The 44,678-nt window shown below is 71.1% G+C and carries 39 protein-coding genes; 11 read left to right on the forward strand and 28 right to left on the reverse strand.

The features are described from left to right. Window positions 1-252: 252 nt before the first annotated feature. Together katG and ACLQ25_RS04235 are read right to left on the reverse strand one after the other, a co-directional pair. The gene (gene katG, locus ACLQ25_RS04230; protein ID WP_425729225.1) at window positions 253-2,529 is read right to left on the reverse strand and encodes a catalase/peroxidase HPI; all 2,277 of its coding nucleotides are present in this window, start codon (window positions 2,527-2,529) and stop codon (window positions 253-255) included. Then, the gene (locus tag ACLQ25_RS04235; protein ID WP_396833082.1) at window positions 2,526-2,978 is read right to left on the reverse strand and encodes a Fur family transcriptional regulator; all 453 of its coding nucleotides are present in this window, start codon (window positions 2,976-2,978) and stop codon (window positions 2,526-2,528) included. The genes katG and ACLQ25_RS04235 overlap by 4 nt, the downstream gene beginning before the upstream one ends. Before the next feature lie 453 nt (window positions 2,979-3,431). On the opposite strand from ACLQ25_RS04235, the gene ACLQ25_RS04240 reads away from it, so the two are divergent. Continuing rightward, a complete protein-coding gene (locus tag ACLQ25_RS04240) occupies window positions 3,432-4,478 on the forward strand; it encodes a glycoside hydrolase family 11 protein (RefSeq protein WP_425729227.1) in 1,047 nt (348 codons plus the stop codon). 67 nt (window positions 4,479-4,545) lie between these two features. Here ACLQ25_RS04240 and ACLQ25_RS04245 read toward each other — a convergent pair whose 3' ends face one another. From ACLQ25_RS04245 to ACLQ25_RS04255, 3 genes are read right to left on the reverse strand one after another with little or no spacing between them, the layout of a single operon-like run. Next, window positions 4,546-6,285, reverse strand: coding sequence for a multicopper oxidase family protein (locus tag ACLQ25_RS04245; RefSeq protein WP_425729229.1), 1,740 nt, complete (start codon window positions 6,283-6,285; stop codon window positions 4,546-4,548). Beyond that, a complete protein-coding gene (locus ACLQ25_RS04250; protein WP_425729231.1) occupies window positions 6,282-6,734 on the reverse strand; it encodes a DUF6220 domain-containing protein in 453 nt (150 codons plus the stop codon). The genes ACLQ25_RS04245 and ACLQ25_RS04250 overlap by 4 nt, the downstream gene beginning before the upstream one ends. A gap of 10 nt (window positions 6,735-6,744) precedes the next feature. After that, window positions 6,745-7,734, reverse strand: a complete 990-nt coding sequence (locus tag ACLQ25_RS04255) for a carboxymuconolactone decarboxylase family protein (RefSeq protein ID WP_425729233.1) — start codon at window positions 7,732-7,734, stop codon at window positions 6,745-6,747. A gap of 144 nt (window positions 7,735-7,878) precedes the next feature. Between ACLQ25_RS04255 and ACLQ25_RS04260 the strand changes: the two genes are divergently transcribed. Together ACLQ25_RS04260 and ACLQ25_RS04265 are read left to right on the forward strand one after the other, a co-directional pair. Continuing rightward, on the forward strand, window positions 7,879-9,006 hold the full coding sequence (locus ACLQ25_RS04260) for a sensor histidine kinase (RefSeq protein ID WP_425729235.1): 1,128 nt from the start codon (window positions 7,879-7,881) through the stop codon (window positions 9,004-9,006). A gap of 16 nt (window positions 9,007-9,022) precedes the next feature. Continuing rightward, window positions 9,023-9,685, forward strand: a complete 663-nt coding sequence (locus ACLQ25_RS04265; RefSeq protein ID WP_425729237.1) for a response regulator — start codon at window positions 9,023-9,025, stop codon at window positions 9,683-9,685. Window positions 9,686-9,720: 35 nt separating this feature from the next. Here the strand turns inward: ACLQ25_RS04265 and ACLQ25_RS04270 are convergent, their stop codons facing one another. The 4 genes from ACLQ25_RS04270 to ACLQ25_RS04285 form a co-directional block, all read right to left on the reverse strand. Next, complete coding sequence (locus ACLQ25_RS04270; RefSeq protein ID WP_425729239.1) at window positions 9,721-12,720, reverse strand: glycoside hydrolase family 95 protein; 3,000 nt, start codon at window positions 12,718-12,720, stop codon at window positions 9,721-9,723. A gap of 364 nt (window positions 12,721-13,084) precedes the next feature. Then, window positions 13,085-13,702, reverse strand: a complete 618-nt coding sequence (locus ACLQ25_RS04275; protein WP_425729241.1) for a VOC family protein — start codon at window positions 13,700-13,702, stop codon at window positions 13,085-13,087. Between the two features lie 79 nt (window positions 13,703-13,781). Continuing rightward, window positions 13,782-14,972 (reverse strand): MFS transporter, encoded by a 1,191-nt coding sequence (locus ACLQ25_RS04280; RefSeq protein ID WP_425729243.1) that lies wholly within the window; start codon window positions 14,970-14,972, stop codon window positions 13,782-13,784. Between the two features lie 82 nt (window positions 14,973-15,054). Continuing rightward, window positions 15,055-15,546: a MarR family winged helix-turn-helix transcriptional regulator gene (locus ACLQ25_RS04285; RefSeq protein ID WP_425729245.1), complete on the reverse strand. Its 492-nt coding sequence runs from the start codon at window positions 15,544-15,546 to the stop codon at window positions 15,055-15,057. A 109-nt stretch (window positions 15,547-15,655) separates the two neighbouring features. Between ACLQ25_RS04285 and ACLQ25_RS04290 the strand changes: the two genes are divergently transcribed. The 3 genes from ACLQ25_RS04290 to ACLQ25_RS04300 are packed head-to-tail and all read left to right on the forward strand — an operon-like array spanning window position 15,656 to window position 18,460. Continuing rightward, complete coding sequence (locus ACLQ25_RS04290; protein ID WP_425729247.1) at window positions 15,656-16,705, forward strand: LLM class flavin-dependent oxidoreductase; 1,050 nt, start codon at window positions 15,656-15,658, stop codon at window positions 16,703-16,705. Beyond that, complete coding sequence (locus tag ACLQ25_RS04295) at window positions 16,698-17,729, forward strand: LLM class flavin-dependent oxidoreductase (RefSeq protein ID WP_425729249.1); 1,032 nt, start codon at window positions 16,698-16,700, stop codon at window positions 17,727-17,729. The genes ACLQ25_RS04290 and ACLQ25_RS04295 overlap by 8 nt, the downstream gene beginning before the upstream one ends. 32 nt (window positions 17,730-17,761) lie before the next feature. Beyond that, window positions 17,762-18,460 carry an NADPH-dependent F420 reductase gene (locus tag ACLQ25_RS04300; RefSeq protein WP_425729251.1) on the forward strand — a complete coding sequence of 233 codons (699 nt, stop codon included), beginning with the start codon at window positions 17,762-17,764 and terminating at the stop codon, window positions 18,458-18,460. A 13-nt stretch (window positions 18,461-18,473) separates the two neighbouring features. Here ACLQ25_RS04300 and ACLQ25_RS04305 read toward each other — a convergent pair whose 3' ends face one another. From ACLQ25_RS04305 to ACLQ25_RS04315, 3 genes are all read right to left on the reverse strand, one after another. After that, on the reverse strand, window positions 18,474-19,199 hold the full coding sequence (locus tag ACLQ25_RS04305; protein ID WP_425729253.1) for a tetratricopeptide repeat protein: 726 nt from the start codon (window positions 19,197-19,199) through the stop codon (window positions 18,474-18,476). Between the two features lie 51 nt (window positions 19,200-19,250). Further along, entirely contained in the window at window positions 19,251-20,009 is a 759-nt protein-coding gene (locus tag ACLQ25_RS04310; protein WP_425729255.1) for a GNAT family N-acetyltransferase, read from the reverse strand. Between the two features lie 83 nt (window positions 20,010-20,092). After that, window positions 20,093-20,782, reverse strand: a complete 690-nt coding sequence (locus tag ACLQ25_RS04315; RefSeq protein ID WP_425729257.1) for a TMEM175 family protein — start codon at window positions 20,780-20,782, stop codon at window positions 20,093-20,095. Window positions 20,783-21,426: 644 nt separating this feature from the next. Here ACLQ25_RS04315 and ACLQ25_RS04320 point away from each other — a divergent pair. Both ACLQ25_RS04320 and ACLQ25_RS04325 read left to right on the forward strand, forming a co-directional pair. Beyond that, the gene (locus ACLQ25_RS04320; protein ID WP_425729259.1) at window positions 21,427-23,175 is read left to right on the forward strand and encodes a cellulose binding domain-containing protein; all 1,749 of its coding nucleotides are present in this window, start codon (window positions 21,427-21,429) and stop codon (window positions 23,173-23,175) included. A 102-nt stretch (window positions 23,176-23,277) separates the two neighbouring features. After that, window positions 23,278-24,213, forward strand: a complete 936-nt coding sequence (locus ACLQ25_RS04325) for a hypothetical protein (protein ID WP_425729261.1) — start codon at window positions 23,278-23,280, stop codon at window positions 24,211-24,213. Between the two features lie 22 nt (window positions 24,214-24,235). On the opposite strand, the gene ACLQ25_RS04330 is transcribed toward ACLQ25_RS04325, so the two are convergent. The 3 genes from ACLQ25_RS04330 to ACLQ25_RS04340 all read right to left on the reverse strand — a co-directional run bounded on the left by ACLQ25_RS04330 (window position 24,236) and on the right by ACLQ25_RS04340 (window position 28,765). Continuing rightward, a complete protein-coding gene (locus ACLQ25_RS04330; RefSeq protein ID WP_425729263.1) occupies window positions 24,236-25,309 on the reverse strand; it encodes a glycosyltransferase family 2 protein in 1,074 nt (357 codons plus the stop codon). A 39-nt stretch (window positions 25,310-25,348) separates the two neighbouring features. Beyond that, the gene (locus ACLQ25_RS04335) at window positions 25,349-27,133 is read right to left on the reverse strand and encodes a hypothetical protein (protein ID WP_425729265.1); all 1,785 of its coding nucleotides are present in this window, start codon (window positions 27,131-27,133) and stop codon (window positions 25,349-25,351) included. 168 nt (window positions 27,134-27,301) lie between these two features. After that, window positions 27,302-28,765 (reverse strand): endo-1,4-beta-xylanase, encoded by a 1,464-nt coding sequence (locus ACLQ25_RS04340; RefSeq protein WP_425729267.1) that lies wholly within the window; start codon window positions 28,763-28,765, stop codon window positions 27,302-27,304. Window positions 28,766-29,315: 550 nt separating this feature from the next. Between ACLQ25_RS04340 and ACLQ25_RS04345 the strand changes: the two genes are divergently transcribed. Further along, on the forward strand, window positions 29,316-30,185 hold the full coding sequence (locus ACLQ25_RS04345; RefSeq protein ID WP_425729269.1) for a hypothetical protein: 870 nt from the start codon (window positions 29,316-29,318) through the stop codon (window positions 30,183-30,185). A gap of 12 nt (window positions 30,186-30,197) precedes the next feature. After that, entirely contained in the window at window positions 30,198-30,479 is a 282-nt protein-coding gene (locus ACLQ25_RS04350; protein WP_425729271.1) for a hypothetical protein, read from the forward strand. A gap of 109 nt (window positions 30,480-30,588) precedes the next feature. Here the strand turns inward: ACLQ25_RS04350 and ACLQ25_RS04355 are convergent, their stop codons facing one another. The 13 genes from ACLQ25_RS04355 to ACLQ25_RS04415 form a co-directional block, all read right to left on the reverse strand. After that, window positions 30,589-30,975 carry an AtzH-like domain-containing protein gene (locus ACLQ25_RS04355; protein ID WP_425729273.1) on the reverse strand — a complete coding sequence of 129 codons (387 nt, stop codon included), beginning with the start codon at window positions 30,973-30,975 and terminating at the stop codon, window positions 30,589-30,591. 40 nt (window positions 30,976-31,015) lie between these two features. Beyond that, entirely contained in the window at window positions 31,016-32,635 is a 1,620-nt protein-coding gene (locus ACLQ25_RS04360) for a regulator (protein WP_425729275.1), read from the reverse strand. 12 nt (window positions 32,636-32,647) lie between these two features. Further along, a complete protein-coding gene (locus ACLQ25_RS04365; protein WP_425729277.1) occupies window positions 32,648-33,340 on the reverse strand; it encodes a cysteine hydrolase family protein in 693 nt (230 codons plus the stop codon). Between the two features lie 8 nt (window positions 33,341-33,348). Continuing rightward, window positions 33,349-34,038, reverse strand: coding sequence for a biuret amidohydrolase (locus ACLQ25_RS04370; protein WP_396803197.1), 690 nt, complete (start codon window positions 34,036-34,038; stop codon window positions 33,349-33,351). 37 nt (window positions 34,039-34,075) lie between these two features. Beyond that, window positions 34,076-35,881 carry an allophanate hydrolase gene (atzF, locus tag ACLQ25_RS04375; protein ID WP_425729279.1) on the reverse strand — a complete coding sequence of 602 codons (1,806 nt, stop codon included), beginning with the start codon at window positions 35,879-35,881 and terminating at the stop codon, window positions 34,076-34,078. 92 nt (window positions 35,882-35,973) lie between these two features. After that, complete coding sequence (locus ACLQ25_RS04380; RefSeq protein ID WP_425729470.1) at window positions 35,974-36,630, reverse strand: GntR family transcriptional regulator; 657 nt, start codon at window positions 36,628-36,630, stop codon at window positions 35,974-35,976. A gap of 142 nt (window positions 36,631-36,772) precedes the next feature. After that, window positions 36,773-37,696, reverse strand: a complete 924-nt coding sequence (locus tag ACLQ25_RS04385; RefSeq protein ID WP_425729281.1) for a peptidase inhibitor family I36 protein — start codon at window positions 37,694-37,696, stop codon at window positions 36,773-36,775. A 6-nt stretch (window positions 37,697-37,702) separates the two neighbouring features. Continuing rightward, complete coding sequence (locus ACLQ25_RS04390; protein ID WP_425729283.1) at window positions 37,703-38,587, reverse strand: peptidase inhibitor family I36 protein; 885 nt, start codon at window positions 38,585-38,587, stop codon at window positions 37,703-37,705. A gap of 36 nt (window positions 38,588-38,623) precedes the next feature. Beyond that, window positions 38,624-39,481 (reverse strand): peptidoglycan-binding domain-containing protein, encoded by an 858-nt coding sequence (locus tag ACLQ25_RS04395; RefSeq protein WP_425729285.1) that lies wholly within the window; start codon window positions 39,479-39,481, stop codon window positions 38,624-38,626. A gap of 175 nt (window positions 39,482-39,656) precedes the next feature. Next, window positions 39,657-40,580 (reverse strand): NBR1-Ig-like domain-containing protein, encoded by a 924-nt coding sequence (locus ACLQ25_RS04400; RefSeq protein ID WP_425729287.1) that lies wholly within the window; start codon window positions 40,578-40,580, stop codon window positions 39,657-39,659. Window positions 40,581-40,740: 160 nt separating this feature from the next. Beyond that, entirely contained in the window at window positions 40,741-41,940 is a 1,200-nt protein-coding gene (locus tag ACLQ25_RS04405; protein ID WP_425729289.1) for an RNA polymerase sigma factor, read from the reverse strand. 20 nt (window positions 41,941-41,960) lie between these two features. Further along, a complete protein-coding gene (locus tag ACLQ25_RS04410) occupies window positions 41,961-42,314 on the reverse strand; it encodes a YciI family protein (RefSeq protein WP_425729291.1) in 354 nt (117 codons plus the stop codon). Window positions 42,315-42,354: 40 nt separating this feature from the next. Continuing rightward, window positions 42,355-42,765, reverse strand: coding sequence for a DUF6069 family protein (locus tag ACLQ25_RS04415; protein ID WP_425729293.1), 411 nt, complete (start codon window positions 42,763-42,765; stop codon window positions 42,355-42,357). Window positions 42,766-43,077: 312 nt separating this feature from the next. Between ACLQ25_RS04415 and ACLQ25_RS04420 the strand changes: the two genes are divergently transcribed. Further along, window positions 43,078-44,592: a DUF1996 domain-containing protein gene (locus tag ACLQ25_RS04420; protein ID WP_425729295.1), complete on the forward strand. Its 1,515-nt coding sequence runs from the start codon at window positions 43,078-43,080 to the stop codon at window positions 44,590-44,592. Window positions 44,593-44,678: the final 86 nt, after the last annotated feature.

The following is a 44,678-nucleotide window of genomic DNA, read 5'->3' on the forward strand; positions in this document are numbered from 1 at the left end:
GTTGCCTAGACAACGCCGATCATGGACGCCCTCGCGTCTACTTGCGGTCCCACATCCCTTGGAATCGATCATCTAGGCAGAAACCACCGGTCCCCTGCGGGTTCCAACGATCCCCGCGACTCCCTGAATTCAGGGAGTCGCGGGGATCGTGGCTTTCGAGGACATGGCGGTGGATTCGTCACGCGAGGCCCTGCGGCCGGAAACGCGGACGAGCCCCGGCCGATTGGCCGGGGCTCGTCGGGTGAAGCGGGATCAGGCGATGTCGAACCGGTCGAGCTCCATGACCTTCGTCCAGGCGGCCACGAAGTCACGCACGAACTTCTCGCGCGCGTCCTGGCTGGCGTAGACCTCGGCGAGGGCGCGCAGCTGGGAGTTGGAGCCGAAGATGAGGTCGACCGCGGTGGCGGTCCACTTCACCTCGTCCGTGGCCAGGTCGCGGATCTCGTACACGTGCTCGTCGGTCTCCGACGCCTTCCACCGGGTGCCCGGGGAGAGCAGGTTGGCGAAGAAGTCGCCGGTGAGCACGCCCGGCCGGTCGGTGAGGACGCCGTGCGACGCGCCTCCGACGTTGTTCCCGAGGGCGCGCAGGCCGCCGACGAGGACGGTCATCTCCGGCGCGCTCAGGTTCAGCATGTAGGCACGGTCGATGAGCAGCACCTCCGGCTGGGTCTTCTCGCCGGCGCGCAGGTAGTTACGGAAACCGTCCGCGCGCGGCTCGAGGACCTTGAAGGAGTCGACGTCGGTCTGCTCCTGGGTGGCGTCGGTGCGGCCCGGCCGGAACGGCACGGTCACCTCGACGCCCCCGTCGCGCGCCGCCTTCTCGACGGCGGCCGAGCCGGCCAGCACGATCAGGTCGGCGAGCGAGATCTTCGCCCCACCGGCCGCGTTGAACTCCTGCTGGATGCCCTCCAGCGCGCTCAGCACCGTCGCGAGCTGCTCGGGCTGGTTGACCTCCCAGCTGCGCTGCGGCTCCAGGCGGATGCGCGCGCCGTTGGCGCCACCGCGCTTGTCGGTGTGGCGGAAGCTCGCGGCGGAGGCCCAGGCGGTGGAGACCAGCTGCTCGACCGTGAGGCCCGAGTCGAGGACCTTCGCCTTGAGGGCGGCGACGTCGGCGTCACCCACCAGCTCGTGGTCGACGGCCGGCACCGGGTCCTGCCACAGCTGCGGCTCGGCGACCCACGGGCCGAGGAAGCGCTCGATCGGACCCATGTCGCGGTGCAGCAGCTTGTACCAGGCCTTGGCGAAGGCCAGCGCGAACTGGTCGGGGTTCTCCAGGAAACGGCGCGAGATCTTCTCGTACGCCGGGTCGACGCGCAGCGACAGGTCGGTCGTGAGCATCGTCGGCCGGTACTTCTTCGACGCGTCGAACGGGTCCGGGATGATCTCCTCGGCGTCCTTCGCGACCCACTGCTTCGCGCCACCCGGGCTGGTGGTCAGCTCCCACTCGTAGCCGAACAGGATCTCGAAGAAGCGGTTGCTCCACTGCGTCGGCACGTCGGTCCAGGTCACCTCGAGACCGCTGGTGATCGTGTCGCCGCCCTTGCCGCTGCCGTGGGTGCTCAGCCAGCCCAGGCCCTGCGCCTCGATCGGGGCGCCCTCGGGCTCCGGGCCCACGTGGTTGTCCGCGACACCGGCGCCGTGGGTCTTGCCGAAGGTATGGCCACCGGCGATGAGGGCGACGGTCTCCTCGTCGTTCATCGCCATCCGGCCGAAGGTCTCACGGATGAAGTGCGCCGCCGCGGCCGGGTCCGCGTTGCCGCGCGGGCCCTCCGGGTTGACGTAGATGAGGCCCATCTCGGTCGAGCCGACGCCGGCCGCCATCTCCTTCTCGGAGGCGTAGCGCTCGTCGCCGAGCCAGGTGTCCTCCGGGCCCCAGAAGATCTCCTCGGGCTCCCACACGTCCTCGCGACCGAAGCCGAAGCCGAAGGTCTTGAACCCCATCGACTCCAGGGCCACGTTACCGGCGAGCACCAGCAGGTCCGCCCAGGAGATCTGCTGGCCGTACTTCTGCTTGACCGGCCACAGCAGGCGGCGGGCCTTGTCCAGGTTGGCGTTGTCCGGCCAGCTGTTGAGCGGGGCGAACCGCTGACCACCGTCACCGGCGCCGCCACGGCCGTCCTCGATGCGGTAGGTGCCCGCGGCGTGCCAGCTCATGCGGATCATCAGGCCGCCGTAGTGGCCGAAGTCGGCCGGCCACCAGTCCTGCGAGGTGGTGAGGACCTCGGTGATGTCCCGCTTGAGGGCCTCGACGTCAAGCTTGGCGAACTCCTTGGCGTAGCTGAAGTCCGGCCCGAGCGGGTTGCCCTTGTGCGAGTGGGCGTGCAGCACCGAGAGGTCGAGCTGGTTCGGCCACCAGTCCCGGTTGGTGCGCGGACGACCACCGGTCTTCGGGGTCGGCGAGTCGATCGCCGGGTTCTCGCTCTCGCTGCCCTGGGCGGTCACCGAGTCGTGCGCGACCGGGCAGCCGGCCGCGGCCTTCTGGTCCACGCCCTGCGCGCTGGTGGGGACGTTGTCCTGGGTGTCGCTCATGTACTTCCTTCCGAACTGGCGGATCGCTGGGAGATGCGGTCGGCCGCGCAACCGGGGCAGGTGCCCCAGTAGACGACCTCCGCCTCGTCGACCACGAAGCCGTGGTCGTTGGAGGCGGTGAGACAGGGTGCGTGGCCGACGGCGCACTCGACGTCGGCGATGGCGCCGCAGGAGCGGCACACCACGTGGTGGTGGTTGTCCCCCACCCGCGACTCGTAGCGGGCGGTCGCGCGGGCCGGCTGGATGCGCCGTACCAGACCCGCGTCGGTGAGCGCGCGCAGCACGTCGTACACCGCCTGGTGGGAGATGGTGGGGTGGTCCGCCCGGACCAGCGCGATCACCGTGTCGGTGTCGACGTGGGGGTGGTCCCGCAGCACCGCGAGCACGGCCAGCCGGGGTCGCGTCACTCGTAACGAGACCCCTCTCAGCTGCGCTTCGAGGTCGGACATCACGCGCTGAACACTAGCTCACTTTTCTGGAACAGATCAAGTTTTCGCCGATCCCGCGCCTCGGCGTGGCGTCGGAGGGTCCGGAAAGTCTCCGGAAGTTCCGGCCGACATTCGTCGGATGTTGTCCGGCGGTCGATCGGCCACCACCCTCACCGTCGCCACCCCTGATCGATCACTGACCTCGGAAGATGGGCGCACCTTCGAGCGCGGTGGCGCGCTGGTCGCCGCCGCAGACCTTCCGGAAAATGTTGACAAGTGGACGACCTGCTCAATACCGTCCCCATTGACGACGCTCAATCGCCGTCACCGTCCGCGCCGCGACTGCCACCTCCGGTCGTCGTGCGGAACATCCGGTCTACCACCACCACGCGGTACGACTCCGTGGCCGACAGTCCGCCGGGTCGCACCGCACCGCTGGCCCCGCGCCAGCCGTGACGAGGAGGAAACACCTACATGATCGACACCGACCACACTCCCACCGCAGCACCGCGGCGCGGCCGGATACGGCTGCTCCTCGGCGCCGCCTGTGCGGTCGTCCTGGCCGTCACGGGCACGGTCGCGGTCACGGCCACCAGCGCGTACGCCGAGGCCGACCGGACGCTCACCTCGAGCCTGACCGGCACGCACAACGGCTACTACTTCTCCTTCTGGAAGGACGGCGGCAACGCCAGCATGACGCTGCGCGAGAACGGCCGGTACTCCAGCAGCTGGGACCGCAGCACCAACAACTGGGTCGGCGGCAAGGGCTGGGCCACCGGCTCGCGGCGGACGGTCAGCTACTCGGCCAACTACAACCCGGGGAACAACAACACGTACCTCGCCCTGTACGGGTGGACGCGCAACCCGCTCATCGAGTACTACGTGGTGGAGAACTTCGGCAGCTACAACCCGAGCAACGGCGCCACCCGACTGGGCACGGTCACCACCGACGGCGGCACCTACGACATCCTGCGCAGCCTGCGGACCAACGCCCCGTCGATCGACGGCAACCAGACGTTCTACCAGTACTGGAGCGTCCGTCAGAACAAGCGCTCGAGTGGCACCATCACCACCGCCAACCACTTCGACGCCTGGGCCCGTGCCGGCCTGAACCTCGGCACCAACCACGCGTACCAGATCATGGCGACCGAGGGTTACCAGAGCGCCGGCAGCTCCGACGTGACCGTGTCCGAGGGCAGCGGCGGCAACCCGACCTCCGGACCGACCTCCGGGCCCACCACCGGCAACCCGGGTGGCGGCAACTGCAACGCGACGCTCTCCGCCGGCCAGCAGTGGGGTGACCGGTTCAACCTGAACGTCGCGGTCAGCGGCACCAACAACTGGATCGTCAGCCTCAACCTCAACGGCGGTCAGTCCATCCAGAACAGTTGGAACGCGTCCGTCAGCGGCACCAGCGGGACGGTGACCGCCCGACCGAACGGCAACGGCAACAACTTCGGGATCACGATCATGGCCAACGGCAACTGGACCTGGCCGACGATCAGCTGTCGAACGAGCTGACCCGCACCGACGCACCACGTCCCGGCCCCCGCCGCCACGCGACGGGGGCCGGGCCCTGCCCGGGCACTCACGAGTACACGAGGTGCAGCATCATCCCGGCGTCGGCGTGCCCCAGGTTGTGGCAGTGGTTGGCCCACATCCCCGGGTTGTCGGCCCGGAACGCCACCTCCCACACCTCACCGGGCCGGACGTCGAACGAGTCCAACCAGAGTGGGCTTCCGGTGGCCGGCCGCCGGTCCCGGGACAGCACGAGCACGTGATGGCCGTGCAGGTGCCACGGGTGCACGGTCTGCGACCGGTTGACGATCGTGAACCGGACGACGTCGCCGGGGTGGACGACCTGCGGCGGGATGTCCGGATCGGCCGCGCCGTTGACGGTGTGGGCGTAGCGCGGGAGCAGTCCGCGCAGGTCGAGACCGCGATCGAGGACGAGCGTGAACGTCCTGTCGAACCGGGACCAGGGCGTCGGGGCCGGCCGGCCGTAGGTGAGCGGATTCAGTACGGGCCACCCGTCGGTCGCCGTCGACCGCACGCCGGTCGAGTAGACCCGGCGTCCGTCGACGTACAGCGCCACCGGTGTGGCCGGGGCACTGAACACCAGGTCGTAGCGACCTCCGGCCGGGATCAGCACGGCGGTGTCGCGCAGCGGCGTCGGCCCAGCCAACTCGTAGCCGTCGATCGCGACGACCCGGAAATCGGTTCCGGCCAGAGCGTAGCGGTGCGTGGTGCTGTCCGTGTTGATCAGACGCAGCCGGACCGGAACGCCGGCCTCGACCTGCTCCACCCGCGCGTCCGGCAGCGGACGACCCCCGAGGGTGTGCACCGGCACCGTCACGTCGAGGCCGCTCGTCGGGCCGGGACGCACCACGAGGACGCCGTAGAGGCCCATCCGCACACCGACGTCGGACACCGAGTGGGTGTGGTACCAGTACGTGCCGGCCTGGTCGGCCCGGAACCGGTAGACGAACTCCTGGCCCGGCAGCACCGCCGACTGCGTCACCCCGGGGACCCCGTCCTGGCTGTTCGGCACGTCGTACCCGTGCCAGTGCAGGGTGACACCCCGGTCGATGTCCCGGTTGCGAAGCGTGACCTCCACGACGTCTCCGACGGTGGCGGTCAGCTTCGGCCCGGGTACCTGCCCGTCGAACGCCCACGCCGCGACGTCGTGGCCACCGACGCGCACCGTGGCGGTACCGGCCGTCAGGGTGAACCGCCGGGTGGGTTCGTCGGGGATCCGGGCCGGCGGGTATCCGTGGTCGTGCGGCGCGGCGGGCGCCGGGCCCGGGGTGACGGCCAACCCGGTGCCGGCCAGCAGCGCCGACACCGCCACCGCGACCGCCGCCCGAGACACCGCGCGGGACGGGCGCGCGTCGAGCAGACGCCACGAGACCGCCGTCGCCGCGACGACCCCGGCGACCGCGAGCAGCCCCACCGACGCCGACACCGGGTAGCCGTGCAGGACCGTGACGAGCAGGGCGGCGCTCAGGGCGTACCCCGCGAAGAGGAGCGGCACCGCGACGGACCGGATGTCGCCCGCGGCGCGCAGCAGCCGCGGCCCGGCGACGGCGACCGCCGCGAGCGACAGCGGCGCGGCGACGACGACCTTCTCCGCGGCGAACCACCAGCCGACGCGCGCGAGCGCGAGCACGGTCGTCGCGCGGGCGAGCGTGGCGAGCAGCGCGACGGTGGCCAGCGCGAGGGCGAGGGGCCGACGCCGGACGGCCGCCGCGACCCCGCCACCCAGCCATCCGGCGGTGGCCAGGACCGCCAGCAGGAGGTCCGCCGTGAGCAGCGAGGCGGTGGTCATGCCGGCTCCCCCTGGGGTACGACCACAGGCGCGTCGCCCGTCGGCGTCCCGGCGGCCAGCCGGCGCGCTCCCCGCATGACGCCGACCACGACGTGCACCGCGACGATGCCGTTGACCGCGTGCAGGCCACCGATGACCAGGCCGAACGGCGTGCTGACGCCGACGGCGTCGGTGCCGGCGTTGGCGAGCATGGCCAGCAGCGCCTGCAGGACGACCAGGCCCAGCGGCAGGACCGCCAGCCCGACGAGCCGACCGGGTGCCCTGGCCAGCGCCGCGAACAGGACGGTGAGCAGGGTGAGGACGGGGATGACCGCCATGCCGTTGACGCTGTGCAGGGCGTACGCGCCGTCCCCGGCGGGCTTGGTGAACCCGCCGACCGCGGCGAAGACGAACTGGAGGGCGAACGCGGTGAGGAGCACGCCGCTACTGATGACAAATGCCTTTCGCATGCTGGGCTCCTTAGAGCTGCGCCGAGGTCAACGCCCGGGCGACGTGGTCGGTGGCGGTGATCGCGCCGTACGCGACGATCCGGACGAGGTCGGCGTCGGCGGGGTGCGACAGCCTCCACAGGGCGACGTCGCCCGGGCTGACCGCGCTGGGCGAAAACGCCGCCAGCAACGCGATCCGCGTTCCGACCCGGTCCCGGCCGGGCACGTCCCGGACCAGGTCGACGGCCCAGTCCGCGGGCCGGGTCGGGAACCGTCCGTCCTCCCAGCGCACGGTGGCCGTCACGGTCTGGCGGGCGACGTCGCCCAGCAGCTCGCCGCCCCGGTTGGCGGCGTCCCGCAACGACGCGTACGCGACCCCGACCGGGCTGTCCCCCGCCCAGGCCGGCGGCGGGGTCGTACCAGTGTGCAGGAGCCCGAGGCTGCGTCCGGGCTCCTTCGGTTCCCGGGCGGATCTGGCGTACAGCCGGCCACCGACCGACCGCACCAGCGGGGCGCGTTGCAGGCCGCCGGGGAACAGGTCGGGGTCGAGCAGCGCCGAGACCACCCGGTTGACGAAGTGGAACGCGAGCAGGGTGCCGGTGAGCTCGGGGCCGTACGGGCTGGTCCAGTCGCCGGCGCGGGGGCTGCGGCTGGCCTCGGCCCAGCGGGCGAGTTCGGCGTGTGCCGGGTCGGACGGCGTCTCGCCCCGGGCGACGACCTCGGCCAACCCGTGCTCGCCCAGGGCGTGCAGCAGCAGCACGTGGGCGTCGAGGCAGAACTGACAGCCGTTGGCCCGGGACACCACCGCCGCGACGAGTTCCCGGTCGACCCGGGACGTGTCGCCGGCGAGCAGGGCCTCGCGCATCAGCGACCAGGTCGCGGCCAGCGCCTCGGGCACGGCCGAGAGCGCCTGGAAGGTGGGCAGCGGTCCGAGGAAGTCCTCGCGTAGCTGCTGGTAGACCTCCGCGGTGCGGCCGGTGGCCGCCCTCGTGGGTACGGGGGTGAAGAAGCGGTATGTCATGCGATCGATGCTCGTGGCGATGGCCCGTCAAGACGTCGTGCCGGCGCAGACACTTCGCGCCGCCGGGATACCACGACCGTGGTAGGCCTGATCTACCGCGCGCGCGGGACGCTCCACCAACGACGACCGTTCTACAGTGCGACCATGCGCCGCGACCTGCCGTACGTCCTCAGCGGCCTCGCCCTCGGCGGTCTCCTGCTCGGCAACGCCGCGCTCGCACCGGACGCCGCGACGGTCGGGGCCCTCGACGTCGCCCTCGTCCTCGCCATGGCCGCAGCCCTCGGGGTGTGCCGGCGGCATCCGGTGCTCGCGCTGGGCGTGGTGACCGCCGCCATGCTGGCCCTGCACCTCCGGGTGCACCCCGGGGTGTCCGCCGCCTTCCCCGTTCTGGGTGTGGTCTACGTGACCGCCTGGCGGGGGCACCGCGCGGCGGCCGCCGTGGCCAGCGTCGCCTTCCTCGGTGGCTTTCTGGCCCGCGACGTCTCGGCGGCCCCGGTCGACCGTCCCCACCAGTTGATCGCCGAGCGGACGGCCCTGCTGCTGGGATGGTTCGTGGCGGCGAACGTCGCCGGGCTGATCGGCCGGCAACGCCGCGCCTACCTGGAGCAGGTCGAGCAGCGGGCCGTCGAGGCCGAACGCACCCGCGAGGAGATGGCGTTGCGGCGGGCCGGCGAGGAGCGGCTGCGCATCGCCCGGGACCTGCACGACTCCCTGACGCACAGCATCTCGGTGATCAAGGTGCAGGCGGGGATCGCCGTGCATCTGGCCCGCAAGCAGGGCGATGAGCCCTCGGCCACGCTACTGGCGATCCAGGAGGCCAGCGCCGCCGCGATGCGCGAACTCCGCACCACCCTCGACGTCCTCCGCGCGCCCGACGACGACCGCGTCGGGCTGGCCCGCGTCGACGAACTCGCCGAACGGACCCGTGCGGTCGGCGTGCCGGTCCAGGTGACCGTCACCGGCCGGCCACGGCGTCTACCGGACGAGGTCGACCAGGCCGGTTACCGGGTCGTCCAGGAGGCCCTGACCAACGTGGCCCGCCACGCCGGTGCCGCGACCGCACGCGTGCACGTCGAGTACGCGCCGGCCGGGCTGACCGTCGCGGTGAGCGACGACGGGCAGGCGTCGCCGGCCCTTCCCCCGACGCCGGGGGTGGGACTGCGCGGTATGCGTGAGCGGGTCACCGGACTGGGCGGCACCCTGCTGGCCACCGCCAACGACGACCACGGGTTCACGGTGCGGGCCACGTTCCCGCTGGACGGGCCGGCATGACCGGACGGTCGCACCGATGATCCGGGTCCTGCTCGCCGACGACCAGGCGCTGATGCGGGCTGGCTTCCGGGCCCTGCTGGCCGCCGAGGACGACCTGGAGGTCGTGGGCGAGGCCACCGACGGCGCCTCGGCCGTGCAGCTCGCACGACGTCTACGCCCGGACGTCGTGCTGATGGACGTGCAGATGCCCGGCCTCGACGGGATCGAGGCGACCCGGCGCATCGCCGCCGATCCCGACCTCGCCGCCACCCGCGTCCTCATCCTCACCAACTACGGGCTCGACTCGTACGTCTTCGCCGCCCTGCGCGCGGGCGCGAGCGGTTTCCTCCTCAAGGACGCCGACCCCGCCGACCTGTTGCAGGCCGTCGCCGTCGTGGCCGGTGGCGACGCGCTGCTCGCGCCGGCCGTGACCCGCACGCTGATCAGCGAGTTCGTGGCCGGACCACCGCCGGCCGTGCCGACGGCCGGTCGGGACGTGCTGACCGCCCGGGAGCAGGAGATCGTCGAGCTGGTGGCGCGAGGGCTGACCAACGACGAGATCTCCCAGCGCATGGTGATCAGCCCGTTGACCGCCAAGACGCACGTGAACCGGGCCATGACGAAGCTGCACTGCCGGGACCGCGCCCAGCTGGTCGTGTGGGCGTACGAGTCGGGACTGATCACGCCGCGCCGCCGGTGACCGTGCCGTCACCGGCGGCGCGACGCGAGCCGGTGTCAGGACCCGATCGCGATGGCGAAGACGTGCATCGTCGGCACGTTCGCCGCCGCCCGTGCGCTGATGTTGGGCAGCACGACCTGGGTCACCGCCTTGTTCTGCAGCGTGACGCCCACGTAGTAGATGCACGCGGCCGTGGCCTGTCGACCGTTGTTGGGCCGGTTCTGGTACGCGGACACGATGGCGGCGGTCGCGCCGGACACCGGGCCGCCGTACCAGTCGGGCGTGCTCAGGGTGAACGTCTGGCGGGTCCCGTCCGCGTACACCACCGTGCCGGTGCCCGACACGGCCCCGTAGGTGCCGGTCACGAGGAAGCCGAGCGTGCTGCCGGTGCCGCTGATACCGAGGGTCTGGCCCGAGGCGATGGCGTTGTCGGCCGTGCCGGGACTGACGTTGGGCCAGCGGAAGTTCACCCCGTTGCGGCTCACCGTGCCGCCCGGGCTCGCGCCGGCCTGCGCCAGGGCCTGCGCCGACAGGGAGGCACCGTTGCCGTCGAAGTTGCCGACGTTGGTGTTGCTGTCGTTGGTGATGCCCGCGTTGGTGAAGCTCTGCTCCAACGTCGGCGTGGTGGCGCCCGTGCTGGTGACCCGGTAGGTGCGCCCGGCCTGCACGGTGACCTCGACCAGGTCGGACTCGACCCGGGTGACCCGGGGCGACGTGCCGTCGGCGGTGTCGACGACGCTGACGGTGCCGGTCAGGAACCGCGACCGCAGGCGGACGGTGCCGGCGCGGTCGGGCCGCACCAGCACCTCGGTGGCGGCGCCGCTCGCCCACGTGATGCTGACCGTGTGCCCACCACGACCCCGCAGGCCGGACACCCGGCCGCTGGGCCAGGCCGGCGGCAGCGCGGGCAGGATGTGCAGCTCACCGATGTGGCTCTGGAGCAGCATCTCGGCGATGCCGGCGGTCGCGCCGAAGTTGCCGTCGATCTGGAAGGGCGGGTGCAGGTCGAACATGTTCGGGGCGAGCCGGGCGGTGGTGGCGAGGTAGCGGATCAGGTCGTGGGCCCGCTTGCCCTCCTCCATCCGCGCCCAGAAGTTGATTTTCCAGGCCAGCGACCAGCCGGTGCCGTCATCGCCGCGCAGCGCCAACGTACGGCGGGCGGCCTCGAACAACTGCGGGGTGCCGCGCTTGGTGATCTGGTTGCTGGGCGCGAGCCCGTACAGGTGCGAGATGTGCCGGTGGTTGGGCTCGGTCTCCACCCAGTCGTAGAGCCACTCCATGATGTTGCCGCGCGAGCCGACCTTCATCGGGGGGAGGCGGTCCCGGGTGGCGCGTACCTGGGCCCGGAAGGTGCTGTCCACGTCGAGGATCTCGCTCGCGCGGGCGACGCCGTCGAAGAGGTCCCGCAGGATCTGGTTGTCCATCGTGGGACCGGCGCAGACGCTGGCGTTCGAGTGGTGGCTGAGTTCCGGTGAGTTCGACGGGTTCGTGACCAGGTAGCCGAGGGTCGGCTCGGTCACCAGGGTGTTGAGGAAGAACTGCGCGGCGCCCTTCATGGCCGGGTAGTTCGTCCGCAGGAACTCGATGTCACCGTTGAACTGGTAGTGGTCCCAGATCAACGTGGACAGCCAGGCGCCGCCGGTCTGCCACATACCCCAGAACGCGCCGTCCACGACGGCGGTGGCCCGCCACGCGTCGGTGTTGTGGTGGGTGACCCAGCCACTCGCGGAGCCGTACTGCACCTGGGCGGTGCGGGCTCCGGCGACGGCGAGTTCCCGGACCATGTCGAAGACCGGGTTGTGGCACTCGGCCAGGTTGGTGGTGTTGGCCGGCCAGTAGTTCATCGGCAGGTTGGCGTTGATCGTGTACTTCGAGTCCCAGGAGGGGTTCAGCGAGTCGTTCCAGATGCCCTGGAGGTTCGCCGGCTGGGTGCCGGGCCGCGACGACGAGATCAGCAGGTACCGCCCGAACTGGAACAGCAGCGCGGAGAACTGCGGGTCGTTGACGCTGTTGTGCTGGGCGATCCGGACATCCGTCGTCTGGTCGGCCGCGGAGGTGCGGCCCAGGTCGAGGGTCACCCGTCCGAACAGCGCCTGGTAGTCGGCGACGTGCCGGGTGCGCAACTGGTCGTAGCTGTAGGCGCGGGCGGCGCTCAGGCGCTGCCGCGCGATGCCCCCGTAGTCGCCACCGACGTTGCGGTAGTTGACGTAGCTGGAGCCGATCGAGATCAACAGAACCACGCTGGTGGCGTTGGTGACCCGCAGGGTGCCGCCCGAACTGGACACGCTGCCGCCGGTGACGGTGGCGTTGGCCAGGGCGAGGAAGCGGACCTGACCGGTGACGCCCTCCTGGCTGCCGGAGACGCCGTCGAGGCCGATCGTCGTGCCGTCCGGGCTGGACACCGTCGTACGCTGCGGGCTGTCGAAGGTGGCCGTGAAGCTGATCGAGGTGGCGCGGTCGGCGGTCAGCCGCATCGCGATGACCTGGTCCGGCGCGCTCGCGAAGACCTCACGCTGGTAGCGGATGCCGTTCAGGACGTATGAGGTCGTGGCCGTCGCGGTGGTGAGGTCGAGCGTGCGGTTGTGCTGGGACGCGCCGCTGGCCGACCCGAAGGCGAGCCGGAGGTTGCCGACGGTCTGGTACGCCAACTGCCCGCCGGGGTTGCCCATCATGGTCTGGTTGATGAGGTCCTGGGCCTGAGTCCACTGGTTGGCGTTGACCAGCCGCCGGATCTCCGGCAGGGCCGCCGCGCCCCGGGTGTTGCTGGGGTCGTGCGGGCCGCCGGCCCAGACGGTGTCCTCGTTGAGCTGAAGTCGCTCGGCGTCGACGTTGCCGAACACCATGGCACCGAGCCGGCCGTTGCCGATCGGCAGGGCCCGCAGCCAGTCCGTGCCGGCGCCCTCGTCGTACCAGAGGGCGAGGTCGTTGGCCGCCAGCACCTGCGGCGGCGCGACGGAGTCGGCGTTGGCGGTCGCCGTCCACGGCAGCGGCAGCAGGGCGCCACCCGCGCCGGCCGCACCGATCTTGAGGGCCTGCCGCCGGGTCAGGTCTGACATCGATCCTCCAAACGGTGACCGGTGCGGCCACCCAAGCGCGACAACGACGACCCCCGATAGTGGATCCGCGCGGTGACACCGGCCCGGCTGCGCAGGCCGTTTGGCAGACCCTCGGACGCGAAACGTCCGATGTGTTTCGGGAAGATTACTCCGGTGTCACGCAATAGGCAACGGTCGATCGCTGCGGATCAGCGCTGCCCCGGCGGCATGTGTCGGCCGGCGCGCGACCGGGTCGGAAGCGGGGCCTGGATCGACGCGGAAGACGGGTGCACGCGTCCGACAAGCGGTCGGGCATACATCCGATGATTACGGCAGCCGTGCCCGCAGCGGCCTCAGTGGACCGGCGGGCGCGGTTGGGCGTCGCTCACTCGGGCAGCGTCGCCCCGGACTTCTCGGCCACCAGGTACGTCGCGTACCAGTCCGGCCAGTTGTCGTCCCGCTCGCCGGTGCGCTCCTCGTGCGCGCCGTGGGCGGCCGCCGCGCGCCGCAGCGCGTCCGCCAGGTCGGTCGCCGACCGGTACGACGTCAGGTCGCCCTCGACGCGCCCGGGCAGGCGGGTCGTGATCTCCTGCATAAGCCAGGTGTTGCCGTCCGGGTCGCGGAACGTGGCGCGCGAGACGTAGCTGCGGCGCTCGGGGTCGAGGCCGTCGGCCGGCCCGTCCGGGGTCACGTGGAAGACCGGACCGACCTCGACGCCGGCCGAGACCAGCGCGTCGCGGGCCGCCTCGATGTCCGACACGACCAGGTACGCCGTCGCCGAACCCGGCGTGGCCGACGTGAGCTGCTCGCCGAACTGCACCGAGCACGCGGAGCCGTGCGGGGTGAACTGGACGATCCCGGGCGGCGTCTGGTCGAGTCGCCAGCCGAGGCCCTGGTAGAACCGCTTGGCGCGGTCGACGTCCGACACCGCGATGACGATCACCTCGACCTTGACGTCGAGGCTCGCGAGGCCCGGGTCGCCCCGGCCGGCCTTCGGACTCATCGCGACCTCCTGGGTCCTCGCCCCACCGTCGACGACCACGCTACGTCCTGCGCGCCGGTGAGGTGCGGCGTTCGGGGCATCAGCGCGGCGCCGCCCTCGTCGCCCCGCGCAGCCCGAACAGGGCGACCAGCGCGAGCAGGATGACGGCGACGGAGTACTCGTCGGCGGTCCGCGGGAGGCCCCCGGCGTACACCACGAGGAAGCCGGCGATCACGGTGGGAAGGCCGAAACCGACGTAGCAGACGACGTAGAGCAGCGACAACACGCTGGCGCGTTCGTGCGCCTCGACCAGCGGCATGATCGTCTTGAGGCTGCCCTGGAACCCGCCGCCGAAGCCGACGCCGCCGAGCGCGAGACCGACGAAGAACCCCGGTACGGACTCGGCCATGACCGAGACCACCGTGACGACCATGCCCAGCATGAGGGCGACGATCCCGGTCAGGATGACCGTCCGCGCGGCGGTGTCGCGCAACAGCAGGACAGCGACCGACCCGAAGAGCGCGAAGACGAAGAGCACCAGACCGGCGACCACGATCGACGTGTCCATGAGGCTGCGCACGAGCGCCGGGCCGAGCGCGCCGAAGAAGCCGGCCAGCGCCCAGACCGCGAACAGCACCGGAGCGACGACCAGCACCGGCCCGCGTACCGGGCGCGGCAGCCTGATCTCTGGTCGCAGGCTGCGCCGCGCGCCGGGCATCCGCGTGACGGTCTCCGGCATCAGCGCGACCCCGACGGCCTGGATCAGCAGGACCGCGACGAGGACGACGTACACGAGGCGGGTCGGCGCGGGCAGGTAGCGGATGAACAGCGCCGAGAGGAGCGCCCCGCTGCCGGTGCCGAGGCCGGGCGCGATGGAGTTGGCGAGCGTCCCGCGGGCGCGGTCGATGTCCAGCATGGCCGCGCCCACGGCGCCCGTGGCGGCGCCCGCCGCGAGGCCCTGCACGAGGCGGGCGACCAGCAGCGCGGGTACGCCGTTGGCGAGGATGAACACCAGCAGCGACAGGATCTGCACGGCGATCGCGGCGGCCAGGACCGGACGCCGGCCGACGTGGTCGGAGAGCTTGCCGAAGGTGAGCAGCGATGCCAGCACCGCGAGCGCGTAGACCGCGAACACCACGGTGGTGGTGACCGACGAGAAGTGCCAGCGCTCCTGGTAGGTCCCGTACAGCGGGGTCGGGGCCGCCGAAGCGGCCAGGAACGACACGAGGATCGACGCCAGCAGCACCAGGGAGACGTTCGGCGCGAGTCGTACCCGCCCCGCGATCGACATGTCGTGCTCCTCGGGCTGCGCGGCGCTCGTCGGACTCGACGGCCGCAGGCGCGTACCCGATGTGCCGTCCTCCATGCGCCGACTACTCGTCGGCGCGCGGCCCGAGGTGCTCGCGCAGCGCCCGCGCGATGTCGCCGGCCGCGCGGAGCTGGTCCGGCGTGAGAGCGTCGACGAACAACTCCCGGATGGCGAGCAGGTGCGGGTAGGTGGCCCGCTGGAACGCCTCGGCGCCGGCCGGGGTGAGGATCACCTCCGCCCCGCGCGGGACGGTGGCGCACTCCTCGCGACGGATCAGCCCGCGTCGTTCCATCCGGCCCAGGTGGTGCGAGAGTCGACTCCGCTCCCACCCGATCTGTGCGGCCAGGGCGGAGGAGCGCATCCGCCGCTCCTTCGCCTCGCTGAGGGCGAGCAGGACGGCGTAGTCACCCGGCGAGAGGGAAGAGTCGACCTGGAGACGAGACCCGACCCGGGAGGTGAGCGCCTCCGTCGTCTCGACGAAGTCCCGCCAGATCCGCAGCTCCTCCGCCGTCGGCAACTGCCGGCCCCTACGCCGCTCGGGTGTGGTGTCAACCATCGAACCCTCCCGGGAATTGACGCGTCAATCAGCAGGTTAGCATCATTGACACGTCAACCGGGAAGGCCACTTCCCACGTGTCGACGGCGAAGAACGCCGAGGAGGAGACATGTCCGCCGCACCCTTCGAACTGGGGCTCAACTCGTTCGGCGAGGTGGCCACCGACGGCGACCGGACCCTGAGCGACGCCGAGACCGTACGACTGCTGGTGGACGAGGCCCGGCTCGCGGAGTCGGTCGGGCTCGACGTGTTCAGCCTGGGCGAGCACTACCGGGAGGGGCACAACGACTCGGCCACACCCGTCCTGCTCGCGGCCATGGCCACGGCGACCGACCGGATCAAGCTCGGCACCTCGGTCACCGTCCTGAGCACGAACGACCCGGTACGGCTCTACCACGAGTTCGCCACCCTGGACGCGGTCAGCGACGGCCGGGCCCAACTGGTCCTCGGACGGGCATCCGCGACCGAGTCGTTTCCCCTCTTCGGGTACGACCTGGCGGACTACGAGCGGTTGTTCGAGGAGAAGCTGGACCTCTTCCTCCAGCTCCAACGCGACGAAACGGTCACCTGGTCGGGAACCGTACGCACTCCCCTGGTCGCGCAACGACTCCATCCGCGCATGCGCCCGGGCGGAATCCCCACCTGGATCGGCGTCGGAGGAAGCCCCAACTCGGTGATCCGCGCCGCCCGACACGGGCTCCCGCTCATGCTGGCGATCATCGGTGGACGCCCGCAGCGGTTCGCCGGCCACGTCGATCTCTACCATCGGGCGCTCGAACAGTTCGGGCAGGCGGCGCAACCGGTCGGGCAACACTCGCTCGGCCTCGTCGCGGACACCGACGAGGAGGCCGTCGAGACGTGGTGGCGGTACTGGCAGCCCACCGTGGCGCGGCTCGCCGAGGAGCGTGGCTTCTACAAGCCGGACCGCGCGCGCTACGAGGCCGAGATCGACCACGGCGCGCTGTTCGTGGGGTCACCGGAGACGGTGGCCCGCAAGATCGCAACCATGGCCCGCGACCTGCGGCTGAGTCGGTTCGACCTGAAGTACGACATCATGCACCTGCCTCGCGAGGCGCGGGCGCGCACCATCGAGCTGCTCGGCAGCGAGGTCGCGCCACGGGTCCGTGAGCTGTTGGCGAAGGAGCCCACCAATGTCTGATCTCCTGTTCGGCCTCGACACCTTCGGTGACGTACCGGAGGACGACTCCGGCAAGCCCGTCTCCCACGCCGCCGCCATCCGGCAGGTCGTCGACGAGGCGGTGCTGGCCGACGACCTCGGCGTCGACGTCATCGCCCTGGGCGAGCACCACCGACCCGAGTACTCGGTGTCGACGCCGGAGACGGTGCTGGCGGGCATCGCCACCCGTACCTCGCGGATCCGGCTCTCCTCCGGCGTCACCGTGCTGAGCTCGGACGACCCGGTCCGCGTCTTCCAGCGTTTCGCCACGGTCGACGCGCTGTCGCACGGTCGGGCCGAGGTCATCCTCGGCCGGGGCTCGTTCACCGAGTCCTTCCCGCTGTTCGGCTACGACCTGGCCGACTACGACGTGCTGTTCGAGGAGCGAATCGAGCTCTTCGCGAAGCTGCTCGACGAGCAGCCGGTCACCTGGAGCGGCACCACCCGCGCCCCGCTCACCGACGCCGACGTGTTTCCCAAGACGGAGTCGGGACGCCTCACCACCTGGGTGGGTGTCGGCGGCTCACCGCAGTCGGTGGTGCGGACCGCCCGGTACGGCCTGCCGCTCATGCTCGCCATCATCGGCGGCGCTCCGGAGCGTTTCGCGCCCTACATCGACCTCTACCGTCGGGCCGCCGACCAGCTCGGCACCACCGCGCACCCGGTCGGGATGCACTCGCCCGGCTTCGTCGCCGACACCGACGAGGAGGCGAAGGAGCTGTTCTGGCCGTACTACCGGGTCATGCGCGACCGGATCGGCGCGCTGCGCGGCTGGCCACCGATCCGCCGCCAGGAGTTCGACTCGGAGGTGGAGCACGGCTCGCTCTACATCGGCTCGCCGGAGACGGTCGCCCGCCGGATGGCCGCCGCCATCAAGGGTCTCGGCGTCGGCCGTTTCGACCTCATCTACACCGCTGGGGCGCAGCCGGTGAGCGCCCGGATGCGCGCCGTGGAGCTGTACGGCTCGCGGGTGATCCCCATGGTCCGCGACATCCTGGCCGGCTGACCCGCCGGCCGATCGCCCTCGGAGAGGAAGACATGAACGACAGCGGTTCCGACCGACCACGGACCCTCGCCATCCTCGGCGCCGGCAAGGTGGGCACCGTCCTCGGCCGGCTCGCGATCGCCGCGGGCTACCGGGTGCTCGTCGCCGGCTCCGGCGATCCGGCGAAGATCGCTCTGACCGTCGAGGTGCTGACGCCCGGCGCGGTGGCGACCACCGCGGTCGACGCCGTGGCGGACGCCGACATCGTCGTCCTCGCCCTGCCGCTGGGTAAGTACCGCGCGCTGCCCGTCGAGGCGCTGCGGGGCAAGCTCGTCGTCGACGCGATGAACTACTGGTGGGAGGTCGACGGCATCCGCGACGACCTGACCGATCCGCGCACCTCGTCCAGCGAGATCGTCCAGGCGTTCCTGGCCGGGTCGCGGGTCGTCAAGGCGTTCAACCACATGGGCTACCACGATCTCGAGGACGGGGCCCGGCCGGCGGGCCCGGCCGGCCGCAAGGCCATCGCGATCGCCGGCGACGACGAGGCCGACCTCGCCCCGGTGGCCTCGCTGGTGGACGCCCTCGGCTTCGACCCGGTCGTCGCCGGCCCGCTCGCCGAGGGCGTACGCCTCGAACCGGGTAGCGAGTTGTTCGGCGCCAACGTCAGCGCCGACGAGGTGCGGGCCATGCTCCGGCGCTTCCCCGAGTCGGAGCGCGGACAGGCCGTCGCCGCCGCCCGGGCGGCTTGACCACCCGGGCGTCTCAGCGCTCGTCGTCGAACGCCGTACGGGGATCGAGTTGGCGACCCCGATCCTCGGCGGCGGCGTAGGCGGCGGGGCCGAGCGCCCCGACCGCCGCGTCGCGCACGACGGCGAGGTCGGCCGCGTCGTCCGGGTCCGGCACCTGGCCGATCGCCGCGAACGCCGCGTCGGCGAGACTCACCATGAGCGCCGCCCGCGAATGGTCACCCTCGGCGGACGCGAGCGCCGCACCCGCCACGCAGACGTACGGCACGAAGTCGTCCCAGCCGTGCTGGAACACCCGGGTACGGCTGAGGGTGAACAGCTTGCGCGCCTCGGCGAGGTTACCGAGACCCAGCTCGCAGAAGGCCAGGTTGTGCGTCTCGGAATTCACCGTCTCCGGTCGGCCCAGCGACTCGTTCAGCGCGATGCTCTCGCGGTACAGGTCCCGCGCCCGCTCCAGGTCGCCGGCCATCCGCGCCACCGCCGCCAGCACGTGCCTCGGCCGCTCCTGGAGCGCGCGGTCACCCGAGCGCACCGCGACGTCGAGGGCCTCGCGCGCCCGCGTCTCCCCGAGCGCCAGGTCGCCGCCACGAATCGCCACCCGGGCCAGGCTGTAGCGGGCCTCCACCTCACCCACCGCGTCGCCGACGGCCCGAGCGCGCTCGATCTCCGCCGTACTCATCCGTACCACCGCGTCGCTCTCCCCCCGCCGGAAGGCCGAGCGGACGTCGTCACTGAAGCTCACGGCTACTTTCCCCCTCGTGCGTCGCGACCTTCCGGCCCTGGCGGCGGCTGCTCAGGCATGGAAGGCGATCCAGTTCTCCTGGAAACGGAAGCCCATCGACTCGTACAGCGACCGGCCGAGCGCGCTGGACTGCAGGTACGCCGCGTCCACGCCGGCCGCGATGCCGTCACGCACCACCTTCTCGGTGATCGCGCGGCCCAGACCGCGACCACGCGCGTCCGGGACGACAGCGATGTTGAACACGCCGACCACGCCGCGGGCGCGCATCCCGAGACCGGTGCCGAGAACCTGGCCGGCCTCCTCGTACAGGTAGCCGTCGATCCGCTCGGCGTCGAGCACCGCGCCCCCCATCAGCGACCCGAACAGACCGTCCGGCACCTCGAAGCCCCTGGTCAGGACGTCCGTGTACCGATCGCTCTCCGCCGCGCCGACCCGCCGTACGCGCTCGCGCTGCGCCTCGTCCGCCCGGAACACCAGCTCGTCGACCGTGCAGGCCAGCAGGGGCAACTCGCTGCGCGCGGCGAGCCCGTGCCGGGTGGCGAGATCGGCCACCGCGCCGTCGGCGTCGTCCCGGATCATGATCGACCAGGCCTCGACCTGCCCGGACACCTCGGTGGCCAGCTCATGCAGGGCTTCGAGATCCGGCTCCCGCGACAGGTCGTACGCCGAGTTCAGCGTCGCCGCTCCCGCGTGGGTCACCGCCGCACGGGCGGTGCCCCGCCGCGCGTAGTAGCCCTTCGGTGTCGCACCGCACAGATCCTCGATGGCGCCGTCGTACGCCGCCGCCATCCGATCGCCGATGATGTTCATGCGCTTTCCCCCCTGACGCTCCCCCGAGCGTGCGCAAACATAGCCGCAACGCCGCGACCTGCGCGAACCGAGGTACGGCGGGGTCAGCGCCGGTGGGTGTCGCGCCCCGGCCACCACCGCCCGGAGCGGAGCCCCTGACTGGTGGCGCCGTGGAAAATGATCATCACGACCACGCCGATCAGGCCGAGGAACGGGTTCACCAGCCAGCCGAGCAGACCGGTCAGGCCGTAGAGGACCAGGCCGACGATCGGGCGGAGCTCCTGCACCCGCACCTGGTCCTGGCCGATGGTGTCGGCCCGCAGCGCTGGGTGGCGGCGGACATAGGAGAAGAGCACCCACCAGGGCGCCGACATCAGCGAGGCGGCGAACGCGTACAGGACGACGGCCACCCGGAGGTCGTCGGTGTTGCCGTCGGCCAGCGCCGACGCCAGGACTGCGGTGGGAAAGGGAATGATCACCACGCCGAAGAGAATGCCGAGGTTGATCGAGCTGAACGCCGGGGTGGTGCCCCGCACCAACTGGAGCACGGCGTGATGGTTCAGCCAGAGAACCCCGACGTAGATGAACGACACGACGAAGGCCAGGTACGACGGCCCTTCGCCGAGGAGCCCCTCGGCCAGCCCGCCCTCGTGGAAATCCGGTACCCGCAGGTCGAGCACCAACAGGGTGATGACGATGGCGAACACCCCGTCGCTGAACGCCGCCAGGCGACCCGCGTCGGTCACCGCGGGATCACCCTCGCCTGCCTGGATCCCCCGTCGACCTGCGGACATTGCCGCATGCTAACAATGAAGCAATCACCACGAAGCGTCATCAACAAGACCCTCCACGACCGACACCACCCCCACCCCGCCCGACCCCGGTGATCATGAAGTTATTGCCACGACACGCCGCCCGCGATGGCAACAACTTCATGATCACCGGGGTGCGAGGGTCGGCGGGGGTCGGCGGGGTGGGTGGCGTTGACACGGTGGCATTGAAAGAAATAAATTCCTGACTACGAGAAACTGTTTCGCGCGTTCGCTGTGCGGCACTCACCCGCGAGCCGCGATTGAGCAGAGCGGCCGCCCCACGAGCCGGTCGACAAAGGAGGGTGCCGCAGCCCCGCCGGACCCGCTCGTCGCATCGTCACTCGTCGCGCCCAAGCAGCACCGCTGGCGCGAGGGCCGATCCGGCGTCGACTCCCGGCCGCCGCACCGGCGTTCCCCCGGTGGCCCCTCCGCGAAGCGTCGCGCCGCGTGGGGCTCGGCGATCGGCACGTCGAGGGTGACCGGCACGGCTGATCTGGACAGCGGATCCGACCACCCACCGTCGCGTGCTTGGGAGCGCTCCCGGCGACGCCTGACGTACCGCCCGACGCTCTCCACACCGACCAGCCGGACGCGTCGGCCGCCACCACCACCTCGGGAGAAGTCTGATGAGAAAACGAAGGGTCACCAACGCCGCCCTGGTGTCGGCGGGCGCTGTCCTGCTGGCGTCGACGGCGGTCGCACTGGCCGCGCCCGCCGGCGCCGCAGCCGCCGGCTGTGCCGTCAACTACGCCGTGTCATCGCAATGGCAGGGCGGCTTCGGCGCGAACGTCGCCATCACCAATCTCGGCGACCCGGTCAGCAGTTGGACGCTGACCTGGTCCTACAGCGCCGGACAGACCGTCACGCAGGCCTGGAACACGACACTGACCCAGAGCGGCGCCGCGGTCACCGCCAGGAACGTCAGCTACAACGGCGCCATCGCGACCAACGGCAGCGTGTCGTTCGGCTTCAACGGCTCGTGGACGGGCAGCAACCCCGATCCGTCCAGTTTCGGGCTCAACGGCGTGACGTGCACCGGCGGAACGACGCCGACGACACCGGCCCCGACCACACCGGCCCCGACCACACCGCCGCCGAGCACGCCACCACCGACCACGCCACCACCGACCACACCGCCACCCACCGGTCCGGCCGACATCACGGTGAACAGCAACACCAGGTACCAGACCGTCGACGGGTTCGGAGCCGCCCAGTCCATCTGGGGTAGCGCCTGGTCGACCACCGACACCCAGACGCTGGTCGGGCTGGGCGCCAACCAGCTCGGCCTGTCCATCGTGCGTACCGGCCTGTCGCCGGAGTCCAGCGAATGGGCGACCCACGTCAACTCGTTGAAGACGGCGAAGGCGTACGGGTCGAACGTGAAGATCCTCGCCTCGCCGTGGACCGCGCCCGCCGCGTGGAAGACCAACAACAGCAGGGTCAACGGCGGCAAGCTGAAGACCGACTACTACGACGACTACGCGAACCATCTGAACAGCTATGTGCAGTACATGCGGGGTCAGGATGTGACCATCGACGTCACGTCCGTGCAGAACGAGCCGGACTGGCACCCCGACTACGACTCGATGGACTGGAGCGGCACCGAGCTGCGCACGTTCGTCCGCGATCAGGGTTCGAAGGTGCAGAACAGCAAGCTGATGGTCGCCGAGGCGGTCAACATGAACTACGGCTACACCGACCCCACCCTGAACGACGCGACCGCTCGGAACAACATCGGTTACATCGGCGGGCACCTGTACGGCACCGAGTCCGCAGGACGGCTGGCGCCGTACAACCTGGCCGCCCAGTACAACAAGCCGGTGTGGATGACCGAGTGGAACCTGCACGCGGCGGACGGCGGCGGCTCGAACATCTGGGGCAACCCCAGCAACCTGGCGGTCTGGAACGAGACGCTCGACGACATCATGCGGACGGTGCACCGGTCGATGGAGGCCAACTGGAGCGCCTACATCTGGTGGTACGGCAAGCGGTACTACTCCTTCATCGGTGACGGCGAGGCGGCCTACGGCACCACGGCCGGCGCCCCGCTCAAGCGCGGGTACGCGTTCTCCCAGTACGCCAAGTACGTCCGACCGGGCTACCAGCGGGTGGCCCTGACCAAGAGCTCCAAGGCGTCCCCGCTGGAGGTGACGGCCTACCAGGGGGACGGCAAGATCACGCTGGTCATCCTCAACCGGTCGAACAGCGCGGTCAACAACGCCGTGATCCAGGCCCCGCAGAACGTCAGCAAGGCGGAGTACTACCTGACCTCGCAGAACGCCAACGCGGCGAGCCAGCCGACAAGCGTGAACGGAGGCCAGGCCACCATCAACGTCGGCGCGCGGAGCATCTCGACCCTCGTGTTCACGCTCTGACCGCCGGGAGGCGGCGAGCGTGAGCCAGATCCCTCCGGTCGGGGAACGCCTTCCCCGGCCGGAGGGAAGCCCGGCGGCGGGGACGCCGCGAGGATCGCAGGCATGACGACGACGGCACCCCGCACCCGTGGCAGCGGCCACGGCCTGACGTACGCCGTGCTCGGCTGGGCCGTGGCCTACGGCGGCCTACGCCTGGTGTGGACGGTCGGTCCGGCGCCGCGTTTCCCACCGTTCGGGTCCGACCTGCTCGGCTTCACGGGCTGGCGATCGGTGGCGTTGTGCCTGGCCGCGGGCGCGGTGGCGGTCGCCCTGGACCGTACGGCGACCTGGCGGCCGGCGCTCGCGGGACTGGCCTGGATCGTCGCCGGCGCGCTTCTCGCGGCGGCGGCGATCCTGCTGCCGGAACTGGTGAGCATCCTGCTGGTCGCGCCCGGCCCCTCGTTCGACCCGCTGGCGTTCGCCAGCCGGCTCGGCTGCGCCACCGGAGCGGCGCTCCTCGGCCTGTCCGTCTTCGACTATCAGCGCCGCACCCGGGGCGACTGTGCCGAGTGCTGCCGCACCGTCCGACCCGGCCACCGACGCTCGACGCCCGCGCCGTGGGCGCGCTGGGCGGCGTACGTGACGGTGGCCGGGCTCGTCACCCGTTTCGCGGCGCAGGCCGTGGTGGGCTTCGACGACCTCACGCAGAACGCCGCCGTGATCGGGCTGGAGATCGGACTGGTGCTAGCCGGGGTGCTGTTGCCGCTGGCCCTGGTACGGCCCTGGGGCGAGGTGTGGCCGCGCTGGGTGCCCCTACTCGCCGGTCGTGGGATTCCGCGCCGGCTGTTGCTGGTGCCGGGCTTCGGGCTCGGGGCGGCCATCGTCGCCTACTTCGGCATGGGGATGGCGCAGGTGGCGTCGGGGTCACCAGGCGAATTCTCCGACGCGTTCCTCTGGGTGGCCATGTCGGCGTACTGCCTCCTGGGGCTCGGCCTCCTCGCCGCGTCCAGCGACTACCACCTCCGTACCCGCACCGCGTGCCGGGCCTGCGGGCGCTGACCGCCCGCAGGCCCCGCTCAGCTCAGCTCCGGTCGCGGTCGTCAGGCCGACCGGACGCCGGCCGGGAGAGGGGATTCTCCCGGGCCAACGTCACCCGCTGGCCCCGTACCGGAGAGCGCGGCGCGGGCGGCACCGGCCGCCGCGACGCCTCGCCGGTCTCGGCCAGGAGGTACTCGGTCTCCTGCACCAGGTAGTGCGGTCGACGTTTGGTCTCGTAGTAGATCCGGCCGATGTACTCGCCGATCACGCCGAGGATCGTCATCTGGATGCCGCCGAGCCCGATCACGCTGACGATGATCGTCGTGTACCCGGGGACGTCGATGCCCTTCTCGACGGCGTCGGCGACCACCCACGCCATGTAGGCCAGCGCGATGAGGGTGAGGAACAGGCCGCCGTAGATGGCCAGGCGCAGGGGCCGGTTGTTGAACGACAACAGGCCGTCGAACGCGTAGTTGAAGAGCTTGCTGAGCGTCCACCTGCTCCGCCCGGCCTGCCGGGTCTCGTTGGGGTGGGCGACGACGGCGGTACGGAAGCCGATCCAGGAGAACAGGCCCTTGGAGAAGCGGTTGTACTCGGGCATCGCCAGTATCGCGTCCACCGCGAGCCGGGACAGCAGGCGGAAGTCGCCCGCGCCGTCCTGGAGGCGCACGTCGATCCACCAGTTGATCACCCGGTAGAAGGACCGGGAGGCGACCATGCGCACGAACCGGTCGCCGCGCCGGTCCCGCCGGGCGATCACCTGGTCGAAGCCCTGCTGGTACAGCGTCACCATCTCGGGCAGCAGCCGGGGCGGGTGCTGCAGGTCGGCGTCCATGATGACGACCGCGTCACCGGTGGCGCGCTGCAACCCGGCGAGCATGGCCGCCTCCTTGCCGAAGTTGCGGCTCAGCGACGTGTAGCAGACGGTCGGATCGGCGGCGGCGAGCCGGCGCAACGCCTCGAGAGTGCCGTCCTCGCTGCCGTCGTCGACGTACACCACCTCGACCTCGACGTCGGGCAGCTCGGCGAGGGCCGCGCACACGGTCTCGTGCAGCCGCTCGACCGACGCCTCCTCGTTGAAGCAGGGCACCACGACGGACAGTCGCATGCTCGTCACCTCACCCCGCCCGTACCCGGACATCCGCCGTTCACGCGGTCAGAGGTGGTAGACCAGCGTGCCATCGAGATCCTCCCGGGTGATGCCCAACCCGTCGATGGGTCGGGTCGCGATGCTCTCCCACGGCGTTCCCACGGCACGGCTCGGCACGACGACCACCGACCGCACGCCGATCCCCCGTAGGTGCGCGACGCTGACCGGATCGGGGAACGACGCCACCGCCGTCCGGGTCTGCGCCTGGCTGACCGGCTCGAAGCCGGCCAGACCGTTCGTCACGCGGGGGAACCCGTCGGTCGTCCACAACATGTACGTCAGGTCGCCCACTCCCCCGGCCGGCAGCACGAGGATCGGGTCCTGCACCGTCCGCATCGCGGCCGGCGGCGGTGGCACGGTCAGGTGGGGCGTGGAGTTGACGCCCTCCAGGGTGACCACCGTCAGGGGAATCAGCAGGACCAGCGGCGTGAGGGTCCGCGCCCACTGGCGGGGCGTGGACTGCCGCAGCGACTCGGCCAGAGCGGTCACCGCGCCGGCGGCCAACACCGCGAGCAGCAGGCTCGTCCAGTGCATCATCCGGCCGGGCGTCCGCAACGCGTCCCAGCCCGGCAGGAGCGTGGACAGGGTCAGGTAGCCCGGGTCCCCGTCACCGCCGAGGGTGGCGCCCAGCCCCAACAGCACGGTGCCGACCACGCCGAGCCCCAGCGCGACCCGGTGCCGCAGCGGGTACGCCGAGAGGAACAGACCCGCCGCGGCCAGCCCGATCACCATCATGCCCGGCAGCAGCGCCATCTCCGGGGGCCAGGAGAGCTGCTCGCGCGCGCCGGCGTGCCGCTCACCCCACAGCCACGAGTCGGCGGGCGCGGTGACGAACCCGATCAGCGGGGGCGAGAACATCTTCGTCCAGTCCAGCGTCCGCTCGGCCTGCGGGTTGAGGTCGACGACGCGCAGGTAGACCATGCCCAGCAGCAACGTCACCAGGCCGAACACCCCGCCGCCGACGAGATCGGCGATCAGCAGGCGCCGGCCGAACGGAGGCCGTTCCCGCTTGCGCCACCAGGACCAGCCGTAGAAGCCGGCCGCCACCAGGACCGTGGCCAGCAGGAAGTAGACAAGCGGCAGGCCGATGCCGAACCCGAGGCTGACCTGCCAGGCGGCCACGAGCCACCCGGCCACCGCCCAGCCCGGCTTGCGCAGCTCGGGCCGGTACCCGTGGCGCAGCGACCAGCCGTGGCCACGGGCCAACATGGCCAGCGACAGCGCGATCGCCCCGCTGGAGAGGATGTTCAGGTGCCCCGAGTGCGCCAGCCGCCAGGGCGCGTACGCCCACGCGACCCCGGCGACCGCGCCGCCCCACCGGTTCGCGCCGAGCTGCCGTGCCAGGGCGTACGCCCCGAACGACGCCAGCGCGTGCAGCAGCACGTACAGCAGGTTGTAGTGGATCACGGCGGCCGTGAAGCCGGAGCCCAGCATCCCCATCGGGGCGTACCCGAGCAGGGTGTCGCTGTAGGCGTACGTGTACGTCTCGGGGTAGAACGTGTTCGAGTTCCAGAGGTCGCCCGGGCTGTTCAGCAGGGCGTGCCCCGACCAGGCGACCTGCCACGCCTGCAACAGCGGATCACCCAGGTCACCGGGGATCGTGGTCGCCGGGTGGCGCAGGGTCGGCCAGGTCAGCACCACCGCCAGTAGCAGGCTCGCCGCCACCGCCACGGTCCATTCGGAACGCGCCCAGTTCCAACGACCCCAGTCGGCCGGCGGCCGATCCTCGGGGATCTCGTCGGGGATCACGTCTTCCGAAGTTGGTGGTGGGGTGGCGGACCGGATAATCATGAAATTGATGCTCTCCAATAGTGCCGGGCTTGTCCATCTGCTGTCCGAAGCGTGGCGTGTTCTCGCGCACGACGCAACGGCCGCGTACCAGTAGACGCTGCGGGGAGCGGAGACGGTGGCGCGGACGACGAGCGTCCACGCCACCGCGCCGACTCGATCGACCGATGGTCAGCCGATCTTGATTAACTGCCACTGCTGGTTGTTGCCGCCGTGGTCCGCGTACTGCACGACGTTGCCGCCGTCGGCGGTGGACGCGCCCTGCACCTCGACGGCCTTGCCGCTGTTGCGGTTGATGAGGCGCACGTAGCCCCCGGAATCCGCCAGCCGGAACTGCTGGTTGGTGCCGTTGCCGTCGGTCCACTGCACCACCGCCGCGGAGTCGGCGGTCGAGCGGTTGTAGACGTCCAGCACCTTGCCGGAGTTGCGGGACTTCAGTCGGTAGTAGCCGCTGCCCGAGTCGACGAACTGCCACTGCTGCCACGCGCCGTCGTTGCGGGTCCACTGGTCGATCCGGGCGCCGTCGGTCGTCGCCCGCTCGTACACGTCCAGGGCCTTGCCGCTGTTGCGGTTGATCAGGACGTACCAGGCGGTGGTGTCCACCGGCGAGCCCGGCGGCGGCGTGGTCGGGGTGCCGCTGCCCGCGCTGAGGGCGTTGAGGACGGAGGTGTACGCCGCCTTCTTGTTGCCCGACCGGTCGAACAGCAGCGCGTTGTCCCCGCCGCGCCAGGAGTCGCTGTCCCGTACGCCCCAGGTGGTGATGCCGGTGCAGCGCGCGACGGCGAGGCAGGCGCGGGTCACCGAGGCGTAGATGTTGGCCTGGTTGGAGCCGGTCATCACGTCGAGCTCGGTGATCTGGACGTCGACGCCGAGGTCGGCGAAGCGTTGCAGGTTGGCCTGGTAGTCGCTCGCCAGCGTGGTGCCCAGGTGGGACTGGAAGCCGACGCAGTCGATCGGTACGCCGCGGGACTTGAAGTCGCGCACCATGTTGTAGATGCCGGTTGACTTCGCGTTGATGCCGTCGGTGTTGTAGTCGTTGTAGCAGAGCTTGGCGCCCGGGTCGGCGGCGCGGGCGGCACGGAACGCCACTTCGATCCAGTCGTTGCCGGTGCGCTGCAGGTTCGAGTCACGCCGCCCGCCGGAGCCGCCGTCGGCGAACGCCTCGTTCACCACATCCCAGGCGTAGATCTTGCCCCGGAAGTGGGTCGCGACCTGGGTGACGTGGTTGATCGCGGCGTTACGCAGCGCGGTGCCGGACATGCCCTGCGCCCAACCCGGCTGCTGGGCGTGCCACAGCAGCGCGTGTCCGCGCACGCTCATGCCGTTGGCCTGGGCGTGGCTGACGAGGCGGTCACCACCCGTGTAGCTGAACCGACCCTGCTGGGGCTCGGTGGCGTCCCACTTCATCTCGTTCTCGGGGGTGACGCTGTTGAACTCGCCGTTCAGGATGCTGACGTACTGGCTGTCGGAGAGCTTGCCCGTCACGACGGCGGCGCCGAAGTAGCGGCCCTTCTCGGCCGCCGACGCCTTCAACGTCGTTCCGGCGCTGGCCATGGGTGCCAGCGCGACCGTCATACCCGCGGTCAGCGTGACCGCGAGGGTCGCCGTCGCCAGCAGAGCTTTTCTTGGTCTCATGTCGATCCTTCTCAGTGGGTGCATCGGCGGTGGTGATGTGCCACTTCGCTCAGGACGACCTGTTCCCGGCGGCGCGCGCCGGCTGGGCCAAGGAATCCGGGACGGTCATCCTGGGCCACCTCGCACCGGCACACGCGGAACCGGCCGGCGTTCGCCGGGAACCGCACGAGTCCTGAGGCGGCGTCCGTTGCCCGTAGGGACGCCGCGCGTCGAGGCGCGACCACGGGACTCGCCCGGTGAGCCACCGACGCCGCCGACCTCTGCATCGAGAGTGAGCGATAACATGCTGTTCGTCAAGACGTAACGAGCCGGACATACGCGGCCCCGACCGACATCGGCTCACGCCGATGCTGCTACGAGGCCACAGCGGCCGGACCGTGCGGCGGTATCGATGAAAGCGATCCTTGTTATCGCTCACAGGGCCAGCCCGCCCCGCCCTTTCACCGCGCGAGACGTCGATCGGCCGGCGACAGGTGTAGCCCGAGTTCCCGAGGGGCAACAGTCCGCGCATGGGTGGGACGCCTCGGGTCGACGAGCGACCGCTCGGGCGGTGGCGTCGACGTTCCGGCGCCGATCCGACCCGGCGGTCGGCGGCACCCACGTGACGCCGCCGAAGCACTGCCCGCCGCCGGTGGCCCTCGGTGCGATGGCACTCGGCGCGGCCGCGCTCGCGGCCGCACTGGGCGCCGAGCCCGCCTCCGCCGAGCCGACCCCGATCCCAACGCCGACGACCACCGGACCGGTGGAGGCCGCCACCGATGCGGGCATCGTCGGATCGCTGGCGCGGGACCTGCTCGACACTCCGCCGCAGATCGATTTGCCCCTGCCGACGGCCCTCCCCCTGCCCCTGCCGACGGCGCTCCCCCTGCCGACCGCCATCCCCCTGCCGACCGCCATCCCCCTGCCGACCGCCATTCCCCTGCCTCTGCCAGAGGTCACCGCGCCACCGACGTCGACGGGCGAGCCCGCAACTCCCACGCCCACCCGAGCATCCAGCACCCGACGATCATCCCCGCCACCCGACGCGCGCACGCCGGTCACCTCGTCGACCACGCGCGCCACCCCGCCGTCGTCGGAACCGTTGACGGTGCGGGCATCCCGCGCCGACGTCACCGACCGTCGCATGCCGGTGCGCAGGCCGGCAATGGCCGAACCGTCACCACCACCGCCGATCCCGACCCCCCTTCCGCTACCGGCGCAACCCGCGCTGGCACTGGCATTCGTGTCCGCGCCCAGCAGCACCGGTGCCGGGGGCGCCGACCTGACGGCGTTGGCGACCGACGCGCCGCCGTCCGTCGGGCCCCTGCGACGAGGGGGTGCCGTCGGTCCCTTCGACAGTCGGGCCACCAGTCGACCCGTCCAGCGGGGTCCCCCGCCGCCCCGGCAGCTCCTGATCACCCATCCACGTCCACGACGTTGATCAGGAGAGATCATGGAGCTAGCCATCATCTGGGTACCCGCCGACATGGAGCCGTCGGAACACGCCATCGCGACGTGTCTGAACCACCTGCGCCAACATGACTACCGGCTGAACGGGATCATCCGCGCACCGTGGGAGACCGTCGAGCAGAAGATGGTCGACGGCGAGGTGGACGTGGTCGTCATCGCCGACCTCGCCCACCTCCCGCCGGACCGGTCACCCCGGATCGAGGTGGCCACGCCGCTGCCCCGTGGCGACGAGGACCGTCCGACCCCCGGCACGCCGTCCGGCTGACGCCACGAAGCGCCCCGTCCACAGCGGACGGGGCGCTTCGTCGTGCGGTCGACCGCCGGGCCGCGCTGGGGCTGCGACCACGTCCGGCCGGTGCCGTCGCGCCGGCCGGTCAGTCAAGGTTCGGCGCGGGCTCCGAGACGTGGGCGGTGACGATCCGCCAACCGACGGGCAGGCGTACCCAGGTCTGGGTCTGCCGTCCCGTGGCGGAGCTGTCGCCGTACCCGAATCGGGTCGTCACGACCGCGAGGTCCGCGCCGAACGTGCTGATCCTCGTCTCGACCAGCCGTCGTCCGGCCGGCAGCGGTGGCTGCGCGGCCCGCCACTTGCGCTGCTCCTCCAGCCCGTACTGATGGTCGGCGAGGCCGAACCGCACCGTCCGGTCGGAGTCCCAGAAGTACCCGCAGATCGCCTCGGCGTCACCGTCGATGAGCGCCCGTTCGTATCCGGCGAAGGCCGCCGCCACCTCGGCGACCACGTCCGCGCGATCGATCTCCATCCGGTCCCTCCTCTCCGTCCGGTCGGGTCGGCCCGGCGGCTCAGCCACGCGCCGCCGCGGTCTGCTGCTCGTCGGCCGCCCGGTCGGCGGCCGGCACCGACGCCTCGTCCAACTCGGCCTCCTCCGGGTCCGGTTCGCGTGGCGTGGGACGACCGAGCGCGAAGACCCCGCAGATCACCGCGACGAAGAGGTAGCCGAGCGCCACCTGGCCGTTGGCGTTCCACTCGACCCGCTCGCCGTGGATCAGCCCGACGAACGACAGCACCGCGCCCGAGCCGGCGAAGATCGCGGCGCGGACGAACCGCTTGTCGATGACGAAGACCACCACCGCGCCGAGCACCAGGCCGGCGAGGATGGCGCCCTGACCCAGCACCAGCAGCCCGTCGTACACGACACCGGCGCCGTTGAGCGCGTCGTCGCCCACCGCGGCGGCGCTGGTGCCGGCCGCCGCCAACGCGTTGTCGATCTGCCCGGTCGCCCAGGCCGCGATGTTCGGCACCAGCGCGGCGACCACGGCCGCGGCGTGCGCCCGGGGCGTCGCCTGGAACGCCTGCGCCCCGATCAGCAGGCCGATGTAGAGCAGGATCGGCACGATGGCCGCCGTCGGGAAGATCGCCGCGAGCAGTCCGAACATGCCGAGGAAGCAGAGCACGGCGATCACCACGCCGGTCGCCATCGAGTAACCGCTGCGGCCACCCGCGGCCTTCCAGCCCGGGTGGCCGACGTAGACGGCGGGCGGGAACGGCGAGCCGAGCGCCGCGCCGACCACCGCGCCCGCGCCGTCGGCGAGCAACACGCTGCGCAGGTTGTAGTTGTCCCCGGCGGTCGCCGCGCTCTCGACGTTCGTCATGCCCTCGGTGAAGTTGTAGACGCCGAGGGGGATGGCCGTCGCCAGCAGCGGCGCCATGTCGGACAGCCCGGTGAACAACAGGTCCAGCTTGAACGAGGGTACGGCGACCGCGATGTCCCGGGCGGCTGCTGTCACGTCCGGCACCGACATCGCTCCGCCAGCCCAGCCGATCGCGGTGCCCACCAGCAGGGCCGCGAGCCCGATCGGGAAGTTGAACGGCAGCTTCACGTCGGTGAGCAGGCCGATCAGCAGCAGCGCGAAGACCGGCAGGGCGACCCAGGCCATCCGCCACATCTGGCCGGCCGGGTTCATCGAGATGAAGGTGATCGAGATCCCGGCGAGCGTGCCGAGCAGCGCCGCCCGGGGCGCGTACCGGCGGATGTAGGGCCCGACGAACGCGCCGATCAGCACGATCACGCCGATGATGAAGGCCCAGGCCAGCCCGGCCTCCCATGCTCGCAGCGGGTCCTGGGTACGCAGGTAGATCGGGAGCATGATGACGAAGATGACGATGAACATGTGCGGCACGCTCGGCCCGTACGGCAGGGCCGTCACGTCGGTGCGGTTCTCCCGACGGGCCAGGCGGCGGGCCAGGTAGGTGTAGTAGATGTTGCCGGCGACCAGGGCGATGCCGAGCGCCGGCAGGATGGTGCCGAACACCTCCCCCTCGGGCAGCTTCACCACCCCGATGCAGAGCCCGGTCAGCGTGAGCACGTTGACTAGGACGTTGACGCCGAAACCGAAGAACGCGTTGGTGTCACCGCGCACCCAGAACGCGAGCGGGACGACGGTGGGCTTCGAGGAGACCATGGCTGCTCCCGGTCAGGAGGAGGGTTGCAACGCGGACGTGGTGGGCAGCACGGCGCGGACCTGCGTCGAGTCGGCGACCCATCCGAAGATCCCGCCCTGGGCGGCGATCATGTCGAGCCCGACCCGGTGGAACTCGGGAAAGTAGGACCCGACGCAGTCGGCGAGTACGAGGCACTCGTACCCCCGGTCGTTGGCCTCGCGGACGGTGGTGTGCACGCACACCTCGGTGGTGACCCCGGCGACCAGGAGGCTGCGGATGCCTCGCTCGGCGAGCAGGACGTCCAGGTCGGTGGCGTGGAACGCGCCCTTGCCGGGCTTGTCGATGACCGGTTCGCCCGGCAGTGGCGCGAGTTCGTCGATGATGTCGTGGCCGTACTCGCCACGGACCAGGATCCGGCCCGTGGGCCCGGGATCGCCGATCCGCTTGCTCGGGGCGCCCCGGTTGAGTTTGGCGGGTGGGCAGTCGGACAGGTCGGGCAGGTGCCCCTCGCGGGTGTGCACGACGGCCAGGCCGACGGCGCGGGCGTCGGCCAGCAGGGCCGCGAGCGGCGCGATGGTACGGCGGAGCTGGCTCACGTCGTTGCCGAGGCTCTCACCGAATCCGCCGGGCTCCAGGAAATCCCGCTGCATGTCGATGACGAGCAGCGCGGTGGTCGAGATGTCGAAGGAGTAGGGGCCGGGTCGCGCGGTGGCGATGGTCGGCATGGCTCACCTCATTTCGCCGTGGCGGCGATGACGTCGTCGGATGTGGCGACGCAGCCGAAGACGCCGCCCTGCATGGTGACCATGTGCAGGGCGGCCTCGTGGTTGGCCTTGTCGGTGGCGCCGGTGCAGTCGGCCAGGATCAGGCACTCGTAACCCCGGTCGTTCGCCTCGCGCATCGTCGTGTGCACGCAGACGTCGGTGGTGATGCCGGTGAGGATCAGGTGGGTGATGCCCCGGGTCCGGAGCACGAGGTCGAGGTTCGTGGCGTAGAAGGCGCCCTTGCCGGGCTTGTCGATGATCACCTCGCCGGGCAGCGCGGCGACCTCGGGCACGATCTCCCACCCGGGCTCGCCCCGGACCAGGATCCGACCGGCCGGACCGGCCCCGCCGATCTCCGCGCCGATGCGGGCCGAACGCCAGCGCTTGTTCGCCGGCAGGTCGGACAGGTCGGGGTCGTGCCCCTCGCGGGTGTGCACGATCAGCATCCCGAGCGACCGGGCGTGCTCCAGCAGCCGGGCGGTGGCCGGCAGGCCGGCCCGGGTGAGGCCGATGTCGTAGCCCATGGCGTCGACGTAACCGCCCGGCCCGCAGAAATCGGTCTGCCAGTCGATGCAGAGCAGCGCGGTACGCGCGGTGTCGGCCACACCGTCGTACGGCCACGGGTAGGGGTTGGCCGGTACCGGCCCGATGCTTCCCATCCTCTCGCCTCCTGTCGTGATCACTGGTGCGGCCCGTTCACCGCCGGGTGGCGGCGGAGCGGCGGTAGGCCCGCCACCCCCCACTGGCGCTGATGTCCTCGGCCGGCGGGCTGACGGCGTACGCCTCGCAGAGGAAGCCGAGCACGTCCCGACCGTCGTGCAGCCGGATCCAACCGAGCGAGAGGGGCGCCGGCACGCCGCCCAGCAGCCCACCGAGCGCGGCGCTGGGCAGCCGCCACAGCTCGACCTCGATCGGGTGGCCGGCCGAGGTGTCCGGAGCGACCCGGACCAGTCCGGGCAGCCCTTCGCCGTCGGCGGTGTCCATCCGGTAGAGCCGGTAGAGCGGCGCGGTACGGGCGGCTCCCGCGAAAGCCCCGCCGTATCCGAGCAGTTCGCCGTTGCGGGACTCGCCGCTCAGGTGCCGGCCGACCACGGCGATCAGCACGTCCGTCGGCGGTGGAACCGGGGGTGCGACAGGCTCGGCGTCCGGGTTGGCCGCGCCGCCCGTGGTGAGGGTGGCGGCCAGCCGGGCCAGGGTGGTGTCGCTGAACGCCGGACCGAGCAGCGTGAGGCTCGCGGGCCGGCCGGTGGCGGTGAAGCCGTTGGGCACGGTCACCGCGGCCAGGTCGAGCAGGTTCGCGAACTGGGTGTAGCGGCCCAGCATGGCGTTACGCCCGATCGGGTCCTCGGCGATCTCGTCGAGCGTGAACGTGGTGCCGACGGTCGGCACGACGAGCACGTCGACGTCCTGCCAGAGCTTGTCGACCTGGGCGCGCAGCTCACGCAGGCGGTGTCGTCCCCGGAAGGCGTCGACCGCGTCGTAGCGCCGGCCGGTCTCCAGCACGGCCCGGGTGACCGCCAACACCGACTCCGGGCGCGACCGCAGGAAGTCGCCCAGGCCGACGAGCCGCTCGGCCACCCAGGGACCCTGGTAGAGCAGGTCACCCGCCGCGAAGAAGGCGCCGAGCGGCACCGACCGCAGCGATCCGACGAGGGTACGCAGCAGTTGCACTCCGGCGGCGAAGCGGGCTTCCTGCCCGGTGTCACCGAAGAACTCGAGGTCTTCTGCCCAGGGCACCCCGAGGCGTAGCGTGCCCGGCATGCGGGCGACCACCCGCTCCGCCGGTAACGGACGGCCCCACGGGTCGGCCGTGGTGACGCCACGGGCGGCGTGCAGCACGTCGACGGCGCCCGCCACGTCGGGCGCGAAGACCGACACGCAGTCGAGCGAGCGGCAGGCGGGCACCACGCCGGCCGTGCTGAGCAGACCACGGGTGGGCTTGAGGCCGACGATCCCGTTGAGTGCCGCCGGCACCCGGCCGGAGCCCGCGGTGTCGGTGCCAAGGGCGAAGCTGACCTGGCCGGCGGCCACCGCGACCGCGGAGCCGGAGCTGGAGCCGCCCGAGATGAGGCCGCCGCCGAAGACGCTCTCGCAACTGCCGTACGGCGAGCGGGCGCCGGTCAGGCCGGTGGCGAACTGGTCCAGATTGGTCTTGCCGACGAGCAGCGCGCCGGCGTCGAGCAGCCGGCGTACGACCGGCGCGTCCTCGGCGGCCTCGTATCCGAAGTCGGGGCAGCCGGCCGTGGTGACCATGCCGGCCACGTCGATGTTGTCCTTGACCGCGAACGGGATTCCGTACAGCGGGGACGTGGGATCACCGTGGCGGGTCAGCGATTCGGCACGGGCCCGTAGCTCGTCGGCCGGCACGGTGCTGATCCACACCGGCCCGTCGCCGCTTCCGGCGAGCCCGTCGAGGACGCGTTCGACCTGGTCCGTCGGGGTCAGGCGACCGTCGCGGTACGCCGTCCGCAGGTCCGAGATGGATCCGACTGGCTCTGGCATACAGTCGATTGTCGACCGTTCTGTTACAGCGGGCGGCGCGTTCTGTAACGGGGACATGACGGCGCGCGCGGGGCGGGCGCGCAGGCCGCCGCTCAGTCCAGGTAGGAGCGCGCGCCGTGACCGGAGAGCACGGCGAGGACCTTTTCGGGGTCTCCCCCGGCGACCGCCTCGAACAACCGCTCGTGCCGGTGGACCCCGTCCAGGGGCTGCGCCACCTCCGCCTCACGCCGCAGGTTGATCGCCATGTAGAGCTGCAACTTCACCAGAATCGAGCCGTACACGGCGGACAGTTGGCGATTGCCGGCGAGCGTGACGAGCGCGACGTGGAACGCCCGGTGCGACTCGGCGACCGCCATCCGGTCGGCGGCCCGGGTCGCCTCCCGCATCGCGTCGAGCGTCGCCCGCAACCCCGCCAGGTCGCTCTCGCGGCCGACCGGGATCCCCGCCCGCACCGCGAATCGTTCGAGGACGTCCCGCAGCTCGTACAGCTCCCGCACGTCACGGTCGGAGAGGGTGGCCACCCGTACGCCGCGCCGGGGCACGTGCTCGACCAGCCCCTGCTGGGCCAGCAACCGCAGCGCCTCCCGCAGCGGCGCACGGCTGATCCCGAGGCGACGGGTGAGCTGCTCCTCGACGAGGCGTTCCCCCGGATCGCTCCTGCCGCTGAGGATCTCCCGGGTCAACCGGGCGACGGCGAGGTCCACCAGACTGACGCTCTCCAGCTCGCCGTCCGTCGTCGGTGCGGCCATGTCGTTCACTCCGCCGAGTCTGCCACCTGTCGCCGTGGGGGCGGCGTCGGCGCGTCCCCACGGCCCGGCGACCCGTGCGGGCTGCCCACGACAGTGCCGCCCGCCGCGGGTGTGCGGCGGGCGGCACGGTTGACGCGTGAGATCAGGAGATGACCACGTCGCGGTAGTAGTGGCGCAGGATCGTCTGGTAGCTGCTGCCCGAGTTGGCGAGATCACGCGAGCCGTACTGGGACATCCAGTCCCCGTCCACCCAGGCACCGCACGCCGTGGTGGTCGCGCAGTAGTGCGCCTGCATGATGTTGCCGCTGCGGGTCATCCGGGTCGACCAGGTCCGGTCCACCGCCGCCGACGTCGAGGTCTGCGCCGACGACGGCCGGTAGACCTGATCGCCCGTGTCGTCCCGGACGTCGTAGCACTGGCCGCCGGACGTCTTGCGGGTCGAGTGCAGCGCCCAGTACCAGCCGTAGCTCTTCACGGCCATCGCGCCGCTGTCCAGCGAGGCAGCCGGCCAGCTCGTGATCCACTCGTTCGGGAGGACGTTCTTGACGTACGTCTTGAAGTCGACCCGGTCGACGCGCCCGAGACTGACCCGGTAGACGAGGATGGTGCTCGGCAGCTTGCTGTTGGTGCCGTCGGTGCTACAGCCCGTCGGCCCGCTCAGCAGTTCGTGCGAGGCATTGTTGTTCTTCAAGGTGGCGTTGAGGTTGCCAGTCGCCCCGGCCGCGAAGTCCTGCGTCGTACCGGCGAAGTTGCTGTTGAAGTAGACCCGGACGGTCTTGCCGGTCCGGTTCCACACCGACGCCGCGTTGTTCTTCACGCACAAGCCCTTGCCGGCGCCCGCGCCCTTGAAGTCGTAGCACGTCGGTTGGGTCGTGCCGTAGTCGTCCAACGAGTCGGTGAAGTCCGAGACCGACCCGGCCTGGTTGCTGTTGTAGTAGTAGCAGAACTCGCCGCTGTCGCAGGTCCCGTCCCGTTCGGCTGCCGCTGCCGGCGAGGCGACGCTCAGGATGGAGGCAGACATGGCGAGGACGGCGCCGACTGCGGCGAGGCCCTTGCGGATTCTCATGAAGTCCTACTTCTCGTCGTAGCCCTGGGAGTTCCAGAACGCGGTCGGGTCGGCGTTGTCCAGGGTGGGGTCGCCGACGCTGACGGCCGCGTGGGTCTGCCGACCGGCCCGCACCTCGACGTGGGTGTGCGCGCCCGAGCTGGAGGACACTCCGTGCCACGACTCGTCGGCGATGATCTGGCCCTTGCTGATGGCGTCGCCCACGCTCACCCCGGACCTCGGCGCGGTGTGCAGGTAGATCACGGTCTTGTTGGACGAGGAGTTGTAGACCGAGATCGTGGACAGGCCGCCGCTGCCGGTGCTGCCCTGCGCGACGTAGGTGACCGTCCCGGAGACCAGGGCGCGCACGTCGGATCCGACACTGCGGGCGATGTCGATGCCCTCGTGCCGCCCGGGCGTGGTGGTGTAACCGTCGAAGCCGCACGTGACACTGCCGCCGCTGGCCTGGTACAGGGCGTACGACAGGTTCGTGCGCGTCGACGGCGAGAACTGGTGCGAGGCGTTGTTGTTCTTCAGCGTGGCGTTGAGGTTGGTCTTCGCACCGGCCGCGAAGTCCTGGTAGGAACCGGCGTAGCCGCTGTTGTAGTAGACGCGGACGGTCTTGGTGCTGCGGTTCCAGACCGAGGCGGCCTCGTTCTTGATGCACAGGCCCTTGCCGGCGCCGGCGCCCTTGAAGTCGTAGCACGAGGGCTGCTCGGTGCCGTAGTCGTCGATCGAGCCGGTGAAGTCCGAGATCGATCCCGCGTTGTCGCTGTTGTAGTAGTAGCAGAACTCGCCGCTGTCGCAGACCCCGTCCCGGGCCGCCGCCGACGCGGGCGATGCGACGCTGAGGATCGAGGTGGTCGCGGCCAGCGCGACGCCGACGGCGGCCAGGCTCTTACGGATGTTCATGGTGTCCTTTCCGGAAAGGGTGAGGGGGTGTGCGGGTCACTGCCCGCGCTGGTACTGCTCCCAGGTCTGGATCGGGATCTGAGGGCCGTCGTCCGGGCCACGGTTGGCCAGACCGTTCATGCCGAGGTGGTAGTCACCGGTCTGGTGCTGCGCCTGACTGGACAGGTCGGTGTCGCTGATCGCCGCGGCGTGGATGTGCCACGGCCAGTCGCCCTGACTCGGGTCACGGACCCAGGCGGCGAAGCCGACCCGTCGCAGCGCCCGTACGACGGCGGTGCGCCGGGTCGCGGTCATGCCGGTGACCGCGATGTCCACCACACCCCCGCCGTCATGCGTACCGGCCGAGGTCGGGTCACCCCCGGGGTTGTACGAGCCCTGCTCGAGCACCAGGGTCTGGCCCAGCAGACGCTGCGCCTCGGCCAGCATCGCCTGGGTCCGGGCGTTGACGACGTACCCGTCGCGCGGAACCTTCGCGCCCGGTCCGATCGTGTTGGCGACCGTGTAGCGGTTCTGCCCGAGTTTCGTCAGCGACGTCACCCCGGGCAGGCCGTTCGCGGCCAGTCCGGTGTAGCCGAGTGAGCGTTGGTACGCCGCGTACGCCGAGACGGTCACCGTGCCGAAGTAGCCGTCGACCCACTGCGCGCTCAGCAGGCCCTGCGCCTGCAACGCCTGTTCCACGGCGAGCACGGAGTTCTTCGCACCCGGGGTCAGTGTGTTGTCGGCCCGGCGGGGGTCGATCTGGGCGGCCAGGACGGTGGCCTCCATGTCCACGATCGGCCGCGCGGCCGCGGTGGCGGTCCGCTGCGTTGTGGCGCCGGATGCCGCCGCGTGGGCCGGGACGCCGACCGCCACGCAGAGCGCGGCGAGTCCGACGGATAACCAGGGTCGGCGCAAGGTGGCTCCTCCTCGTAGCTGGTGAGTCGTTCTCGGTACGACATCACCCTGCGAGAAGGGCCCTGCTGTTCGGTACCCCCGGCGGCCTGTCAGATCCGTCAGACCGTCACTGACCTCGATGAATGCGGTGTTGTCAGCTTGGCTCGAAACCCGTGTCTGACATCGCGGCCGGACCTCAGGCGGTCACGGTGACCATGAAGTACACCGGCCGTCGGGTGGGGAAGTACTCCCGGCCACCCTCGTCGACCATCTTCCAACTGACCCAGCACTTGCCAGGGCGGCTCGGCGCGGTGACCCGAACACGGATCATCACCTGTTCGCCGGGCGGCGTGTCGCCGATCGGCACCCGGTCCGGCGTCCGGCAGCCCTGACCGTCGACGGTAGGTTCCATCCGCGCCAGGTACCGGTTGTGCCAGGCGACCTGCCCCACGTTCGCGAGAGCCCACACCTTGTCGAACTGGGCGTTCACCTTCACCTGGGTGCCGTCGGGGATGGTGACGTCGGCGACGAACTTGCTCGAGTCGCCGGGGATCAGCGAGTCCGAGAACGCCGTCGCGGAGGGTGACGCGGACGGTGACGGTGACGCCGTCGATGCGCTCGAGCCACCCGAACCCGACCGCCCACGAACGGTCACGCCCAGGACGGCGGCCACCGCCACCACCAGCACCACCGCCGCGGCGTAGAGCCACCTCAGACGGCGCCGCCGCGTCGTCACGACGCGATCCTCGGCCCCCGGCTGCTCCACGACCTGCACCACGCCCTGTTCCTTCGGCGCGAACCCGGCGACGACCGGCGCGGGGTCACCGTCCCCGCTGGGCCGCGCGGCCGAACCCGGGCGCTGCGCCTCCTCCCATCGACGCCGCCACTGGGCCTCGTCCGCCTCGCAGGCTCGGACGAACTCCCGCGTGGTCTCCCACGAGGGGAACCGGGTGCCGCTGGCGGCCTCGTGCAGGGTCGTGTGCGAGATCCGTCCTGATCGCCCCGCCATCTTGCGGAACGAGGGGTCTCCCGCAGCGCTGCGCAATGTCCGTAACTCCTCGGCGAACCTCTGGGCAGGCCGTGCGTCCTGACTCGACTCCCCGGCACGCTGGTCCTTCATCAGTCCCCCATGTCAGACGACTTTGTCAGACGTTGTCAGAGCGTGTCAGAGGCTACCGAACGACCCGCGGCGAGCACCGATGTGGTGCATCCCTGCTTACCCCATCAGCCACCTCGGTTGCCGGCGTTCCTTCCGAAGACGTCGAAGGTGTACGTGCCGGTCACGCTGGTCTCCTCGGGTGGGTGAGTTCGCTACGACGTGCCTTCAGGAAGGCGCGCTCGGTCTCGTTGCCGGTCAGCGCGATGGCCTCGTCGTAGGCGGCGCGGGCCTGCGTGTCGCGCCCGAGCCGGGCCAGCAGCTCGGCCCGGGTGGCGGGCAGCCGGTGGTAGCCGGGAAGGTCGACCGTCTCCAGCGCGGCGAGAGCCGCCTCCGGGCCGTGCGCCTCGGCCACCGCGACCGCTCTGTTGAGCGCCACGACGGGGTTCGGCGTGAGCGCGAGGAGCTGGTCGTACAGCGCCAGGACCTGCCGCCAGTCGGTGGCCACGCCGTCGGTGTGAACCGCGTTGATCGCGGCCTGGATCTGGTACGGGCCGGGCCGGTTGCGTCGCAGACACCGTCGGACCAGATCGTGCCCCTCGGCGATGGGCGTGCCGTTCCACAGTGACCGGTCCTGGTCGGCCAGGAGCACCAGCTCACCGTTCGGGCCGAGCCGGGCCGGACGACGCGCCTCGATCAGCAGCAGCAGGGCGAGCAGGCCGAGGACCTCGGGCTCGTCGGGCATCAGCGCGGCCAGCTCGCGGGCGAGCCGGATCGCCTCGGCGCACAGGTCCGTCCTGATCAACGGTCCGGCGGTGGACGTGTAGCCCTCGTTGAACATCAGGTAGAGCACGGTGAGCACGGGCGGCAGCCGGTCCGGCAGCTCGTGGTCGGCGGGTACCCGGTAGGGAATGGCGGCTTCCCGGATCTTCTTCTTCGCGCGCACGATCCGCTGGGCGATGGTCGTCTCCCGGACCAGGTAGGCCCGGGCGATCTCGGGGACCTCGAGGCCACCGAGCAGGCGCAGCGTGAGGGCTGTGCGCGCCTGGAGGGCGAGCGCCGGGTGGCAGCAGGTGAAGATGAGTCGTAACTGGTCATCCCGCACGGGTCCCACCTCCTGGGGCGCGTCCTGGTGCTGGAGCAGGAGGGCCTGGGCGTGCCGGGCCTCCCGGGTCGACTCGCGGCGGAGCCGGTCGATCGCCCGGTTGCGGGCGGTCGTCACGATCCAGCCGCCCGGGTTGGGTGGCGGCGTCCGCCACTTCTCGAGCGCCGTGGCGAAGGCGTCCTGGACCGCCTCCTCGGCGAGGTTGATGTCGCCGAGGAGACGGGCCAGGGTGGCGACGCAGCGGCCGTACTCCGCGCGGTAGATGCTCGCCAGGTCCATGTCGGCCGGCCGGCTCCGGGTCAGGCCTGGGACAGGTCGTCGAAGGGGCGTACCTCGATCGGTCCGCACGCCGCCGCGCACTTCTCGGCCCAGGCGAGCGCCTGATCCAGGTCGGCGCACTTGAGGACCCAGAAGCCGGCGAGGTGCTCCTTCGTTTCGGCGAAGGGTCCGTCACTCATGGTGGTGGACCCGTTCTCGATCCGCACGACGGTGGCGCTCTCCGACGACACGAGCCCGCCGCCGAAGACCCAGACGCCCGCGGCCCGCATCTCGTCGTTGATGCGGCCGGTCTCGGCGAACACGACCTCGGTCTCCTCGTCGGACATGGCGGGCGCGCCCTCAACGCGGTGGACGGACAGCAGGTACTGCTTCATGACGATCCTCTCGACAACTCGACGGTCCGATGGTGACAGCTCAGGCGGCCAGGCGGCGTGCGAGCGCGGGGATGACGATCGCGGCGGCGACCAGGTGGGTGAGCATCAGCAGCGCCTTGGTGGCCGTGTCGGCGTCGGCGATGACGTCCGGCACCACCGACAGGACCGTCAGCGCCACCGTCGTACGGACGAACGCCCGCCGCGGTCGCCGGGCGAACCGGGACAGCAGCGCCGCGAGGACGACGCCGATCAGCGAGAAGACGGCGGTCAGGACGCCGAATCCCGCCACCGGTATCGGAGCGCCGCTCACGTCGAGGCCCACGCCCGCCGCGTGGCCGACGGCGGCGACGATCATGGTGGCCGCGCTCGCGGCGACCGTGGCGACGACACCGGTCCGGACCAGCGTGCCGAGGGTTGACGTGGCGCGGGTGGCGTGCGTGGTGGTGGTCATCGTGCCCTCCAGCGGGTGGGTGGCCCGGCTCGATGCCGGGCTCTCACCAGGGCTACGAACGGACCCGGCCCCGATCGACAGCCACGTCCAGAAACTTTCCGAGCCGGCACTCCCGCGGCCACCACCGACCGATTTAATAGAAACTTAAGGGTACGAAGGCAAAAAATTGTTATCCGAAGCCCGCTCGACGGCTACCAGGACAGTTAGTCGGCACCCTCCTTAATTCTTTTTCCGCAGATTGCCGCAAGCCTCCGACGTGCACATACTTCATCCGACAGAGCGTTATCTTCGACTCGAAGGAAATCACTGGTAATGCGGACTCCTCCCCCCGCGCACGTCGCACCGCCGGACCGGGCGCGCAAGCGCCGCCGCATCGCTCGCATCACGCTCGCCTCGGGGGTCGCCGCCGCCCTGGTGGGCAGTGGCATCTACATCGCCGGCGCCCAGGCCGAAGAGGTCGCGGTGCCGGGCCGGATCCAGGCGGAGGCCTTCGCGGCCCAGTCCGGCGCGCAGACCGAGAGCACCGGCGACGCCGACGGCGGCCGGAACGTCGGCTGGCTCGGCAACGGAGACTGGCTGCGGTACGAGGGCGTCTCGATCACCGGCGCCGACCTGAAGGCCCGGGTGGCGGCGAACAACACCGACGGAGGCGCCGTCGAGCTGCGCCTCGGTACGCAGACCGGCGCCCTGCTGGCCAGCTTCCCGATCGCACACACCGGCGGCTGGCAGAAGTGGACGACGGTGACCGCCACGGCGGCGAGCGTGCCGGCCGGCCCGCAGACCGTTTTCGCCGTCATGAAGAGCAGCTCCCGGTCGGACTTCGTCAACCTGAACTGGTTCACGTTCGGCTCCGCGACGGGCACGGCGCCGAGCGCGTCGCCCTCGCCGAGCGCCAGCCCGGCGACGCCGACCACCCCGGGCACCACCCCGACCACCCCGGGCGCCACGCCCACCACGCCGGGCACCGCGCCCGCGGCTGGCTGGGTGCCGGTCGACCAGGCCCGGTGGGACCGGGAACTGGCTGCCTTCAACGCGATCACGCCGAAGCCGGTGACGCCGGGCACGACCCGCGTTCCCGAGTTCCACACGGACTGCGAGCTGGCCAACTCGGCGCCGGACGACCCGATCGTCGTCCCCGGTCTGCCGGGCGCGTCGCACATGCACACCTTCTTCGGGCCGAAGGTCGACGCGTTCACCACGACCGACAAGCTGCTCTCCTCGACGACCACCTGCAACGCCCCCGGTGACCTGAGCGCCTACTGGACGCCGGAGCTGCGCAAGGACGGCAAGCCCGTACCGATGAAGAGTTTCCGGGTCTACTACGGCTCGCGGGTGAAGGACCCGTCCACCGTCAAGCCGTTCCCGCCGGGCCTGCGGATGGTCGAGGGTGACGCCAAGAAGCAGGTCGACACCCCGAAGAACGCCGGCAGCAACCAGTTCTGGTGCGCGGGCAGCGCCGAGACGGGCCGCAGCTCCGACGGCAACTGGCCGGTCTGCGCCTCCGGCGGCAACCTCATCTTCCAGCTCGTCTTCAAGGACTGCTGGGACGGCAAGAACATCGACTCGCCCGACCACAAGTCGCACATGGGCGACCCGGTCAACGGCGTCTGCACCGGCAAGTACCCGGTGGCGGTGCCGGACCTGTCGTTCATGGTGAACTACCAGTCGCTGGGCGGCGACGGCCTGAGCCTCTCCTCGGGCAAGCCGTCCTCCATGCACGGTGACTTCATGAATGCCTGGGACCCGGCCCACCTCGGTCCCCTGGTGAAGTCCTGCCTGAACCAGAAGGCCAAGTGCGGCACCGAGGTGACCTTCGCCGGCGGCTGACCCCACACGCAACCCGAGAGGCGGGGCCCCCCCCCCGCCGGGGGGGGGCCCCCCGGGGGGCGACCCCCCCCACCAAACCGGCACGA

Source organism: Micromonospora sp. DT44, assembly GCF_049841635.1.
In the GTDB taxonomy this organism is placed as follows: Bacteria; Actinomycetota; Actinomycetes; order Mycobacteriales; family Micromonosporaceae; genus Micromonospora.

Excerpts from the sequence above, each read along its gene's own strand:
- ACLQ25_RS04235 (WP_396833082.1), bottom strand. The coding sequence starts at position 2,978 with ATGTCCGACCTCGAAGCGCAGCTGAGAGGGGTCTCGTTACGAGTGACG.
- ACLQ25_RS04390 (WP_425729283.1), bottom strand. The coding sequence starts at position 38,587 with ATGAACATCCGTAAGAGCCTGGCCGCCGTCGGCGTCGCGCTGGCCGCG.
- ACLQ25_RS04310 (WP_425729255.1), bottom strand. The coding sequence starts at position 20,009 with ATGAACATCATCGGCGATCGGATGGCGGCGGCGTACGACGGCGCCATC.
- katG (WP_425729225.1), bottom strand. The coding sequence starts at position 2,529 with ATGAGCGACACCCAGGACAACGTCCCCACCAGCGCGCAGGGCGTGGAC.
- ACLQ25_RS04315 (WP_425729257.1), bottom strand. The coding sequence starts at position 20,782 with ATGTCCGCAGGTCGACGGGGGATCCAGGCAGGCGAGGGTGATCCCGCG.
- ACLQ25_RS04260 (WP_425729235.1), top strand. The coding sequence starts at position 7,879 with ATGCGCCGCGACCTGCCGTACGTCCTCAGCGGCCTCGCCCTCGGCGGT.
- ACLQ25_RS04400 (WP_425729287.1), bottom strand. The coding sequence starts at position 40,580 with ATGAAGGACCAGCGTGCCGGGGAGTCGAGTCAGGACGCACGGCCTGCC.
- ACLQ25_RS04240 (WP_425729227.1), top strand. The coding sequence starts at position 3,432 with ATGATCGACACCGACCACACTCCCACCGCAGCACCGCGGCGCGGCCGG.
- ACLQ25_RS04325 (WP_425729261.1), top strand. The coding sequence starts at position 23,278 with ATGACGACGACGGCACCCCGCACCCGTGGCAGCGGCCACGGCCTGACG.
- ACLQ25_RS04320 (WP_425729259.1), top strand. The coding sequence starts at position 21,427 with ATGAGAAAACGAAGGGTCACCAACGCCGCCCTGGTGTCGGCGGGCGCT.
- ACLQ25_RS04385 (WP_425729281.1), bottom strand. The coding sequence starts at position 37,696 with ATGAGAATCCGCAAGGGCCTCGCCGCAGTCGGCGCCGTCCTCGCCATG.
- ACLQ25_RS04265 (WP_425729237.1), top strand. The coding sequence starts at position 9,023 with ATGATCCGGGTCCTGCTCGCCGACGACCAGGCGCTGATGCGGGCTGGC.
- ACLQ25_RS04355 (WP_425729273.1), bottom strand. The coding sequence starts at position 30,975 with ATGGAGATCGATCGCGCGGACGTGGTCGCCGAGGTGGCGGCGGCCTTC.
- ACLQ25_RS04415 (WP_425729293.1), bottom strand. The coding sequence starts at position 42,765 with ATGACCACCACCACGCACGCCACCCGCGCCACGTCAACCCTCGGCACG.
- ACLQ25_RS04280 (WP_425729243.1), bottom strand. The coding sequence starts at position 14,972 with ATGTCGATCGCGGGGCGGGTACGACTCGCGCCGAACGTCTCCCTGGTG.
- ACLQ25_RS04275 (WP_425729241.1), bottom strand. The coding sequence starts at position 13,702 with ATGAGTCCGAAGGCCGGCCGGGGCGACCCGGGCCTCGCGAGCCTCGAC.
- ACLQ25_RS04300 (WP_425729251.1), top strand. The coding sequence starts at position 17,762 with ATGAACGACAGCGGTTCCGACCGACCACGGACCCTCGCCATCCTCGGC.
- ACLQ25_RS04270 (WP_425729239.1), bottom strand. The coding sequence starts at position 12,720 with ATGTCAGACCTGACCCGGCGGCAGGCCCTCAAGATCGGTGCGGCCGGC.
- ACLQ25_RS04360 (WP_425729275.1), bottom strand. The coding sequence starts at position 32,635 with ATGGTCTCCTCGAAGCCCACCGTCGTCCCGCTCGCGTTCTGGGTGCGC.
- atzF (WP_425729279.1), bottom strand. The coding sequence starts at position 35,881 with ATGCCAGAGCCAGTCGGATCCATCTCGGACCTGCGGACGGCGTACCGC.
- ACLQ25_RS04405 (WP_425729289.1), bottom strand. The coding sequence starts at position 41,940 with ATGGACCTGGCGAGCATCTACCGCGCGGAGTACGGCCGCTGCGTCGCC.
- ACLQ25_RS04245 (WP_425729229.1), bottom strand. The coding sequence starts at position 6,285 with ATGACCACCGCCTCGCTGCTCACGGCGGACCTCCTGCTGGCGGTCCTG.
- ACLQ25_RS04295 (WP_425729249.1), top strand. The coding sequence starts at position 16,698 with ATGTCTGATCTCCTGTTCGGCCTCGACACCTTCGGTGACGTACCGGAG.
- ACLQ25_RS04410 (WP_425729291.1), bottom strand. The coding sequence starts at position 42,314 with ATGAAGCAGTACCTGCTGTCCGTCCACCGCGTTGAGGGCGCGCCCGCC.
- ACLQ25_RS04365 (WP_425729277.1), bottom strand. The coding sequence starts at position 33,340 with ATGCCGACCATCGCCACCGCGCGACCCGGCCCCTACTCCTTCGACATC.
- ACLQ25_RS04290 (WP_425729247.1), top strand. The coding sequence starts at position 15,656 with ATGTCCGCCGCACCCTTCGAACTGGGGCTCAACTCGTTCGGCGAGGTG.
- ACLQ25_RS04370 (WP_396803197.1), bottom strand. The coding sequence starts at position 34,038 with ATGGGAAGCATCGGGCCGGTACCGGCCAACCCCTACCCGTGGCCGTAC.
- ACLQ25_RS04340 (WP_425729267.1), bottom strand. The coding sequence starts at position 28,765 with ATGAGACCAAGAAAAGCTCTGCTGGCGACGGCGACCCTCGCGGTCACG.
- ACLQ25_RS04420 (WP_425729295.1), top strand. The coding sequence starts at position 43,078 with ATGCGGACTCCTCCCCCCGCGCACGTCGCACCGCCGGACCGGGCGCGC.
- ACLQ25_RS04285 (WP_425729245.1), bottom strand. The coding sequence starts at position 15,546 with ATGGTTGACACCACACCCGAGCGGCGTAGGGGCCGGCAGTTGCCGACG.
- ACLQ25_RS04255 (WP_425729233.1), bottom strand. The coding sequence starts at position 7,734 with ATGACATACCGCTTCTTCACCCCCGTACCCACGAGGGCGGCCACCGGC.
- ACLQ25_RS04350 (WP_425729271.1), top strand. The coding sequence starts at position 30,198 with ATGGAGCTAGCCATCATCTGGGTACCCGCCGACATGGAGCCGTCGGAA.
- ACLQ25_RS04380 (WP_425729470.1), bottom strand. The coding sequence starts at position 36,630 with ATGGCCGCACCGACGACGGACGGCGAGCTGGAGAGCGTCAGTCTGGTG.
- ACLQ25_RS04335 (WP_425729265.1), bottom strand. The coding sequence starts at position 27,133 with ATGATTATCCGGTCCGCCACCCCACCACCAACTTCGGAAGACGTGATC.
- ACLQ25_RS04250 (WP_425729231.1), bottom strand. The coding sequence starts at position 6,734 with ATGCGAAAGGCATTTGTCATCAGTAGCGGCGTGCTCCTCACCGCGTTC.